The sequence below is a fragment of the Streptomyces beijiangensis genome (genome assembly GCF_017315755.1).
Classification (GTDB): domain Bacteria; phylum Actinomycetota; class Actinomycetes; order Streptomycetales; family Streptomycetaceae; genus Streptomyces; species Streptomyces beijiangensis.
Genome location: NZ_JAFLRJ010000081.1, coordinates 1 through 56192, shown reverse-complemented (window position 1 = coordinate 56192; position 56192 = coordinate 1). Strand labels below are relative to the sequence as shown.

Here is a 56192-nt window from a genome sequence, read left to right as displayed (position 1 = left end):
CCGACCCGCCCACCACGCCGCCGGGAGGCGGCGTGGTGGGCGGGTCGGTGGGCGGGGTCGTGGGGTCGCTGCCGTTGCCCTCGGGTGCCGTACCCCACACGGTGGTACCGCCCACCGATGCGGTCACCTTCGACCAGTCGCCGTAGGCGGTCTGGGCCGCACTGAAGGAGTAGTCGTCGCTCTGATTGAGGGAGGCCCAGTTGGAGCGGAAGAAGCGCAGCTGCATGTCGCCGGTGTCGGCGCCGGCGGCGAGCGAGCCCGCACCCGAGGTGAACCCGATCTCCAGGTAGCGGTCGGCTGTCGCCGTGGGGTTGGCGAGGGTGCCGAAGGTGCCTGTGATGTTGGCGCAGCCCTTGACCGCCCAGGAACAGGCGAAGGTGTACGAGGCCCCGGCGTCGGCCTTGAAGTAGTAGCGGATCTTGACCTGGCTCAGCGCGACGGCGGCGCTGCCCGGGTTGACCACCTTGAACCAGGGCTCGGCCTGGTCGGATCCCGTCGAACTCTGCCGGTACTGGACCTTCACCGGCTGGGCCGCCGCGCTCGCGGGCAGCGCCGTGAGCGCGGCGCTGCAGAGGCCCGTCACGGCGGCGACTCCGATCGCCGCACGCATGATCGGGCTCGAGAACCGGGACGCCGAGCGAGGGGGTCTGTTCATCATCTGCCGGATTCCTCTCCAAGTGGGGGTGTTGCGGAGGGCAGGGCATGAGGGTGCGGGGCGTCCGTACCTGACCAATTGGACAGCTGACCAGTTGACGCTGGCAAGAAGGTGGCATAGACCACTGGGGGCGTCAAGTGTGTGAGAAAAGCCTGGAGTTGGGGGTTGTCGGGTTCTCGGGTCCGGTGAAGGTCGGTGCGCGGAGGGCTAGGATGGCGACCACGTACGTGACCAGTGGTAATGGAGGCAGCGGCATGGACAGCGGTGCAGTGGTCGGCCAGGCCGCCGTGCTCAAGCGCGAACGGGTCCGCGAGCATCTGCTCGGGCTGATCGAGGCAAGGCGTCCGGGAGACGCCATCCCCTCCGAGCGCACGCTCTGCGCGGCGCTCGGCGTCTCCCGGCCCACGCTGCGCGCCGCCGTCGACGAGCTGGTGGCCACGGGACAGCTGGTCCGCCAGCACGGCCGCGGGATGTTCGTCGCACCTGCGAAGATCACCCAGGAACTGGTCTCGGACGACGCCTCGTTCGCCGTCCCGCCGGCCAACGGCCACTGGTCGAGCAACCTCCTGGAACTCTCCACCGTCCAGGCGGGCGCCCGGATAGGCCGCAAGCTCCGGATGTCCCCCGCCGCCGAGCTGGTCTACATCGCCCGCCAGCGTCTGGTCGACGGAGCACCGATGGCCATCGAGCATCTGCACATTCCCGCCCGGCTGGTACCGGGACTGACCGCCGAGGAGCTGGAGGCCGGCGATCTGTACGTCCATCTGCGCGAGCAGCACGGGGTGTTCGTCCACGAGGCCGTCCAGTCGATCGAGCCGACCGTGGTCAACGAGGCCGAGGCCGCGATCCTCGACGTACCGGTCCTGTCACCGGCGCTGCTGATCGAGCGGCTGACGACCGACCGGTCCGGACAGCCCGTCGAGTACGTCCACTCCGTCTACCGCGGAGACCGCTACCGCATCGTCTCGCGACTGGCCCTGGGAACTTCGCTGTCGCACACACCGCAGCAAGGGCACCACCCCGGAATCCCGCCGGGCGACTTCGCGCACGGCGACATCATCACCTCGTCGACCACCGGGGACGTGCAGGGCCCGGCCTGACGGCCGGGCCTCGCCGGCTTCAGCAGGTCTGCCGTACGTATCCGCTGCTTCCCGCGGGCAGGACGTCGAGGTCGCGGCGGACGATGCTGAGCCGGCCGCCCCAGCCGGCGCAGGCCTTCGCCAGTCCCTTCGCCGTGTACTCGACGACGAGGACCCTGTCGTCGTACGCGGCGGCGTAGTCGCCGCATTCGTCGTAGGTCCCGCACTCCTCGGTGACAGCGAAGTCGAGGCCCGTCTCGTCGCGGGCGCCGGCCAGGTCGACGGTGTTCTTCTGTCCGACGGCCAGCCCCTTCCCGTGGGCGTGTTCGGTCAGCAGTCCGATGAAGGACTTCGCCTGCTGCGCGTCGAGGTACTTCGGGAAGCGCTCGTAGGTGTCGAGGTTGTCGGGCTCGACCGCCTGGTACCCCTTGTCCGCGCAGCCGTCGATCCAGGTGTTCACCTTGGCCGCGATGCGCTCGCGTTTGGTGGCGGTCCGCAGATCGAGGACGGCCTCGTTCCACTCGTCGTCGTAGACGATCTCTCCGCCGGCTGTGCGGAGGAGGAGATCGGGGTCCCAGTCGCCCTCGGCGTCCGGCTGGGCCTGGAAGGCGTTGACGTAACAGATGTTGTACGCGCCCGGGGCCGGTGCCGCCGTCCGGTCGCGGCTGATGATCGTGACGCCCGCGGGTGGTTCGTAGGCCCCGCCGATCTGGTAGTCGAATCCGCTGTGCGCGGGCGGAAGGGCGAACTGGTCGGACGGCGGTGTCGCGGCGCAGGCGGTCAGGAGCACTGCCGCTGCGGCAGCGGTGACGGCGGCGAAGGACCGGTGTGTGGTGGTGCGGAAGGGCATTGCCTTTGTTCCAGAGACGGGGGCACGTCCCCGCCTCGGACTCGGGCAACGATCCTGGCGACTCGGTCCGGACTCGCGGTGCGTGGGCACCGCACACCGGCTGGGCGTACCTCTGGCGCCTGGGCTCACGCCCGGCGCTTCGAGGAGTAAATCAGATGTCAGGGATTCAGCTGCCGCCTGACGTCGGCGACATCCGGTCCTGAGTCCTTCGCCGGGATCTCCCATCGGAAGGGGGCCTTCGTACCGTCGGTGTAGACCGCGCTGCCGCCCCGGGCCTGCGCCAGGGTCAGATCGAACACGGTGGCGCGCGGCTGGGTGTCGCCGGGCTGGATCTCACCGTGGCTGTTGTACGCACCGAGGGAGACCTGGGCCGAGTTGCCGTTCCCCGCGACCGTGGTCTGCCCGTCCGGCGCCAGCCACTTCCACCCGCCTGCGGCAGGTTTCTCCTCCTCCGCGGGGTTCGCGCTCAGGGACTTCTCCCGCATCGTCACGACGACGAAGGTGCCGTACTTCGACGTCACTCCGCCGCTCTTGCCGGTGTGGACGACCGTCGTCGGCGTGATCTCCAGGATGCCGACGGTCCTCGCGCCCACCGTCCGCGCGGGCGTACCGAGGGCCAGCGCAGCTCCTTCGGGCGCGGTGCCCGGGGTCTCGCCTCCGGAGGTCGCCGTGGCCGAAGGCAGTTTCTCCGGCGGCTTGTTGCCGGAGTCGTCCCCGCTGGAACTGTCGTTGCAGCCGGCCAGAGCGAGACACGCCACAGCGGTGGCGGCGAGCAGGATCTTGCGCATGGTTCCCCCAAGATGTCGGCACTCTCTGTGACCGTACCGATACGCCGTCCGAGGGCGGGGGCCTGTCGCGGAACTGGGACGAATGCGGGAGCCCTGTGACAATTCCTGGCGGCCACGGCGGCCTCGGCATCCCCTCGTCAATCGCCGGTCAATCGCCGGTCAATCGCCGAGCAGCCTCCGGGCGCCGAGTGCCAGCGCCACCTCGACCATGTCCCCGACCCGCGTGAGGCTCCGGCCGGTCAACTGCTCGAAGCGCCGCAGCCGGTTGAGGACAGTGTTGCGGTGGCAGTAGAGGCGGGCGCCCGCACGCGGCGCCGAACCGTCGGTCTCCAGCCAGACGGTGAGCGTGTCCAGCAGGAGGTCCCGGTCAGCGGGGTCGAGGGCGCGCAGTGGGCCGAGGACACGTTCGGCGAGCGCCTCGGCGAGTTCGGGCGACGAGACGACGAGGGCGTCCGGCAGGCGTTCGTCCAGGAGTACGGTGCCGCCGCTGCGGGGGCAGGCGCGCAACGCCGTGTCGGCGAGCCTGCGGGCCTCGGGGACGGCGGCCAGCCCCTCCACGGGCGAGCCGATCCCGGCGCGGGCCCCTGGCGGCAGGGCCAGAGTGGCGGCGAGCGCGGCCAGTTCGGCCGGGGCGCTTTCGGCGTCACCGAGGAGCACCAGGACGTACTGGGTTCCCGACCCGGAGTGGCGCAGTGTCCGCGTACCGGCCGGCAGCCTGGGCCGCGCGTCATCCCCCGCCAGGGCGATCACCGCGTACCACCCCTCCTGGGGCAGTCCGAGCGCGTCCGCGGCATCGGGGACGTCGGTGAGCCGGGCGCTTCCGTCGAACAGGCCTGCGGTCAGCAGACGCAGCCGGTTCTCGTGCTGCCAGGCCATGCGGCGCTCGGTGCGGCGGTACGCCTCGGCGACGACGCCGCAGTGCTCGTCGACGAAGTTCCACACGTCCGTGGCGACATGGATGAGCAGCCGCATGTCCTCGGGGCTGTCGCGCGATGTCTCCTCGACAAGTCCCTGCCACACCATCGCCCCGCCGAGCCGGAACGCGTGCAGCAACGCATCGAGCGGCAGGCCCCGTTCGGCGCGCAGCTCGGCGATCTGCGCGGAGGTGCGGTGCGCCGCCTCCCTGGTCTCCCTCGGCTCGAGGAGCGAGACGACGCTGTGCCGAAGCGAGCGCTGCACTTCCTGCCACACCTCGGCGGGATGGGACGCGATGGCCGCGCGGTAGGCGGGCTCCTGCTCGCGGAGTGCCGCGACGAGCCGGTCGGTCATGGCGGGCAGGTCGTCGAGGAGGATGCGCGCCGCCCGGTGGAGCACGGCAACGGCCTCGGCGTCGAGGAGCGAGCGCGATCCCCGTGCGAGCGGGGCCACGGCGGGCACCTCGTACAGGGTTCTGACCCGTGACCGCAGGACGGGTGGCATGGGGCCTCCGCGGGGAGTGTGCTCGCTGCCGTATCTTCCTGACGCCCGAAGAATGACATACCGCCTGGTCGGTACCTAGAGGTGTGCGGTAATCTCCTCATCTCGGCCGGGCCGGGCCCCCTCCCCGGCGAGCAGCCGCGACAGCTCCACACGGGACCGCACGCCCAGCGCGGCGAAGACATTCCGCAGATGGTGGTCGACGGTGCGGTGGCTCACCGAGAGGCGTACGGCCACTTCGCGGTTGGTGGCGCCCTCCGCGACATGGCGGGCGATGCGCTGCTGCTGCGGGGTCAGCGCGGCCAGCGGTCCCGGCTCCCGCTCCCCCGCCACCGACTCGCCCGCCGCACGGAGTTCACCGCGGCTGCGGTCCGCCCAGGCGCGCGCCCCGCACCGCTCGAAGGCGACCATCGCGTCGCGCAGCGGGTCACGGGCCTCGCGCGTACGGCGCCTGCGGCGCAGCCACTGCCCGTACAGCAGCTGGGTGCGGGCGCGTTCGAACTCGCCCGGCACACGGTCGTGGTGTGCGAGCGCGCTCTCGTACGCCGATGCCGCGCTCTGCGGCGGGGCCAACAGGGCGCGACAGCGCGCCAGTTGAGCCGGGGCCAACCGGTCGGCGGTCGCCGCGGTCCAGAGCGTGAACTCCTCCGTGGCCCGACGGGCATCGGCCGGCCGCCCCGCCTGGACGGCCGCTTCCACGAAGCACGGGACGGCCAGCATTCGCACGGCGAAGTGACCGCCCCGCGGCCCCGGTGCGACGAGCGGGGCGAGCCGTGCCGCGGCGTCGCCCGGTCGCCCCGCGGCGAGATCGGCGCGGGCGACCGCCCAGACGGCCAGCGTGGCGGGCTGAGTGAGGCCGTGCGGTCCCGCGCCCGCCGCCGCGGCCCCGGCGTGCGCGGCGCACGCTTCCTCGTCCCCCTCCACGGACGCGGCGAGCGCGAGGACGGCGTGGAGGGAGACAGCGACGTTGGGCTGCCCGATGCGGTGCGCGGCTCCGAGCCCCTCGACGGCGTGCGCCCTGGCCCGGGTGTGGCGGCCCGCGCGCAGTTCGCCGTACGCCAGGTGCTCCAGGGCGCGCGGCAGCAGGACTTCGGGACCGTACGCGCGGACGGCGGCCAGCGCCCTCGCGCCTGCCGCGCAGGCGGCTTCGACCTCGCCGACCACCAGAGCCGCGACGCCCGCACGCAGCAGCCCGGTCGGCTCGCCCGTCCTCGGTACGTCGCCCAGGCAGCGGCGCAACAGGTCGTGGCCCTGTTCGGTACGGCCCGCGAGGACCGCGCACATCCCGGCGCGGTACGCCTCCAGGGACGGATCGTCCGCACATACGGGGACCCGGGTCATCACCTCCAGATACGCGGCTGCGTCACCCATCGCCCAGGCCGCCTCCGCCGCGCCCATCAGCGCCCGGCGGGCCGGTTCGGGCGGGAGCAGCGCGGCCGCGGCCATGAGTGCCTCCCTGGCGTCGGCGGCAGGCCCGTCGGCGAGGGCGAGCAGCCCGCGCACCCGGTGGACGCCGCCATGGGCGGGGACCGCCCCGGTGCGCGCCAACAGGGCGCGGGCCCGTACGGGATCGCCCGCGAGCCGGGCCTCTTCCGCCGCGGCGGCGAGCCGGTCGGTGCGCAGCGCGGGGTCGGCGGTGAGCGCGGCGGCCCGGGCCAGGGCGTCGGAGCGCCCGGCGTGCGGGCGGGGCGCGGTCGCTTCGGCGACCAGAGCGTCCGCGAGGCGTGCGTCGTACCCCCCTGTCGCACAAGCCAGTTGGACCAGTCCGGACAGCCGGTCGCCGCAGACCGCGGCGAGGCCGGCGTGGGCCGCCCTGCGGCGGGCGAGCGGAGCCCGGCGAAGGAGGGCACGTCGCAGCAGCGGGTGGGTGAAGTGGATGCGCCCGCCTGCCGCGACGACCGCCCCGGCGGCTTCGGCGGGTCCGAGCCACGCGGGGTCGCCGCCTGCCCGTAGCAGCAGGGCCAGGTCCGCGCCCGTGCCGTCGGGTTCGTGCTCTTCGGCCGCCGCGGCGAGCAGCAGCAGCGCGCGGGCTCCGCCCGGCAGGCCGTCGATACGGGTCGCGTAGGCGTCGAGGACGCCCTCCCCGCCGGGCAGCGGATCGGGCAGCGGGCTGCGCCCGGCCAGTTGGGCGGGGTTGAGAGGTGCGACGAGTGCGGCGAGCAGGCGCGGGTTCCCCACGGCCTCGCGGATCAGCCAGGCCCTGACTACCGGATCGGCGGGACCGGGGGTGAGCCGGTCGAACACGGCGGCGGCCGCGATGTCGTCGAGCGGCCCCAGGCGCAGAGTGGGCAGTCCCGCGAACTCGTCGGCCCCCGGCCGGTGTTCGGCGAGGGTGAGCAGTACGGCGACGGATCTCCCGGCAGGCATACATCGAAGTTCCGCGGCGAGGGCGGCCCGCGCTGCGGGGGCCCAGATGTGGGCGTCGTCCACGCAGACGAGGATCGGCCCTTCCTGCGGCAGTGCTGTCCCTGCGGCCAGCTCGGCGGCGGGGAGCGGTGCGCGTGCCGCCTGCGCGTAATCCACGAGTGCGGTACGACCGAGGCCGGGCGGCGCGGTCAGCACGAGTACGCCGCCGCGGCCGGTCCGTAATCGCTCCACCAGGGAGTCCACGGCGGTCAGTTCCTCGCTCCTGCCGTGCAGGCCGAGGAGATGGTTCGCGCTGGGTACGGTCGCCGAAGGGGTCACGCCCGCACGTTACTTCCGCGTAAAACGACCCGGAAGGCACGCGTCCGCAGCGGTGTTCCCGGTGACCGCGGTGCTGGGCGGGCCCCCAGCACCTGCCGTGTCACGGTGTGCGCGGGCACAGCCGTCCGCCGCCGGTTCCCCGGCGACGGACGACCGTTGCCCCGTTGACCGGACCCGGGGTCAGGAGGTGTGCGGGCAGTTGCCCCGGTACTCGTCGATCGTCAGGCTCGGCTTCGGCAGCGGGCAGAGGAACTGCTCGTAGCGGGTGTCGCTGTCGATGAATCGCTTGAGCCACGAAATGCTGTACTTCGCGATCGTCGTGTTCGACGAGTTGGGCGTGAAGTGGGTGGCGTTGTTGAGCTCCAGGTACGCCTTGTCCAGCGTGCCGGGCAGCGACTGGTAGAACGGCTCGGAGTGGGTGGCGACGGGGGCCACCGTGTCACCGTCCGCGCCGATGATCAGGGTCGGCGTTCGCACCTCGGGCCAGGTCGTGTCGAGGTTCCAGCCCGTCAGCGGGATCGCCGCCTTCAGCGAGGTACGGCTCTTGGCGGCTTCCAGGGTGCCTCCGCCGCCCATGGAGTGGCCCATCACGCCGAGCCGGGAGGTGTCGATCCGGGTGCGCAGTGAGCTGGTCTTCGTCAAGTAGTCCAGTGCGGCGAGAAGTTGACGTCCGCGGCTGTCGGGCTGGTCGAGGGTGGTGAGGGTGTCGATGGTGAAGACCACGAAGCCCTGCGAGGCGAGCCGCGGGCCGAGCCAGGCGATGCTCGACTGGTACGCGGTGAAGCCGGGCGCGATGACGACCGCGCCGAAGGTGCCGTCGGCGGTGGACGTCGGGTAGTAGACGGTGCCGCCGCCGAAGCCGGACACACCGAGCGAGGAGACGCTGGTCTGCGAGACGGCGTAGGAGCCGCGCGCGGCCTCGATGCTGGTGACGCTCGGCGCGGGGCCGCGCTCGTACGGGTTGTCCGCCGCGGCGTGGGCTCCGGGGACGAAGGCGGTGCCGAGGAGGCCGGCGGCCGTCAGTGAGGCAGCGAGGAAGGCCCGTACCAAGGGGCGGGAGAAGGCGTGCGGTCGCAGGTGCACGGAGGGGTCCTCTCGGTTGTGGCGGAACCACGCGGGAGGACTGGGACACGCCCGGGTGGGGACCGCCGTGTGCGTTGGCGGTCCCCACCGTGGGGCTGCTGACGGTGTGTCGGCATCGGCGATTTCACCGGCGTCCTGCGGAAACAGGCGTCAGGGGGTGAGGACGATGCGCTGACCGGGGGCGGTCGGGGCGCTCCACGCCTGCTCGACCTGGTCCAGCGGCATGGGCAGCGGGTCCACGGTCAGGGCGCCGGAGGCGATCTCCTCGGCGAGTGAGGGCAGTTCGGCGAGGATTCCGGCGGTGGCCAGGGAGCCCTGGCCGCTGCCCATGATGTTCAGGTTCGCCGCGCGCAGCAGATACGAGGGCAGGGTGATGTCCTGGCCGGCCATGGACCCGATCTGGATCCAGGCCAGGGCCTTGGAGCGGTCGGTACGGGCCTTCAGCAGTGCGGGCATGGCCTGCTGGGCGGGCCGTCCCCACAGGTAGTCGATGACGACGTCGACGTCCGCGGCCGTACGCCCGAGCCGGTCGGCGACCTCGTCGCCGTCGCCGTCGCCGTCGCCGTCGAGACTGATCACCTCGTCGGCCCCGAGGCTCTTCAGCAGGTCGAGGCGGCGCGGGTCGCGGCCTGCGCCGATCACCCGGTCGGCCCCCAGGTGCTTGGCGATCTGGACGGCGAGCTGCCCCGCGTTGCCCGTGGCGCCCATGACCAGGACGGAGCCGCCGGGCTTGAAGGACACGCGGCGGCGAAGTGCCACCCAGGACGACATCCCGGGGTTCATGGCCGCGGCCACGGCGACCGGGTCGGTGCCTGCGGGCAGGGTGATCGCCCGGCGCCGGTCGACGACGGCGTGCTCCGCCATGGTGCCCAGCGCGGTGTCGGGCGCGACGAAGTAGAGCAGTTCGCCCTCCTGGGTCCGGCCTACCGCGTCGATTCCGGGGATCAGGGGGAGGGTGCCGTCGGAGGTGTAGTGGCTGCCGTCGGCGGCCGAGCGCACACGGGGGTGCAGGCCTGCGGCCAGGACGTCGACCAGGATCTCGTGCGGGGCCGAGTCGGCCGGGGTCGCGAAGGTGTCGTAGCGAGGAGGGGTTCCGAAGGAGCGGACGACTGCTGCGTGCATGGGGGATCTCTCCCGTCCTGCCCCGCAGCGGTGACGGCTGGAGGCGTGAGGTGCGAGGGCCGCCACTATTTAGTATGCGGCACGTACTATCTCCCAAGGTAGTTTGTGCCGCGTACTAGGTCAAGTAGGCTCTCCCCATGACCACCGACGACCGCCCCCTGAACACCGTGGACGCCCTGGTGCAGCTGTCTTTCCTGACCCAGCGCGTCCTGGCCGCCACCGGCGCCGAGCACGAACTGTCGGTCATCCAGATCCGGCTGCTGGGCATCCTGCGCGACCGGCCGGCAGCCGGAATGCTGGACATCGGCACCCACCTCGGCCTGGACAAGTCCTCCATGACCGGGCTGGTCAGCCGTGCCGAGAAGCGCGGCCTGGTGCTGCGCACACCCTCTCCGCACGACGGCCGCGCCGTCCTGGTCTCCCTCACACCGGTCGGCAGAGAACTCACCACCCGGTGCACCGCCGAGATCAGCCACCGCATCACCGGTCTCACGGAACGTCTCACGGCCGCGCAGCGCACCCAGCTCACCGAGCTCGCCACCACCCTGGTGCGACCGGGCGGGGATGCGTTGATCGCCTAGACTCGCCGCATGGCGAAGTACTTTGACGTGCACCCCGAGAATCCCCAGCGGCGCACCATCAGCAGCGTGGCGGACAGCATCAGGTCGGGTGCCCTCATCGCGTACCCGACGGACTCCTGCTACGCGCTGGGATGCCAGCTCGGCAGCCGCGACGGCCTCAGCCGGATCCGGTCGATCCGCAACCTCGACGACGGCCACCACTTCACGCTGATGTGCCAGAACTTCGCGCAGCTGGGCCAGTTCGTGCACATCGACAACGACGTCTTCCGTGCGGTCAAGGCGGCCACACCCGGCAGTTACACCTTCATCCTGCCCGCGACGAAGGAGGTGCCGCGTCAACTGCTGCACCCCAAGAAGAAGACCGTCGGGGTCCGGATCCCCGATCACGCCGTGACCCAGGCCCTGCTCGCCGAGCTCGGCGAGCCGCTGCTCTCCACCACTCTGCTCCTCCCCGACGAGGAAGAGCCGCTGACGCAGGGCTGGGAGATCAAGGAGCGGCTCGACAACGTGGTGGACGCGGTGCTCGACTCGGGCGACTGCGGCACCGAGCCGACCACCGTCATCGACTTCTCCGACGGCGACCTCCAGATCGTGCGCCGAGGGGCGGGCGACACCGCACGCTTCGAGTAACCTCGCCTCGCCGTGCCCGGGCCGTGTACAACTCCCCTTCCCTCTTGGGAGAGTTGTGCACGGCTCTCCTGTTTCCCCGCCCAAGAGAGGGGCGGCACATGCACCCGTACGAGAACGAGATTCCCCCGGCCGGCGCCGGATCCCCGCGCGTCGACATCACTCCCGCGGCGGCCACGGTCCTGCGACGGCTCCGCGAGGCCCATGGCCCGTTGATGTTCCACCAGTCGGGCGGCTGCTGCGACGGCAGTTCCCCCATGTGCTTCCCGGAGGGCGAGTTCCGTACGGGGGACTCCGATGTGCTGCTGCAGTCCCTCGCCGTGGAGGGGATCGAGGAGCCCGTCGCGTTCTGGATCTCCGCGAGCCAGAACGCGGTGTGGGCGCACACCCGGCTGATCGTCGATGTCGTCGAGGGGCGCGGCGGCGGCTTCTCGCTGGAAGCCCCCGACGGCGTGCGCTTCCTGATCCGTTCGAAGGTGATCTGACCCGGGTGATCCGGCTCAGGGCCTGATGTTGCCGACCATCTGCGCGGTGGCGCTCAGCCCGTCCTCGATGGTCGGCGCCACACTCGTACTGGCCAGGTAGAAGCCCAGCAGCATGCAGACCAGCGCATGCGACATCTTCAGCCCGCCACTGCGCAGAAAGATCACTGCGAGCACGAGCAGAAGCAGCACCAGTGAGATCGAGACAGCCATGGTCACCCTCCTCCGCCGCGCCGGATTTGCGGCATTCGGCCGCCAGTGTGGCGGAGGAGAGGGGGCATTCAGGCGGAAGGACTGTCCGCCGTACGGGTGTTGTTGTTATGCGTCGTGGGTTCGGAGGAACCGTTCGAGACCCGCCAGGTCGTCCGTGTTGAGCTGGTCGACACCTGCGGCCAGGAGCTCGGTCCAGACGGCGTCGCGGTCGGGTCCCGCCAGATCAGGGGTGGCCCAGAAGCGGACGCGCTGCCGGCGCGCATGGGCCGTCGAGACGATCGTGTGGAGCTTCTCCCGCTCCGCGGCGGGGAATTGGCCGACCCCGAGCCAGCTGAAGCTGGTGGTCCAGTTGGTGCTGATGAGCGGGATGAAGGACGCGGGCACGGCCGTGTCCAGGTCTTCGAGGCGCCCGTCGTAGAACGCGTGACGCACCTTCTGGGCCTCCATCGGCACCCGTGCCGCGCGGTCGCCGGAGATGACCGGGGTGACCGCGCCCAGGGTCACACGGCCGTTCGCGTACGTACTGAGCATGCGCCGGTACGGACGCAGCCGCCGGTCCAGCTCGCGGTACGCGGCGTCCCCGTCCTCCTTGATGTCCACGAGCAGCTGTACGGGGTGGTGGTAGCCCCGGTACACCGAGCCGTGGTTGGCCTTCACCCGGGCCAGCAGCGGGTCCAGGTAGAGGGATTCGAGGGTGCGCGTGGGGTCGAGGTCGACGCGGTCGTGGGAGACGAGGAGCTGCCCGTCGACGAGGTAGATGTCGGCCTCGACGCTGGTGAAGCCGTGGGAGAGGGCGTCGAAGAGCGGGTGCTCGTGCTCGTAGTCGTTGTGGGCGTGTGCCCGGCGCAGCGGCCGTGGCCCCGGCCTGCGGTCCTGGGCCGACGCGGTCTGGAGGGGCAGAGCGGCGCCTGCGGCTGCTGTGGCGACGAGGGTGGCGACGACTCTGCGGCGGGTCAGGTGCACCATGACGTCTCCCGGGAACGGTGTGACGGACGGGCGGACGCCACCGAGTATCCGGTCCTGGCCTCCCCGTGGGCAGGTTCCTGACAGGAGTTGGCCCGGTCGACGTCCGCCCGCCGTGTGCCGTTTCCGGTCAGGACGGCGTGGACCAGCGCTGGTTGGCGTTACCGGTACAGGCATAGACACCCAGAGCCGTACCATCGCCGCTGCCGCCGCCGGTCACATCGAGGCACTTGCCGGTGGCCGGGTTGACCAGGGCCTCTCCGCTGACCTGCCACTGCTGGGCCGCCGCGCCCGTACAGCCGGAGAGCTGCACCGCCGAGCCGTTCACGGTCGCGCACTTGAACTCGGCGTGCAGGGTTCCGTCCGCGGCGCGCACCCAGTTCTGGTTGTTACCGCCGGTGCAGGTCCACAGCACGAGCTGGGTTCCGTCGGTCGTCGCGGGTGCGTCGGCGCACTTGGCGGCGATGCCGGTGACGGATCCGGATGAGGAGTTGCCGATGCCGTCCTCCTGGACGCTGCCGCCGCTCTGTGCCGTGACTTTGGCGCCGCTGGGGCAGCTGCTGCTCACGGAGGTGGAGCTGATGGCGGCGCTCGCCGTGCCGCCGCCCGTCTTCGTGCCGGTCGGCAGGTCGAACACGGCTTTGGAGTACGGCTCGTCGGCGCAGGTCGCCGCGTTGTTGTTCCAGTCGAAGTACTCGACCCAGTTGACCATTCCGCCGGTGTTGACCTTCGCTCCCGATCCGACGTTCAGGGAGCCGAGCACGAAGGACGTCCCCGCGGTGACGTCGGTGATGGTCGCCTTGTACCAGCCCGCCGTGGTGTCCGGCGCGATGCGGTAGCGGTACTGGTGCCCGGCGGTGAAACGCTGGTTGAGCCTGCAGGTGTAGCCGCTGCCCGTCTCGTCGAAGGTCTGGCAGTACGTGCCGCTGCCGCCCGCGGTACCGCCGGTGGAGTCCCACAGCGAGAACAGGAACATCCCGCCGCCGTCGCGCCACCGCTGCATGCCGATGTAGCCGCCGACCCCGTTGGAGAAGCCGAACTGGTGGGACCAGAAGACATTGGCCCGGCCCGGGTCGGACTGGACGGTCACCCCGAAGGTGACGTCGTCCAGTGTTGAAGTCCCGGACGGGAACGAGTAGTTGGTGTAGGTACCGGGGGTCTGTCCGCTGGCCGCGGCCGGCCCGGCCAGCCCCAGACAGGCCGCCAAAGCCACGATCACCACAAGGGTGACCGCTCTCGCTCTGCGCATGTCGATCTCCTCTGTCGACGGGCCCATGGGCATGGACCCGTCAAACAGAGTGGGGTGGCCCGGCCACCGGCGACATGGACTTATCCGCGCGGGCTCATGGACTTCGCGGGAGCCCGCAGATCGACGAGTTCCGCCACCGCGTCGCGGTGGTGCCCGGCCGAACCCAGCGCGATCGCATCGGACTTGGCGCGCTTGAGATACAGATGCGCGGGGTGCTCCCAGGTCATCCCGATGCCGCCGTGCAGCTGGATGCACTCCTCGGCAGCGTGTACGGCGACCTTGCCGCAGTACGCCTGCGCGACGGCCACCGCGAGAGCGGTCTCGGGGTCGCCGGTGGCGAGGGCGTCGGCGGCGTTGCGGGCGGCCGCCCTGGCGGACACCACCTCCAGCCAGAGCTGCGCCATCCGGTGCTTGAGTGACTGGAACCCGCCGACCGGCCGGTTGAACTGGTGACGCTCCCTGGTGTGCCTGACGGTCTCCTCCAGGCACCATTCGGCGAGGCCGAGCTGCTCGGAGGCGAGCAGTCCGGCTCCGGCGAGGAGTCCTCGGCGTACGGCGGCCTCCGAGGCCGCCGCGTCCGCGAGGAGCGTGCCCGCGGCGCCGTCGAAGGTGACGGCGGCCAGGGGGCGGGTCAGGTCGAGCGGCGTGAGCGCATCGACGGTGACGCCGGGGGCCGAGGTCCCGACCGCGTACAGACCGTCGGCCGTGGGGACGAGCAGCACCTGGGCCGCCGCGGCGTCCGCGACACCGGTGACCCGCCCGGTGAGGCCGGTCAGCGGGACGGGCCCGCCGGGCGCCGCGGAGAGCGGGACCGCGAGGACGGCGACCGTACGGCCTGCGGCCAGCGCACCGACCAGTTCGGCGGCATCGGCACTCTCGCCGGCCAGGTCGAGCAGGGTCTCGGTGGCGATGACCGCGCTGGTGAGATACGGCACCGGGGCGACGCTGCGGCCGAGCTCCTCCAGCACCACGGCGGCCTCCCGGTGGGTGGCGCCCTGGCCTCCGAGCTCTTCCGGTACGAGAAGTCCCGCCGCGCCCATCTCGGTGGCGAGGGACTTCCAGAGCTGCGGGTCGTACGGCGTGTCGGACTCGATGCGGGCGAGAAGGGACGGCGTGTCGGCGCGGTCGGAGAGCAGGGACCGCACGGCCGAGCGGAGATCGTCCTCGGTCTCGGTGTAGAGCAGATCGGTCATCGGGCCAGATCCTTCCAGGCGACGTCCTTGTCGTTGCGCGGCTCGGAGGGGAGTCCGAGGACACGCTCGGCCACGATGTTCAGCAGCACCTCGCTGGTGCCGCCTTCGATCGAGTTGCCCTTGGAGCGCAGATAGCGGTAGCCGGCGTCGCGGCCGGTGAAGTCGACGAGATCGGGCCGGCGCATGGTCCAGTCGCTGTACAACAGGCCTTCATCACCGAGGAGTTCGACCTCCAGACCGCTGATCTCCTGGTTGAGCCGGGCGAAGGTGAGCTTCATCCCGGCGCCCTCGGGTCCGGGGTGGCCCGCGACGAGCTGCTGGCGCAGCCGCTCGCCGGTGAGGCGCGCCACCTCGGCCTCGACCCAGAGGGTGAGGAGGCGCTGGTGGAGGTCGTGGGTGCGCAGTTCGGGGCGTTCGCGCCAGGTCTGCGCGATGGGGCCGATCATGCCGCCCTCGCGCGGGATGCGGGCGCCGCCGATGGCGACACGCTCGTTGTTGAGGGTGGTCTGGGCGACCTTCCAGCCGTCGCCGACCGCTCCGAGACGGTGGGCGTCGGGGATGCGTACGTCCGTGAGGAAGACCTCGTTGAACTCCGCCTCGCCGGTGATCTGGCGCAGCGGCCTGACCTCGACGCCCGGGTCGGTCATGTCGCAGATGAAGTACGTGATGCCGCGGTGCTTGGGCACGTCCGGGTCGGTGCGCGCGATGAGGATCGCCCAGCGCGCCAGATGCGCACTGGACGTCCAGACCTTCTGCCCGTTCACGATCCAGTCGCCGGAGTCCTCGTCCCTGACGGCCCGGGTGGCGAGCGCCGCGAGGTCGGAGCCCGCGCCCGGCTCGCTGAAGAGCTGGCACCAGACCTCCTCGCCGACCCAGAGCGGGCGCAGGAAGCGCTGCTTCTGCTCGTCGGTGCCGTAGCCGAGGACCGTCGGGGCGGCCATGCCGAGACCGATACCGATCTTGCGCGGGTCGTTGCCCGGGGCGTCTGCCGCCTCCAGCTCGGCGTCCACGACGGGCTGCAGGGAGCGCGGGGCGTCGAGACCGCCGAGGCCCACGGGGTAGTGCACCCAGGCGAGTCCGGCGTCGAAGCGCGCCTTGAGGAAGTCCGTGGGCTCGGTCGTGGCGACCGGGTGCGCGCGCAGCAACTCCTGGGTGCGGCGGCGCAGTTCGGTGGCGTCCGTCATCAGTTGGCTCCTTCCGGGATGACGACCAGGCGACCGGTGGTCGTGCCGTCGGCGACACGCTGGACGGCGTCGGCCGCGTCCTTCATCGGTACGCGCTCGCTGATGAGCGGCTTGATCGCACCCTCGGCCGCCAGCCGGGTGAGTTCCTCGTGGCAGGCGAGGATCGACGCCGGGTCCTTCTGGTTGTAGAGGCCCCAGTGGAGTCCGACGATCGAGTAGTTCTTGACCAGGGCGTGGTTGAGGGCGGGCGCGGGGATGGTGCCACTCGCGAAGCCCACCACCACGACGCGTCCCTCGAAGGCGATGCACTTCACGGACTTGGCGTACGCGTCGCCGCCGACCGGGTCGTAGACGACGTCCGCGCCGCGACCGCCGGTGGCGTCCTTCACAGCGGCGACGATGTCCTCGGTGTGCCGGTCGATGACGAGGTCACAGCCCAGCGCGCGGGCCGCGCGCGCCTTCTCCGCGCCTCCCACGACTCCGATGACGGTGGCTCCGGCCGCCTTGCCGAGCTGGACGGCGGCGCTGCCGACTCCGCCCGCGGCTGCGTGGACGAGCAGGGTCTCGCCCGCCTGGATGTGTGCCCGGCGGTGCAGTCCGAACCAGCCCGTCTGATAGCCGATGTGCAGCGCGGCCGCCTCGGCGTCGTCCAGTGACGCGGGAGCGGGCAGTACGGTGCTCGCGTCCACGGTGACGTACTCGGCGAATCCGCCGTCGGGCAGCGCGGGGTTGGCGATGACGCGGCGGCCGTCCTCGGTCTCCCCGCAGATCTCGACGCCCGGGGTGAAGGGCAGCGGGGGCCGGACCTGGTACTGGCCGCGGCAGAGCAGCGCGTCGGGGAAGTTGATGTTCGCGGCGAGGACCTTGAGCAGCAGCTGCCCCTCACCGGGCACGGGACGGTCGATCACCTCGAGCCGCATCACCTCGCTCGGCTCGCCGTTCCGGTGCACTCGCCATGCCTGCATTCGGGGCCTCCACAAACCGTCGGCTGTTCACGCTCAGTGCATACTAAGCGGTCGCTTGCCAAACTGTGAAGGGCTGGATGCCGCCGGGCGAAGACCCGGCGGCTCCATGTCCGGTCAGCCCACGATCACCTCGGCGATCTGCGGAGAGCCCCCGGAGGACCAGGCGATCCGCACCGCGTCGGCTCTCACCCCGCCCGCCATGATCCTCGTGTACGGGCCTGCCAGCGGGCCGAGGGTCCGCCAGCTGCCGTCGGCCGCGCGCAGCTGGACCGAGGCCTTGGCCGTCTCCCCCGCGGGCCGGAGCACGGTCACGGTCCCCACCGCCGCCTCCCGGCCGAGCGCCACGTCGAGGCTCTCCCCCGGTTCGGGCGCACGGGCCGCGCGGTAGACCGTGGAGAGGTCGCCGTCCGCTGCCGCGTGGAGCGTGGAGCCGATGGCCGCGGGCGGTCCGCCGGTCACCGCCGCATGGGCGGTGGCGATGCCGAACTCCCGTACCACCAGCCAGCTTCCCTGCGCCGCGGTCGCCCGGGCCCGTACGAACCTGGCCCTCGTCCCGGCCGGCGGCGAGGCGGTGACGGTCGCCTGCCCCGAGAAGGCGGCGAGCTGCTGCCAGGCGGTGCCGTCGGCCGAGTACTCCAGTACCCCTTGGTGGAGGTAGTCGTCCGTGCTGCCGGGCTTACCCATGGCCAGGGTGATGTCGCCGATCGGCTGCTCCTTGCGGAGATCGACCGTCACCGTGTCGCCCGCGGCCGGGGATCCGTTGCTCCAGAAATACGTGGAGTCGTCGCCGTCGACCATCCGTGCGGGACCGTTGGTCTGGTACGTACCGAGGCTGGTCAGCGCCTTCGGCGGCCCTGTGACGCCGAGCAGCCTGTCGTGCTCGGCTGTCGCGTCGTCGATGAAGGTGTCGAGCACACCGTCGCCGACCAGCACGGGGATCCTGCTCCCGTCCAGTCCCGTGTAGGTGAAGGACTTCGCCCTGGCCACCAGCGCGGGAAGCCGCTGCCTGAGCTCCCAGGCCTCGGCGCCACGACCGCCGCGAGCCGCGCCGATCATCCGCGTCGCGGTACGGGTCGCCGCGCCCCAGGCCTCGGTGGCATCCAGCCACGGCCCCGCGTCGTCGGCGAAGCCGCGGTCGGTCAGCCGGTCGCGGAGCACCGCGGGCGCCGCCTGGAGTGCGGCCAGGGTGCGGTCGAGACGGCGGGTGTCGCCGGATGCCCAGAAGGCCGCCAGCTCGGCCGCGAGTTCGGGGGCCTTCTGCTTGTTGAGATCGGAGCTGTAACTGAGGTCGGCGAAGATCCGCAGCGCGGCGGCCGTGCGCGGGTCGCCGCCCGCGTACTCCTTCAGGGCCGCACCCCAGGACGCACGCGCGTCGTAGGCGCTGTCGTTCCAGGCGAAGTCCGCGACGGTGAACAGGGCGAGCTTCGAGGCGTACGGCTGGATCATCGGGTTGGCGGTGATACCGGCCAACTCGGCGGCCAGACCCTTCTCCCGGCCGTTGAACGGGCCGAGCAGCAGCCGGTTGGTGATGTAATCGTTGACCGGGTAGTTGTCCCACGTCAGGATCGGGTGGCCGAAGACGGTGCGGGCGGCCTTCGCCTGGGCGACCGTCATGGTCGGCGCGATGACCCCTACACCCGTCCACTCGACGAGGACATCCGGGTCGAGCTGCTCGGCGAGCGCGCTCTTGTACGGGGACGGCGTCACGTTGTAGTACTCCGTCGGGACCATCTGGAGCGGCTCCGCGCCCGGGTGCGTGGCGATGAACTCGCGGTTCACCCGGTTGAGGAGATACGACTGCGCGGCACCGGCCGCGCCGCCTCCCGTACCCCAACGGTCCTTGTCCGCCTGGCAGTTCCAGGCGGTGTAGCTGATGTCGTCGAGCGGTACGGCGAAGGTGCGCACTCCGATGTCCCAGAGCGTCTGGAACTTGTCGACGAGCGCCTTGACGTCCGCGTCGGAGCTGTAGCAGACGGAGAGGCCCGGCGAGAGGGCGTAGGTGAAGTCGACGTGGTCGGCGGCCGACCGGTCGACGAGCTCCTTCAACTGGGCGAGCTGGTCGGCCGGGTAGGCCTCGCGCCAGCGTGCGCGCAGATAGGGGTCGTCCTTGGGCGAGTAGACGTAGATGTTCATCTTGTGCGCGCCGTAGAAGTCGAGCTGGTCGAGGCGGGCGGTGTGCGACCAAGGGGTTCCGTAGAATCCCTCGATGACTCCGCGCAGCGGAGTGGCGGGCCAGTCGCGCACCTCAAGGCCCGCGACCTTCGCGCCGGGGCCGGTGCGGTGCGGGAGAACCTGGCGCAGGGACTGAGCGGCGTAGTACGTGCCCGTGGTGTCCTTGCCGGCGAGGACGATCCTTCCCACGCCGATGGCCAGGACGTAACCCTCGGCGGGGAGTTCGGCGGGTCCCTCCACGCGGAGCGCCCCGAGGGGTGCCGCGGAGCCGACATAGACGGTCAGGCCGCCGCGGCCCGGCTTCGTCCCGCGGGCGATCCGGTGCGCTCCGGCGGCACGCAGGGCTTTCTCGGTGACGCGTACGGCCGGGGCGTCCGCGGTGTCGCCCGTCACCAGGGTCACGGTGGACGAGACGGTCGCACGGTCGTCGCGCGCGTGCACGGTCTGGGGTGTCGGGGTGATCGCCGGGATGGTCCCTGGTTTCTGCTGCCGTCCTTCGTGTGCGGCGGCGGGCAGTGCGGGGATGGCGAGGAGAAGGCTCAGGGCCGCGGCGAGTGCGGCGAGGCGGGGCAGGCGAAGCGTCACATGTCCTCCATGGGCCACTGGGGTCTCACAAGGCATTCGCGCATCACAACAACCGCAATTCATCAGGGTCCTGACGAGCTGTCAATGTGCTGTGCACGGAATCCGTCGCGGGCCTGGAGGTTTCCGCCCGCAGCAGGTATCGATTCGGCCATGACGGAGAACGCGTATCCCGGACTGCCTTCCCCTCCCCCGCTGGGCGCGAGCGCCCTGCCGCCTGGGACCTACGAGGGGCACACGGTCCTGGTCACCGGCGGCGGGTCCGGGCTCGGGAAGGCGATCGCGACGGAGTTCGCGCGGCTCGGCGCCGACCTGGTGATCGTGGGGCGTACGGCGGACCGGCTCAAGGCGGCGCAGGAGGAACTGGGCGCGCTGGGCGGGCGGGTGACGGCGTCGGTGTGCGACATCCGGGATCCGGAGAGGATCGCCGAGGTCTTCGACGCGGCCCCCGTGCTGCCCGATGTGCTGGTCAACAACGCGGCCGCCAACTTCCCCGTTCCTGCGGAGGACATGTCACCGAACGCGTGGCGGGCGGTCGTGGACATCACGCTCACCGGGACGTGGTTCATGACACGGGAGTTCGGACGGCGGCATCTGGCGGCCGGGACACCCGGGTCGGTGATCAATGTCGGGGCGTCATACGCCTGGACGGGCGGCCCGGGGTTCGCCCACTCGGCGGCCGCCAAGGCGGGCGTGAAGAACCTGGTGGAGACCCTGGCCGTCGAGTGGGCTCCGTACGGCATCCAGGTCAACGGTCTGGTGCCGGGGCTCTTCCCGCATGCGGACCTGCCGGAGGCGATACGGGGGAATCTGGAGCGGACGGACGACGACAAGGCGTCGCGCCAGCCCGCGCTGCGGGTGGGCCAGGCGCGGGAGCTGGGGTGGGCGGCGACGTTCTTGGCCTCGCCCTACGCCCGGTTCGTGTCGGGGCACACGATGGTCGTGGACGGGGCGAACTGGCAGCGGCGGAACGTGGTGAACGCGCCGGTGGTGCCGGTGCGGGAGCAGCTGGGGCGGGGCCCGTACGGGCAGTGAGCAGCCCGTGCAGCCACCGCCCTAGCGGCCCTCGAAGTCCGGGCTGCGGCGGGACGCCTTGGCGGAGTAGCCCTCCTTGGCGTCCTCCGAGGTGAGGGTGAGCGCCGCGGCGAGCGCCGTACGGTCCAGCGCCTCGGCCATCCCGGAGTCCGCGTACGCGTCGATGCTGCGCTTGACGGCACGGACGGCGAGCGGTGCGTTGGACGCGATCTCCGCGGCGATCTCCCGCGCCGCCCCCTCCAACTTCTCGCGTGGTGCGACGAGTTGGAGCAGGCCGAGGCTCTCTGCCGTCGTCGCGTCGATACGGCGCCCGGTGAGCGCGAGGAGCTTCGCCCAGCCGGCCCCCGCCTCGCGCGCGATCCGCATGTCGCCGCCCGCGTCGACAGCGACCCCGATCTGTGCCTCGGGCAGGGCGAAGACCGCATCGTCCGACGCGACTCTGATGTCCGCCATCAGCGCCAGTTCGAAGCCGAATCCCAGGCAGTAGCCCTGCACGGCCGCGACGACCGGCTGCGGCAGGCGCGCGAAGGCGGCGAAGCGCTCATGAACCCAGCGGATGCCCTCGTAATAGCGGTGGGTCCGTTCGGCCGGGGAGCGGCCGGTGATCGCACCGCCCGGGGCGGTGACGTCGATGCCCGCGCAGAAGGCGCGGCCCTCGGCGCGCAGCAGGACCACCCGGATCGATTCGTCGAAGCGGATCCGGTCGGCCATCAGACCGAGCTGGCGGCTGGACTCCCAGCTCCAGCCGTTGAGCTTCTCCGGACGGCAGAGCGTCAGGATGCCGATGCCGTCCTCGACGCGGAGGGTCAGCCGCTCCTCGCCCTCGGGTATCTCCCGGCTCAGTGTGTCGATCACGGGACGCCTCAGCGCCGGAAGAGTTCGAAGGTGATGGCAGGTGTGCCGCCGAAGCGCGCGGCGGCGGCCTCGGCGTTGCCGGAGAGGAACGTACGGCAGTACGTCTCGGGGTCCTCGTCCGTCAGTACCTCGATGTAGGTGCGGTGTTCGAGGAGGGAGCGGATGGACCGCTCCAGTCCCCGGGTCGCGTCCACCGCGTGCGTGGGAGACGCGGATCCGGCGACGGCGACCCAGCGCACCCCGTCCCAGGGCTGCAGGCCCTGCTCGCCCAGCTCGGGGAAGATCCAGCGGTTTCCGGCGTCGCCCGCCGCGTCGAGCACGGCCCTGCCGACGGCCTGGTGGTCGGGGGTGTTCCAGGCGACACCGCCCCAAGTGTCACGGTGGTTGAGGGTGATGACGAGCTCGGGTCGGTGCTTGCGGATCGCTGCCGCGATGTCACGGCGCAGCCCGGTTCCGTACTCGATCACCCCGTCCTTGTGGTCGAGGAACTCGACGGTGCGCACCCCGACGACGGCCGCGCTGGCCCGCTGCTCCTGCTCGCGCAGCGGGCCGCATTTCGCGGGCTCGATGGTGTCGATGCCCGCCTCTCCGCGGCTCGCCAGGACGTACGTGATCTCCCGGCCCTCGTCGGTCCAGCCGGCGATCGCCGCCGCGCAGCCGTACTCGAGGTCGTCGGGGTGGGCGACAACGGCCAAGGCGCGCTGCCAGTCCGCGGGCATCGGTTCCAACTGGTCTGTCATGGCGGCAGGATAGGCCGCCGGATCAGATTTCGTCCCGTACGAGTGCGAGCAGGCGGTCCAGTACGCGGGGACCGCCCGCCCGCAGTCCATCGTGCTCGAACTCGTCGGTGACCCAGGTGCGCAGACCGCGGATGGACCGGGCGGTGCGCAGGGAGTCGTCCACGTCGACGTACATGTCGTCGTGGTAGACGGCTGCCGCGACGGGCACCTCGTTGGCGGCCAGGCGCGCGGTGTCGTACAGCTGCGGCCAGTCCGTGCGGGCGGCGAGCAGCTCCGCGGTCTCGCGCAGCGGACGCAGTGCCGGGTCGACCTCGAAGTGCCAGGGGTGAATGGACTCGCCGGTGAAGGCGAGCGGCCCTTCGGCACCGGCGTCGAAGGCGGGGAACTCGGCGCGCACCCGCTCGGCGGCCCAGGCGGTGGGGCGGGTGTCCTGGCCGTAGATGGACTCGTGAATCAGGGCGTAGAGCGGGTGCCCGGCGAAGGACAGGGCCGCGTGCACCTGCTCCAGGAAGGCGTCGGAGAGCTGCGGGCCCTGCGGGGTCGGGACGAAGGCGTCCTCGAGGAGGTGGTGAAGCTGGTGGCTGCCGTCGCCGCCGCCGAGCAGGATGCCCAGCGACTGGAAGGCCTCGACGGTGAGGACGTAACCGCCGGGCAGGGTGGGGCGGTGCTCCTGCAGATGGGCGGCGATCTCACGGGCGCGGCCGATGTCCTGCGGGTAGCGCTTGTAGTGCGCGGCGACCTTGCGGGCGATGCGCGGGTACGCGGCCCGGTAGACGTCGTCGGCGTGACCGTCCAGGGTCGGCAGCCCGCCGGTGATGAGCGCGGCGGAGAGTCCCTCGGGGGCGGCGGAGAGGTAGCGGACGGCGCAGAAGCCGCCGAAGCTCTGGCCGAGCACGGTCCAGGGTTCACCGCCGGTGAGCTGCGGACGGATGAGTTCGCAGTCGCGGACGATGGAGTCCGACCGGAAGTGGCCGAGATACGCGGCCTGCTCGGCCGGTCCGCCGCGCAGGGGCAGGGTCTGCCGGTTGGCGGGAGTGGAGGCGCCGGTGCCGCGCTGGTCGACGAGCAGGACGCGGAAATCCTGCAGGGCGCGGCCGAACCAGGCCTGCTGCTTGCCGGTGAAGCGGTTGGCGCCGAAGCCGGGGCCGCCCTGGAGGTAGAGCAGCCAGGGCAGCTGGGCTCCGGCCTGGTGCGATGCGACGGCCTCGCGGGCGTACAGCTCGATCTGCTCGCCACCCGGGTCGGCGTGGTCCAGGGGGACCTGGAATCGGTGGTCGGTGAGGACGACGCCTGGCAGGCGGTAGCTGGTCACAGAGTGCTCCTGGTCGTACGGTTTGCCCCTCATGATCCATCATCGCGAGGGGGCGTGGCCGGGCGCGTCCCGCTAGCGTGGATTCATGATCAGGTTCGAGCAGGTCGGCAAGGTCTATCCGGACGGCACGACAGCCGTGGACGATCTCTCGTTCGAGGTCGCCGAGGGGGAACTGGTCACGCTCGTCGGCCCTTCCGGCTGCGGGAAGACGACCACCATGATGATGGTGAACCGGCTGATCGAACCGACCGCTGGTCGGATCCTGGTGGACGGCGAGGACATCGCGGGTGTCGACCCGGTCAAGCTGCGCCGCCGGATCGGCTACGTCATCCAGCAGGTGGGCCTCTTCCCGCACCGCACCGTCCTGGACAACACCGCGACCGTGCCCGCCCTGGTCGGCTGGAAACGGGCGAAGGCCAGGGCGCGGGCGGCTGAGCTCCTCGATCTGGTCGGCCTCGACCCGAAGACGTACGGCTCGCGCTATCCGGCGCAGCTCTCCGGCGGCCAGCGCCAGCGGGTGGGGGTGGCCAGGGCACTGGCAGCGGATCCCCCCGTACTCCTGATGGACGAACCGTTCGGAGCAGTCGATCCTGTGGTGCGCGAGCGGCTGCAGAACGAATTCCTCAAGCTCCAGGCGACCGTCAGGAAGACCGTCCTGCTGGTCACCCACGACATCGAGGAAGCCGTACGGATGGGCGACCGGATCGCGGTGTACGGGCAGGGGCGCATCGAGCAGTTCGACACCCCTGCCGCGGTGCTCGGCACCCCGGCGACTCCGTATGTCGCGCAGTTCGTCGGTGCGGACCGGGGGCTGAAGCGGCTGTCCGTCACCGAGATCGAGGCGTCCGACCTGGAGCAGCCGCCGGTCGCCTATCTCGACGAGCCCGCGGCGACCGCTGCCAGGGAACTCGCCGTGCTGGGCGCCCGCTGGGCGGTGGTCCTCTCCCGCCAGGGCGAACTGCACGGCTGGGTATCCGGCGATGCGCTGCGGGGCTCGTCAGGGACGGTCGGCGAGCTGGCCCGGCGGATGGAGGCATGGGTGCCGGTCGGGGCGCCACTGAAGCAGGCGTTCAGCGAGATGCTGCAGCACGACGCCGGGTGGGTGGCGGTGGTCGACGGCCCGCGCTTCCTGGGCGTGCTGACCCCGGCGAAGCTCCATGAGGCGCTGCGCCGTTCGGTCGACGCGGACGCACAGGGTGTCGCGCGGGACGAGGTGGAGTTCGATTCGGTCTCCGACGCGTGATTTTCCGCTCCGCTCCGTCCCGGTGAGCCGGTGAGCCGGTGGACGACCGCTACTCCGGGATCAGGTTCTTCGACCGCAGATAGGCACGGGCGACGTCCTCGGGAAGCCGCCGCCAGCTGTCCACCTGTTCGTTCAGGGAGGCCAGGTCCGCTGTGGTCAGTACGGTGTTGAGCTTGTCGAGCGCCCCCGCCACTCCGCTGCTGCCCGCCCGGGACCTATTGACGACGGGCACGATGTAGTCGGCGTTCTGCAGATGTTTGTCGTCCTCCAGGAGCACCAGACCGAAGTTGCCGAGCGTCGCATCGGTCGAGGTGGTGAGCACCATCTGGTCCTGGCCGCTCTGTACGGCCTGTTTGGACGGTGTCGTACCGACGCCCTTGGGGTCGATGCCGGTGATGTCGATCCCGTAGGTCTTCTTCAGCCCCGGCTCGCAGTAGGGGCGCTGGACACACTCGTCGCCCGCGGCCAGCCGCACCGGCAGCTTGGCCGCCCCCAGGTCGCTGAGCGTCTTCAGGTGGTGCTTGGCGGCGTACGAGGCGGCGACCGCGAAGGCGTTCTGGTCGACGGCCTTGCCCGGGTCCAGGACGGTGAGACCCCGTGGGGTGGCGAGGGAACGGAGCCTGGTCATCGTCAGATCCAGGTCGGGTGACCCCACGGGGGCCGCGTCGGGGCCGTTGACCTTGGCGTTGAGCCAGTCGGCGAAGGTGGCCGCGTACTCCGGCACCACATCGATCTGGCCGCTCTCCAGGGCCGGTTCGTAGAGCTCCCGGTTGGTGACGGAGAGGATCTGGGTGCTGTATCCGGCCTGGCCGAGAAGGAGCGCGTACATCTGGGCGAGGAGGTCGCTCTCGGTGAATCCCGCCGAGCCGACGGTCAGATGCTTGCTGTCGCCGGGTGGCGCGGTGACAGCACCCTGCTTCTCCAGGGTGGGCCCGGTGGTGCAGGCGGTGGCGAGGAGCAGCAGTACGGCGGCGGTGTGACGGAGCCTCATCCCATCCTGCCTCTCGCCCATTCGGGGGCCAGCCGCTGCGCGATCTCGAAGAGCCCCTCCACCAGCAGGGCGAATCCCGCGACCAGGACGGCGCCCGCGACGACCTGCGGGGTGGAGGCGAGGTTGAAGCCCGCGGTGATGATCCGGCCGAGTCCACCGCCGCCGGCGAGCGCGGCGAGAGTCGCGGTGGCGACCAGCTGGACCGCGGCGATACGTACGCCGGTGAGGACCAAAGGGAACGCAAGCGGCAGTTCCACGTGAAACAGGAGTTGTCGCCCTGTCATACCCATACCGCGCGCCGCGCGCACCACATCACGGTCCACCTCCCGCATCCCCACATAGGCGTTGGTGAGCAGCGGCGGCACGGCGAAGACCACCAGCGCGATGATCGTGGGCCACTGCCCGTGGGTGCCGAGCGGGGTGAGGAGCAGCAGGACGAGCACGGCGAAGGTGGGCACGGCCCGGCCGACGTTGGAGATGTTGACGGCCAGCGCACCGCCCTTGCCCAGATGCCCGAGGACCAGGGCGACCGGCAGGGCGATCAGACAGCTAAGCAGGAGGCAGACGACGGTGAGGAAGAGGTGCTCGCCGAGGCGGTGCCAGATGCCGTCGTCGCCCGACCAGTGGGCAGCGCTGGTCAGCCAGGACCAGGCGGAGGAGAGCGTGTTCATGACTGCACCGCCCGGGTCCACGGGGTGAGCAGCCGCTGTACGCCCAGGAGCAGGAGGTCCGCGGCGATGGCGATGACGACGCAGAGAACGGAGGCGGTGAGCACCTGGGCTTTGAAGTAGGTGTTCATACCGGTGTAGATGAGGTTGCCGAGGCCTCCGTGGCCGACGATCGCGCCGACCGTGACGAGCGAGACCGCGGAGACGGTGGCGATGCGCAGTCCGGCCATGGCGGCCGGCAGCGAGAGGGGCAGTTCGACGGCGAACAGCATCCTGATGGGTCCGTACCCCATGCCGCGTGCGGCCTGCCGGGTCTCCTCGGGCACGGAGCGGAGGCCGGCGAGGATGTTCCGTACGAGCAGGGTCAGCGAGTAGAGGACCAGTCCCGCGATCACGAGCGAGGCGGAGAGCCCGTACACCGGGAGCAGCAGCGAGAACATCGCCAGCGAGGGGATCGTGTAGAGAACGGTGGTGAGCCCGAGGACGGGACCGGCCGCCCAGCGCCAGCGGCGGGCCGCGACCGCGAGGGGCACGGCGAGGAGCAGGCCGATGAGCACCGAGACGACGGTCAGTTGGAGGTGCTGGACCACGGCGTCCCAGAGGATCTCCCGGCGGGAGGTGAGGTACTCGCCGCAGATCCAGTCATTGCGCGCGAGGCAGTCGTCAGGGGGCGCGGTCACCCGTCCATTGCAGCCGAGGCAACGGGTGACCGCGCGTCCTGGTGGACCGTACGGGGGTGTCGGCGCACCCGGCCGCGGTCAGCTGTGGGAGACGGTGAGTCCGTAGAAGCCGACGCGGGCACCCTTGGTGGTGCTGTCCGAGGACGACTGGTTGTACGAGCCGGCCTTGAAGTACTGCTTGTAGCTGTTGAAGGACGACGGGATCGCGTAGTGCGTCGTGGTCCCGTTGACCGTCAGGTCGATCGTGTGGCCGCCGGAGACGGCGATCGTGTAGCTCCACGTCTTGCCGACCGCAACGTGGCCCACGGTGTGCGTGGTCTGCCCGCCCGACGGCGAGTTCTCCGTGCCGACGACTATGTCGCCGCTCGACCGGTAGTAGAGCTCCACCAGGGGCTTGGTTGACGATCCGCCCGTGCCGAGGTGGATCTGTCCTACGCAGACGTTCGACGTCACCGACACCACGCGCAGCGTCGCCTTGAGCTGGTGGCTGCCGCTGAGCGACCAGTTCGCGGAGCTGCCGTCGCGGTTCATCTCGCGCAGTTCGGAGCGCGCGTAGTTGGAGTTCGGGGTGGTGACGCCCTTCTCCGGCGCCCAGAACGTCATCGCACCGTCACGGGTGTCCGTATAGAAGTACGAGTCCTGGAACCCGTTGGCCCCCTGGAGCCTGGACGACGAGATGGTGGTCGGCGAGCCGGGAGAGCCCACCGGCTCCTGGAGCTGCCACACCGACAGATCGAAGTTGCCGCCGGGTGCGACCGACGGATCCGCAAGGATCCCGGCGCCGGAGTTGATGGTGGCAGAGGTGGCAGAGGTGGCAGAGGTGGCCGAAGTGGCAGAGGTGCCAGAGGTGGCCGAAGTGGCTGACGCGGCAGGAGCCGCGACAGCCGCTCCGCCGAGGGCAGCGGCGGCGGTCGCGATGGCCAGGGAGGTGAACAACGTACGCATACGCATGGGGGGTGCCTTCCCGTCGACTCGGTGGTCTCGGTCGGCGGACGCGGGAACTTCTCGCGTCGCCGTTCATCATCATGAACAGAGTGTTCGGATGTGAACAGCATGAGACAGTAGGCCCATGGCGTGAGCGCGTCAACGCTTGCAACAGAGAGGGCACGGAGGGGCGTCGGGGGTGTTGCGGAAGATCCTGCGGTCTACCGCAGGAGGCCGCTTCCCCGGACCGTCGCCCTGACCGCCCCGGCGCAAGCGGCAAGCCAGGCCGCCACGGCGACCCACAGCAGTACGCGACCGGGTGATGTGAGCCAGGGGAGATGGGCGGCCGTCGCGACGGACAGCGTCGCCACCGAGGTCATCCCCATGGGGAACACCGTCGCCCAGCGCCGGACGTCGTAGTGCGGTCGCGGCCAGCGCAGCTCGGACCAGAGCAGTACGCAGTACCAGGCGATGTCGAGAGCGAGCACCACCAGGGTCGCGCCGCGCAGCACTTCATGGACGACGGCGCCCAGTTCGACGACCGCCAGGAGCTTGGCGCCCGCCAGGGCCGAGATCGCCAGCGCGCCTCCCGCGACCCACTGGTCGCCCGCGCCGGTCCGTACGCAACCGAGGTCGAAGCGCACGAACGCGTCCACATACAGGGCCAGGCCGAGGCAGAAGAACACCACGCCCACGCGGGCGAGCCACTGCTGGGACTCTGCGGCCGCGAGTGTCGCGGCGAGTACCACCAGCCCCTGCGTGGCGACGCACACGAGGAACACGCCCCCCGGCATCCGGCGCCCCCAGCGACGCGTCACGTCCCACATCAGCACCGGCCACACCACTGCGGAAAGGACGAGCAGCGCGACCGCGACCGCCTGCCACCCCAGCAGGGAGAGCCGGGTGCCAAGCACCGTGGTGGCGGCGACCGCGGTGAGGGCGGCCGGCGTACCCGCCTCGGCCGTCCACCGGGTGCGGTCGCGCAGAAGCCGTACCCCGAAGTCCGCGGCGAGCAGCAGCCACAGGACGCCGGCCAGGGCGAGGGCCCCGCGCGACAGCGTCTCGTGACGGGTCAGATGCAGGCCGACCGAGAGGATGCCGGTGGCCATCACCACGGCTCCCTCCGTGGGCAGCACTCCCCGCCACCACGCGCCGAAGGCCGAACCACGCGCCTCGGTCACGGAGCCACGCCTCTCCCCCGCCCGGCTGCCGTGACCTGTCCGTCGCTCATGCCCCCAGCCTGGAATCGCGTGCTCCGCACCGCAGTACGGGCGCGGCCGATCGGCGTACCCCGTCCTCGGGCGCCGGTCGCCTGCCGTGCGATGCTGAACCGTCCGCCGATCACGACAGACGTCAGGAGAATCCAGCAGCGTGAGGGCAGTTCCATGGCAGGGACGAACCGGTGTCTGGGATCGCTTCGCGGCGTCCGACCCGGGACTGTTGCGGCTGATGGCGGGACTGCGGACGGTGGCGTCGATCGCGCTCACCCTCCTGGTCCTCGCACTCCTGGGCACCGACACCCCGCACCTGGTCGCGGGTGCCATGACCGCGATGGTCTCCACCTTCGCCATCAAGGAGAAGCAGGTCCGGGGGCAGGCGGTGACCCTCGCGCTCGGCCTGCCGGTCGCCCTGACGGCGATGTCCCTGGGGGCGCTCCTCAACACCAGAGTCGTCATCGGGGACGCCTTCTTCGTCGTGCTGATCTTCGGTGCCGTCTACAGCCGCAGATTCGGCGACCGCGGTACGGCCCTGGGGCTGATCGGCTTTCAGATCTACTTCGTCTCCCTGTTCGTGCACGCCACGGGGGCGGGTCTGCCCCGGCTGTACCTCGCGCTGTCCGTCGCCTTCGCGTGCAGCGCGGTCGTGCGGTTCGCCCTCGTACCGGAGACGCCCGAGCGTGTTCTGACGCGGTTGCGCGATGCCTTCCGGGCGCGGCTCGCCCAGCTCCTCGCCAGCCAGATCGCACTTCTGGACACCCCTCCGCATCAGCTGGAGAAGGTGCTGGACGATCTGCGCCGGCGCACCGCCCGGCTGCACGAGGCGGCTCTGATGATCCAGGGGCGCCTGGAGGAGGGCACGCCCGACGCGGCCGCCGGGGCGCTCCTGCAACGCCGCGTCGCGGACGCGGAGATCGCCACCGAGCGCCTGGGCATGCTCCTGCTGAACGCCCGCAGCGCCGAGGGCGCCAACACCCTGACGCTCCATCTGCCGAACGCGCCCGTACCGTCCACGCGCAACCTGATCCCGCCGGAGGACGCCGCGACCGCGACCCTGCGCAGGGAACTCAACGCGCTGCACCTGATGGTCGCCAGGGGTGCGTCCGAGGACCGCACCGCGGTGGCGCACGTACGCAACCGGCTGCTCGGCTACCGCGACGAGGAAAAACTCCCGCACGCCTCCGAGGCGGTCCAGGACGTCTTCCGCGGAGTCGGTGAGGCGGCCCGTGCCGTGCTCGGTCTGCGGCTGGCGCTCGACGGCCCGCAGGACGAGTCCAGCGACACCCCGGCGACGACCCGTTCACGTGAGGAGTTCGACGCCGAGGACATCGCGCTCGCCACGGCCGACGACACCGCCGACGAAGAGCCCACCGGACTGCACCGCGCCACCACCCGGGCCGCTTTCCAGGTCGCGGTCGGGTCCGTACTGGCCATCATCGGCGGGGAGTTCCTCTCCTCGCAGCGCTGGTACTGGGCGGTCCTCACCTGCTGGGTGGTCTTCCTCAACACCGCCTCCACGGGCGAGATCCTGGTGAAGGGCTACCGCCGGCTCCTCGGGACGGTTCTCGGCGTGTTCGCGGGCGTCCTCCTCGCGGGTGCCGTGGGGAACCACACCTGGCTCGCCTTCGCGCTCGTGCTCGTCTTCATCTTCGCGATGTTCTTCAGCGCCCCGCTGTCGTACGCGCTGATGTCGTTCTTCGTCACGGCGATGCTGGGGCTTCTGTACACCCTGCTCAACACCTACAGCGTCTCCGTCCTGTTGCTCCGCATCGAGGAGACGGCGCTCGGCGCGGTCTGCGGGGTCATCGCGGCCGTGCTGGTCCTCCCGGTGCGCACCGACAGCCGTACCGACGAACTGCTCAGCACCGTCCTCGACAAGCTCGGCGACGTCGTCTCCGCAGCGGTGGAACAGCTGAGCGGAGGCCCCGCGTCCGACCTGCTGAGCCTGGCACGGGAGCTGGACACGGCTCTGGAGGACCTGCGCGCCTCCATCCAGCCGCTGACACATCCCATCACCCCGCTGCGAGAACGCCGGCAGACGGCCCGCTATCTGGTGGCGCTCCTGGAGAGCTGCGCGTACCACGCGCGCTCGCTGGCGGCGACCGCCGAACTCGTGCCGTACAGCAAGACGATCGCGGCCGATCCCCGGCTGGAGCGGGCCGGTCTGCGGATCGCCCGCAACCTCGCGGTCCTCTCGTCGTACGTCCAGGACGAGCGGGCCGGCGCGATCGAGTCCGGTGCCAGCATCGCCTCCCGGCTCAAGGCCGACGGCCCCGGGGGGCTGCCGTCGGCAACGGTCACCTCCCGCGTCCTGCGGCATCTGCAGCGGCTCGACGAAGGGGTCGTGGGGCTCGCCCGCCCGCTCGACGTACCAGTTGCCGAGCGCGCCGAGGCGAAGTCCGTACGCGGCTGACGACTCCGCGCGTAACAGTTCCCCGGGCGGCGATGGTCCCCGGCGGGCTGGGTACTCGCCCCGCCATGACCGTCTACGGATTCCACGCATCCCACGAACAGGTGCCACCGGCAGACCTTCTGGCAGCCGCTGTGCAGGCGGAGGGCGCCGGCTTCACCGCCGCCATGTGCTCCGACCACTTCTCGCCCTGGAGCGTCCGGCAGGGCGAGTCGGGCTTCGCCTGGTCCTGGCTCGGCGCCGCGCTCCAGGCCACCGACCGCATCCCGTTCGGCGTGGTCAACGCGCCGGGCCAGCGCTACCACCCGGCGATCGTCGCCCAGGCCGTCGGCAGTCTCGCCGCCATGTATCCGGGCCGCTTCTGGGTCGCCCTGGGCAGCGGCGAGGCGTCCAACGAGCACATCACCGGGGCCCGTTGGCCGCGCAAGGACGTACGCAACGCACGGCTGCGCGAGTGCGTCGACATCATCAGGGCGCTGCTGCACGGCGAAGAGGTCAGCCACGACGGTCTGGTGACCGTCGACCGGGCCAGGCTCTGGACCCTCCCCGACACGGTGCCCCCGCTGATCGGCGCGGCCTGCAGCGAGGCCACCGCGCGCTGGTGCGCGGAGTGGGCCGACGGCCTGATCACCGTGAACGCACCCCACGAACAGCTGCGCCGCATCGTCGACGCCTACCGATCGGCCGGCGGGCGCGGCCTCCTGCACCTCCAGACGCACCTCAGCTGGGATCCGGACAAGGACACCGCCCAGGCGCTGGCGCACGATCAGTGGCGTACCAACGTGCATGGCCCGCCCGCCAGTTGGGACCTTGACACGGCCGAGGTCTTCGACGCCGTCAGCGAGCACATCACCCCCGAGCACGTCGCCGGGTCCGTCAACATCTCCTCGGACCTCGGACAGCACACGGCCTGGCTCCAGGAGTACGCCGACCTCGGCTTCGACGCGGTGATGCTGCACCACGTCGGCCGCGAACAGAGCGCCTTCCTGGACGCGTTCGGCGCGGAGGTCCTGCCCCGGCTCGATGTCACCCGGCCCGACACCCCCACCGTGGAGCGTGCCCGATGAGGCTGACCCGAACGTCCGACCTGTGGTGGAAGAACGCCGTCGTGTACTGCCTGGACGTGGAGACGTACCAGGACAGCAACGGTGACGGGACCGGAGACTTCGCCGGTCTCACCCAGCGCATCGACCATCTGGTGCGCCTGGGCGTCACCTGCGTCTGGCTGATGCCCTTCTACCCGACCCGTGAACGCGACGACGGCTACGACATCACCGACTTCTACGGCGTCGACCCCCGCCTCGGCACCCTCGGCGACTTCACCGAGTTCGTCCGCACCGCGCGCGACCGGGGCATCCGGGTCATCGCCGACCTCGTGGTGAACCACACCTCCGACCACCACCCCTGGTTCCTCGACGCCCGTTCCGGCCGCGACTCGGCCCACCGGGACTGGTACGTATGGAGCGACGAGCCGCCCGCCGACGGACCCCAGGGCGTGGTCTTCCCCGACGTGGAGCAGAGCCTGTGGGAGTACGACAAGGGCAGCGGCCAGTACTACCTGCACCGCTTCTACAAGCAGCAGCCCGACCTCAACATCGCCAACCCGGCCGTCCGGGACGAGATCGCCCGCATCATGGGGTTCTGGACGCAGCTGGGCCTCTCCGGATTCCGCGTCGACGCGGTCCCCTTCCTCCTGGAGACGGACGGCCAGGCGGACGCGGGGCAGCTGCCCGACCCGCACGAGTACCTGGCGGACCTGCGCGCCTTCCTGGGCCGGCGCAACGGCGAGGCGGTCCTGCTGGGCGAGGTCAATCTGCCGTACGACGAGACCGCCCGGTTCTTCGGGGAGCCGAGCACGGGCCGCGGCGACGAACTGACCATGTGCTTCGACTTCATCGGCATGCAGCGGATGTATCTCGCCCTGGCCCGCGGTGACGCGGGCCCGCTCGCCGGCGCGCTGCGGGAGCGCCCCACGGCGCCCCGCGACGCCCACTGGGCGACCTTCGTACGCAACCATGACGAGCTCACCCTCGACAAACTCTCCGCGGACGAACGCGACGAGGTCTTCGCGGCCTTCGGTCCGGAGAAGGACATGCAGCTCTACGGCCGGGGCCTGCGCCGCAGGTTCCCTCCCATGGTCGGCGGGGACCGCCGCCGTGTGGAGCTCGCCCAGAGCCTGCTGCTCACCCTGCCGGGCACACCCGTGCTGTTCTACGGCGAGGAGATCGGCATGGGCGAGAACCTCGCTGCGGAGGGCCGGCAGGCCGTACGCGGTCCCATGCAATGGACCTCCGACGAGGGCGGCGGGTTCTCCACCGCGGACCCGGGCCGCTACCCCAACCCTCTGGCCGAGGGCGCGTACAGCCCCGGATACGTCAATGTGCACGACCAGGAGTACGACTCCGGCTCGCTGCTCGCCCGGATGAGGATGCTCGTCGACCGCTACCGGCAGGCGCCGGAACTGGCGTGGGGCCGGTACGAGGTCCTGGAGGCGGGCGACCCCGCCGTGCTCGTCCACCTCAGCTCCCTGCCGGAGGGCGCGGTCCTCGCCCTGCACAATTTCGCGGACCGTGCGGCCACCGCGGAACCGGATGTTCCGGGCCTGCGAGCCGGCGCGCTCCTCACCGATCTGCTCACCGGGGCCACGCTCACGGCATCGGACACCGGCCGCGTGCGCGTCGGGCTGGAACCGTACGGCTACCGGTGGCTCCGGGTCAGCACCCCGCGGGACGACGCCGACCGGAGCACCGCCGGGGCCTGAGTCGATGCTCAGTTGTGCAGGTAGCACCGGATGGTGGTGCCGGTCTTGCTCGTATGCACCCGTACGAGATCACCGAGATGATGGACCATCAGCAGTCCGCGTCCACCGCGCTGGCCACGTGCCGGGGGCCGTCGTCCGGCGAGGGGATCCTCCATGGTCCCGCTGTCGCGGACCTGGCACACCAGCTGCCGCCCCTCGCCCCACACCCACAGGGTTCCCGAACCGCCGCCGTGCACCACGCTGTTGGTGGTCAGCTCGGCCACGACCAGGGCCAGATCCCCCAGCTGGGTGCCGCCGTCCAGGCCCAGCTCCTGCGCGTGGCGTACGGCGAAGTGGCGGGCGGCGACCAGCTCTTCGAGCGTGAAGGCCATCTCGGCAGCGCCGGCGGACGGAGCGGCCAGGGGCTCGTTGTAGCGGGCCACGATGTGGTCCGGGTCGTAGGTGGAGCTGGTCAGCTCGCGGCCGTTCTCGATGACGACCGGATGGGTCGCGTACGCGTCGGTGAGCACCGTCGCGTCCAGCCGGTCCACGTCGTAGGGGCAGAGGATGGTCACGTCACGGCCCCGGAACGCGGTGTTGATCAACGCTTCGTGCTGGACGCACGCCGGGTACTCCAGGGAGGTTCGGCCGGCCCAGATCGGCTCGCCGATGATCCGTACCCGCTTGTCGCGGTGGCCGTCGGCGAAGGCGCGCAGCACGCCGGGGATGATCCTGCCCGGGTTGCGTCCGGCCCGGGGCATGTCGACGAAGTGGACCGCGTCGGCCCGGGCGCCCAGCTCCGCCCTGATCAGTTCGAGCTGGGGGCCGGGAACGGCCACGGCCACGGGCTCGCCGGCGGCCAGACCGTCCAGGACGAACGGCACTGTCCCGGCCACGTACTGCTCATGGCCCCGGTAGAAGAGCGCGGGGTGCACAAACGATTCCGTTGGGGCGACCGTGCTCATTGCGCCACCATCTCAATCGTCGGCAGGTCCGGCCAGAACAGACCCATCAGGCGTTCCAGTTCGAAGGGCGGCCGTCCTACGACGATGCGCCGGCCGGCGCCCAGGTTCTGTGCGGTGACCGCCAGCGCGGACGCACCGGCCACATCGATGAAGGAGACAGCTGCCAGGTCGAGGAAGAACGCGTGCGAGGGTTCGCTCGCGATCTTCTCCAGCAGCTGCTCCCAGGCGATCAGCGTGGTCAGGCTGATCTCCCCCACTGCCCGCACTCCCGGCCGGTCCTGCAGGGCATGGACCGCCAGGAGAGCCGTGGTGCGCTTCGGCTCGCCGGGCGAGTGGTCCGCACCGTGTGGGACACCCACGAAATACCCCCAACTCCGGATGCCATGCATTGTACGACGGTGCGACGCACCCGCCCCTGTGATGTCAGCGGCCGGGAGGCAGCAGTGGGGCGCTGTCGGAGGGCGGTGTCCAGGCCGCCTCTGCGGCCTGCGCGGTGGGGTGGGTGTGGAAGACCTGCTCCAGGCCGACGGTGCGGATGATGCGGCTGACGCGGTCGGGTACCGCGGTCAGCACGACCGTCGCGTCGGCTGCCAGCGCGAGGTTGCGGGCGGCGATCAGGACGGTGATGCCGCTGGAGTCGCAGAGAGTGAGGCGGGCCAGGTCGACGACGAGCTGCTGTCCCGGACGGAGTGCGAGACCGGGCAGCAGCGCGCGTACCTGCGGCGCGGTGTGATGGTCCAGTTCTCCCGCGAGTGCGATGACAGGACCGGCGGGACCGGTACGGCTGCGGACGGTCAGTTCGTGGGTCACTTCTGCTCTTCACGGGTGGATCTGGGCACATTGAGGGCAAGGACGGCGGTGTCGTCGTCCACACCTGCGCCGAAGGTGTCGAGCAGGTCCCGGATCGCGGCCACGGCATCGCGGGCGGTGGTGGGGGCGAGATCCCCCGCGAACTCCAGGAGGGCTTCGTCCCCGTAGCGGCTGCCGGCCTGGGCGGAGTGGGCTTCGGTGAGCCCGTCGGTGTGCAGGAGCAGGGTGTCGCCGGGGCCGAGACGGATCGTGGTGGTGGTGATGTGGGCGTCGGGAAGGATGCCGATGAGCTGGCCGCCCGGGGTGGGCAGGTAGTCGGCCCGCCCGTCGGCGCGCATGAACAGGGCCGGAGGGTGGCCGCCGCTGGCCAGCGTGACCCGGAATCCGGCCTCGTCGGCCTCGTCCGCCTCGGGGGCGAGCAGACCGAAGATGACGGTGCAGAACCGTGGATCGTGACCGTTGTACTCGTGGTTAAGCACCGTGTTGAGATTGGTGAGTACGGCTGCCGGGTCCGGGTCGTAGACCGCGGCGGCGCGCAGCGTGTAGCGGGCCAGTGAGGTGAGGGCCGCGGCGCCTGCGCCCTTGCCGCACACATCGCCCAGGAAGAAGCCCCAGGTGCCGGCGGCGAGGGGGAAGAGGTCGTAGAAGTCGCCGCCGACCTCGTCGCTGGAGGCGATGTGGTAGTACGCGGCGACGTCCAGGCCGGGCACGTTCGCCAGAGCGGGTGGCAGCAGTGTCTTCTGCAGCGTCTCGTTCAGGCGTTTGAGGCGCTCGCGCTCTCGGTCCGATTCCTCGCGGGCGCGCAGCAGTTCGGTTTCGTAGGCGCGGCGGTCTCGGGCATCGAGGACAGTGCTGCGGATGAGCAGCGGTTGCCCGTCGCTGCCCGTACGGACGGTGGAGGTGACCAGGACCGGCAGACGGCTGCCGTCGGCGGCCTTGAGTTCCAGGGCGATTCCGTTGATCCCGCCCTGCATGCGCAGCAGCGGCGCGACGTGGTTCTCGTGGTCGAGGCGTCCACCGACGGTGAGCAGTTCGGAGAACGTCCTGCGACCTACCAATTCGTCCCGGCCATAGCCGAGCCAGTCCAGCAGGGTCGTGTTGATCTTCGCGATCCGGCCGTCGACGAGGGTGGAGAGGTAGCCGCACGGCGCGTGCTCGTACAGGTCCTCCGCGCTGTCCTCCAGCAGCGCCGAGAACACCGCCTGCTGACCATCGAGGTGATCCTCGGAAGCCGGACCACCCTCGTTGTTCTCGCCGCCGTCGGTCTTGCCCATCATCTGCGCGCTCCGGCGAAGACGGCGATCAGCGCACGGGCGCCGGGCCTGCCGGTCGCCGTCACGTGATTCCTGCTCCGCACATCCATACGACACATGTTGGCAGGCGGTTCTTCCCCTCGGGCCCACTGCCGCGCCGTCAGGACGGATCGCCCACTGCATTCGGCCACCCTGCGTGCGCGAGCGTCGCGCCGGCGGCGCGGAGGATCGCCTGCGCGGCCGTGCGGATGTCGGTCTCGGAGGTGAATCGGCCGATACCGAGCCGGATCGTGCGTTCCGCCTGCTCGGCGGTGAGCCCTATCGCGGTCAGTACCGGAGAGGGGGCGCTGCTCGTGGTGTGGCAGGCCGCCCCCGCGGAGAAGGCCACCTCGGGCACGGCCTCGGCCAGTTCCTGGGCCGTGATGGCGGGCAGCGTCAGGCTCAGGTTGCCCGGCAGCCCGTACGTCGTCGAACCGTTCACCCGGAGCCCCGGAAGCCCGGCGGTCAGCGTCCGCAGGAGACTGTCACGGAGGGTACGGATGCGGGCGGCATCGGCGTCCCGCTCGGCCAGGGCCAGCGAGGCGGCCGCCCCCAGGGCCACGATGCCGGGCACGTTCTCGGTGGCGGCCCGCCGACCGTGCTCCTGGCCGCCGCCGACGAGTTGGGGGACGAGACTCGGGGTGCCTCTGCGGATGTACAGCGCGCCGACACCCTTGGGGGCGTACATCTTGTGCCCCACCACAGTCAGCAGGTCAACTCCCAGAGTGCCGACGTCTGTTGGCACCGAGGCCAGGCTCTGGGCGGCATCGGTGTGCAGGAGAATTCCCCGTCCGCGCGTCAGGGCGGCCAGTTCGGACAACGGCTGCAGCGTGCCGATCTCATTGTTGGCATGCATGACCGACACCAGACAGGTGTCCGGTTCGAGTGCGCGGGCACAGTCCGGGAGACCCAGCCTCCCGTCGCTGCCGACGCCGACCCGGGTGATGCGGAAACCGTCGGCCGCGAGCCGGTCGCAGGTGGCCTGCGTGGCCGGGTGATCGATCGTCGTGGTGACGATACGACGGCCCCCGCCGCGGGCGCGCACGGACTGCGCGACACCCGTGAGGGCAAGGTGATTGCTCTCCGTGCCCGACGAGGTGAAGACGATCTCGTCGGGCTCCGCGCCGATGAGCGAGGCCACTTGTGCACGGGCCGCCTCGACAGCGGCCGCAGCGGCACGGCCGTAGCCGTGCGAACTGGAGGGGTTCCCGAACTCGGTGGTCAGGTACGGCAGCATGGCCGCCACCACCCGCGGGTCGACAGGAGTGGTGGCCTGATGGTCGAGGTAGACAGGGCGCGCGTTCACGGAAGTCCCTTCTGCTGAGACCTGGGAGGGCAGGGTCGTGCAGAAGATCCCAACGCCCTGATCATATGAACAGCCGGTCCGATCCCAGGCCCGAACTCATCGGCCGGCTGCCGGAGAGCCGGGTTCAGTTCCCCGCGCCGAGACGGGACTCGGCCGCGCAGCGCCTCCGCGGGCAGCAACTCGTTGCGGCCAGGGTTCGCTGCTGCATCGCGTTCTCCTTCGTGGTGGCTCTGACATACGGCCGCCTGTCAGCGCAGCGTCAAATGGTCGCTACTGGGCGTGTGATGTGCGTAAAAAGTGTGAGCAATGTTCAAGAACTTTCCGATCACGCCACGAAATGGTCACTAGAGTTGAGCCTTGTACCTTTGCGCCGTTGATCACTCATCCCGAGTGGCGGCAAGGGTCCCGCCGAGTCAATGCTGTTCGGCGGCTGAGGAAGAAGGAGCTCGCCTTCGTGGCGTCCCACCGTCGACCCAAGCCTGCGAGCCGGATCCGCGTGACCGTGCTCACCGCCACTGCCACCGCTGCCGTGGCCCTGAGTTCGCAGGCCGCGCACGCCGATCCGAAGCCGACCAAGAGCGAGGTCAAGGCGAAGGTCGACAAGCTCTACGAAGAGGCGGAGCAGGCCACCGAGAAGTACGACGGGGCCAAGGAGCAGCAGGACAAGCTGAAGAAGCAGGTCGACGACCTCCAGGACAACGTCGCCCGGGGCCAGGCGGACCTCAACAAGCAGCGCGACCAGCTCGGCGCGCTCGCCAGCGCCCAGTACCGCTCGGGCGGCATCGACGAGTCCGTACAGCTCTTCCTCTCCTCGGACCCGAGCAACTTCCTTGACAAGGCTGCCTCGATGGACCAGCTGACCACTCAGCAGGCCGAGGCGCTCAAGACGTTCCAGGCCAAGGAGCGCTCACTGGCGCAGCAGCGCCACGAAGCGCAGGGCAAGCTCGCGGACCTCGCCGAGACGCGCAAGCAGCTCGGTGAGAAGAAGAAGGAAGTCCAGGGCAAGCTCGCCGGCGCGCGGAAGCTCCTCAACACGCTGACCGTTGCCGAGCGCTCCTCGCTCGCCGCCGCGGACGCCCGCTCCAGCCGCGCCAGCTCCCGCGTCGACCTCGGCAACGAGGTCCCGGCCTCGAAGCTCGGCGCTGCCGCTCTCGCCGCGGCCAAGACGCGGGAAGGCATGCCCTACGCCTGGACTGCGACCGGCCCCAGCTCTTTCGACTGCTCCGGGCTCATGATGTGGTCGTACGCACAGGCCGGCCAGCACATCCCGCGCACCTCGCAGGCACAGGCCAACGCCGGCACGCGCATCTACTCGCAGAGCGCACTGAAGCCGGGCGACCTGGTCCTCTTCTTCGGCGATCTCCACCACGTGGGCATCTACGCGGGCGGAGGCATGGTCCTGCACTCCCCCAAGCCCGGTGCGTTCGTCCGCTACGAGTCGATCGGCAACATGCCCTTCCAGTTCGGCGTGCGCATCTGACCACGCGGCGTCGGCGCTGACCTGCGCTCAGGCATCGCGGAAGACCAAGTCGCGGGCGGCGGGCGGGACTCCCGCCGCCCGCGTCGGGCACGGGACTCGCCGCTGCCGTCCCGGCACAGGCTTCGGCGGTGACCCCGGCCGTCAACTCCCCCTGTTCACACCCGCTGCACAAATGCGGCCCGCCACTCCGGCGACGGGTCCGAGCCCAGCTCTGTCCAGTACTCCCGGCCGACGACGATCTTTCCGTCCCGGACCGTCCAGAGCAGCACGACACGGTGGACCCCCCACGTGTCGTGAGGAACTTCCACCTCGGAGACCACGACCTCGCCGTCCGCGACTGTCCGCAGCACGTTGATCGACCACCCCTGCGGATACTCCGCGTTGACACTCACGAAGTTTCCGCGGCCCACGATCCGCTCGCCGGCCACTCCACCACCAGGTCATCGGCAAGCAACCCACCGAGCCCCTCCCAGTCCCGGGCCTGCATGCGATCCCAAAATTCCCGAACGATCTCCGAAGGCTCCCTGCCCGCATCCTGGCAGGCCCCACTGACAAGCCCCGCGCTGACCCACGCCCTGGAGGGCCGTCCGGGTCACCGAGATCCCGGTGGCCGGACTGTCCCTGCCCTATTCCGTCGCCCGGCCACCTGCCGTCCGCGGCAGCCACGGAGTCGGGCCACGACTTCGACCGACGCATCCTGGAACACCCCGACTTCGAGGTCACGGGCACTCTCTGCCATCACCATGATCCGCCGGACGGGAACCTAGCCTCCAGACCGCTCCCCCAGCACGCAGAACTCATTCCCCTCAGGGTCGGCAAGCACCACCCACGGCTCGTCCCCCCGCTGTCCGACGTCCGCATGGCGGGCTCCGAGGGCCAGGAGCCGCTCGACCTCCGTGTCCCGGTCGTCGGGACGGAAGTCCAGGTGGAGGCGGTTCTTGACGGTCTTCCCCTCCGGCGCGGTCCCGAAGAGCAGGCCGGGCAGCCGGTCGGGCTCCGGCCTGATCTCGTACTCCTCGGGCGAGTCGTTCACCACGGTCCAACCGAGCGCCTCGCGCCACCAGCGGCCCAGGGCGACCGGGTCGGTCGAGTCGATGACGAGCTGTTCCCATTCAAGTCCCATGGACCCGACGCTAGCGTCGCATCCACATCCGGGTAGCCAGATGATCCAAAAGAAACACGCTAGGGCGTGTCCGGCGGATCATGCTGTGGCCGGAACGGTGAGGCGGGTCATCTCACTACGATCGTGGGATGTTTGAGTACCACGGGTGGATCACGGTCAGGGAGACCGCAGCCGATGACGACGATGAGTTCCGGTTACGGCAGATCGTCGATGAGCTCGGCCGTCACATCGCCCGGATGGACAGCCCGTACTTGCTTGACCTCAGGTGGATGAACGGCGAGCCGTTCATCCACCTCGGCGGCTCTTCCAACCACCGCTCATCGGCTGACATTGCCGAACTGTTCGAGCATGTCGCCGTGGTAGCCCCTGGTTCCTACGGGCTCCTCCACGTTCTCGATGACGAGGATCCGGATCGCGGGAACGAGGTACGCGTGCTGAGGCTCGTTCGAGGCAGAGTCACGCAGCACACGGAGGCATTGCTGTCGCCGTACATTCCGACGGTGGAAGATCCCTTCACGGGTTGAAGCGTCGTCGCCGGATCATGCTCGGAGCCAGAGCTGGATCGCGGCCACCGTGATGGTCCGGTGGAAGATGTAGGACCTTTTACACCGAGATGGCCAGCCGCTTCACCGAGCCTGCACTACTCGCCCTAGCAGTACTCGCGATCCGAGGCCGTATCAAACGCTGAGACCCCTCAATGTCGCGAGGACACTGTCCGCAGTCGTCAATGCGGTCATGCGAAGAGGACCGCTTGGCCCCCTTTCCAGCCGTCGCTCTCCGGTGCCAAGTCCGCCCGGACACGGGCTTGTACACCGTTGTGGCCAGGAATTCGCCGCAGGCGGCCGACCCCGAGGTCAGCGCACCCGTCCCCGCGGTTTCAGGGGGCCCGGGGGCAGTTGCGGGGCCGGCAGCGCGGCTCCGTCGTGGCCGTGGACCGTTCCGAAACGGGTGCCCTTCATCCACTCCTCGCGTGCCTGCACGATTTCCTCGTTGCTGCGGGCCACGAAGTTCCACCACATCACCAGCTCCTCCTCGAACGGCTCGCCGCCGAGCAGCATCAGGCCTGCGTCGGAGGTTGCGCGGAGCGGGAGTTCGCTGCGGCCACAACCCAGGTAGAGCATGGAGCCGGGGAGTACCGGGACGCCGTCGACGTGGGCCTCGCCGGACATCGCGAGGACCGCGTACTCGAAGTCCGGGTCCAGCGGGAGGCGGGCTTCCGCGCCGGCCGAGAGCGACAGGTCGGCGCCCACCAGCGGGGTGTAGGTCGTTCCGGGCGAGACCGTGCCGTCGAGTGCGCCGAGGATGACCGTCGCGGTCAGGCCGGGGGCGGTGACGGTCGGCAGGTCGGCGTGGTGCTGGAAGTGCGGTTCGGTGTTGCGGTGGGCGTCGGGCAGGGCGACCCAGAGCTGGGCGCCGTGCAGGAACTTGGCGTGGGACTTGGGACTCTCCTCGGCATGGCTGATGGCCCGGCCCGAGGTCATCAGTCCCAGTTCACGCGGCCGTACGGTCTGCAGGGAGCCGAGGCTGTCCCGGTGGAGCACCTCGCCGTCGTGCAGCCAACTCACGGTCTGCAGTCCCATGTGCGGGTGGGGCGGGACCTGCATGCCCGGCTCGTCGGCGATGTCGTCGGGGCCGTAGTGGTCGACGAAGCACCAGGCGCCGACCATACGGCGGCCGAGGTTGGGCAGCAGTCTGCGTACCTCGGTGGACCCACCGAGCTTGACGGTGCGGGGGCTCAGCAGCTCCCGTACCGGCTCCGCGGCAACGAATCCGCGGCCGCCGCAGACGGAGAGTGCTGCCTGGCTATCGAGATTGCTCATAGCGCTCAACCTAGCGCCGTACGCACCGGGAAGAGCAGCACGGGGACTGTCGTCGCCTTAGTGGAATGTTCAAGCATGTGCGCGCGTTATGCCCCCGTCCGAACGGAACGAAGGAAACGAAGTAGCCGAAGGAGAAGGAGGGCGAGTGAACATCATGGAGGCGTATCTCACGGAGGGCACGGCGGCGGAGCGCTGGGAGCGCGCGCACCTCTTCTTCGACGCCAAGGAGTACGACAAGGCCGCACTCATCCTGCGCGGGCTCGTCGACGAGGTCCCCGAGCAGGTCGCACCGCGGCTGCTGCTCGCCCGCTCCTACTACCACTCCGCCCGGCTCGGCCGCGCCGAGGCCGAACTGCGCGAGGTGCTGGTGCGTGACCCGGTGGAGGATTACGCGCTGCTGATGCTCGGCCGCACTCTGGAGCGCCAGGGGCGGCCCAGCGAGGCGGCACCCCATCTGAGGATGGCGGCCGCACTCACCGGCGACTTCGCCTGAGCAGTCCCGTGCACGCCCGCACCGCGGGCGTGCACGGGACACCGGACGGGCTGCGTGGGCCGCGGGCGCGCAGCCGCTACAGCGCGCCGCGTTTCTGCAGCCATGTGGTGGCCAGCCAGCCCGGGATGATCGGCAGCCAGAACGTGAAGAGCCGGAAGAGGATCACCGCGGAGAACGCCGTGGAGGCCCCGATGCCGGTCGCGGTCGACAGTCCGCCGGACAGCAGCGCTTCAACCGCCCCGAGACCGCCCGGTGTCGGGACCACGGAGCCCGCCGTCTTGCCGATCAGGAAGACGACGGCGACGGTGGCGAAGGAGATCGGACGGTCGGGTACGAAGGCGCGGACGCACGCCCAGAGCGCCAGGCTCCCGGCGAGCGGCAGCAGGAACGCGCCGCCGAGGCCGACGAGGAGCTTGCGCGGGTCGCTCAGCAGCTCCAGCATCCGCGGGCCGACGCCGGCGAAGAACGGCATCACCCGGGTGGCCACGAATTTCCGTACCGGCGGCACCGTGGCCGCCGCCAGACCGAGCACCCCCACGGCGAGCAGTACGGTCACGATCACCGACGACGGGGGCAGGTACGACCCCTGCGACGAGCCCGAGATCGAGCCCAGCAGCATCACGAGGAGCAGAAACGCCCCGAAGCCGGCGACCTGCGAGGCCGCCATGCTGGTCACCGCGAGGCCCGAGGCGACTCCTGCCTTCTGCAGGAAACGGGTGTTCAGCGCGACACCCCCCACGGCGGCGGGCGTCACCAGCGTGACGAACGACGCCGCGAACTGGGCCAGCAGCAGGTGCAGCTTGTTGAGGCGGTGGGGGACGAACCCGCCGAGGCCCATCGCGGCCGCGATATAGGTGAGCGCGGAGGCGCCCAGCGCCGCCACGGCCCAGGGCCAGGACATGCCCTTGAACAGGCTGCCGATCGGCTGTCCGGAGAACTGGCTGATCAGGAAGTACGCGGCGATCACTCCGCCGAGCCCCGACAGGATCGTGCGCGGCCGCAGCCGTTCAAGCACCACGGCAGGGGACTGCGGCGCCTCGGGCTGGAACGCCAGGATCTCCTCGGTGATCCCGGCGACCACGCCCTTGTGCCGGCGCAGCTGGCCGCGGGTCTCGGCGCTGACCACGGCGGGCCGCAGCAGCGGCAGGATCGCGCCCATCGCCGGGTCACCGAGCACCTCCCGGGCCACGCGCACCGCACGCTCGGAACCGGCCAGGACGCCCAGGGTGGTGAGGAGTTCCACGTCGTCGAGCCGCTGCTGAAGCTCGGACGCCGCGACCTCGCCGGCCTCAAGACGCATCAGCCAGACCGCGCCCGCCTCGTCGACGAGGAAGGCCCCGGTGGACAGTCGGCGATGGCTGATCTGGTGCCGGTGCAGTTCGGCGGTGACCCGCCAGATCCGTTCGAGCAGCGCGTCGGTGATCTCCTCGGGCGGCAGCTCGTCGAGGGTGCGGCCCTTGATCTCTTCGTACGCGAGCATCACGGCGTCGGTGCCCAGCTTGCGGACCGCCGCGAGCTTGGGCGTACGGATGCCGCTGTCGCGGACGGCGAGGGCGAGGAGGGTGCGCTGCTCCACGATGTGCTGCAGCGAGACCAGGCCCTGGCTCTGGGCCGGGCGGCGCAGGCGCAGCCGCTGGTAGAGACGGTAGGCGAGGCCCACCGCGAGCCGGTCGCGGTCCAGGAGGGTGACGGTGAGGCGGGTGCCTGCCTCGGTGGTCACTCCGTAGCGGCGCGCTCCGTCGACGCCGTCGGGCGCACGTTTCCAGTCGGCCGGTGCCAGGTCCGCCCCGGCGAGCGCGGCCATGACGCTCTCGCCGGTCGGCCTGGTGTCGGCCGCGCCGCGCACCCAGCGGACGCCGTACGCCACGGTGCGCCCGAGCGCGAAGCTGACCAGCACGCCCACGAGCGTGGCGCGGTGCTCCACGAGGGCGGCGGCCGCCGTGATGGCGAGACTGAACCAGGTGGCGTTGCGGACGATCAGCCGGTCGCCGAATCCGACGAGCGAGACGAACGCGACGACGGTGGCGATGTAGAGGTGGACCGGGGTACTGCTGCCGTCGGCGTGCGTCGTGGTGAGAGCGTCGCGCAGGGCCGCCGGCGCAGGACCGCGGACGTAGAGGTTGATCGCGAACGCGGTCAGATACGCGACGAGCGCGGCCAGCACCCCGTCGGCGACCAGCCGGCCGCCGTGCCTGACCAGGCGCTCCACGGCGGCGACGGCCGGGGCGACGGCCATCACCACGCCGGCGGCGAACACCACGGGGCCGATCAGGATGTCGGGCGCGGCCCGCTCCAGTACGGCCAGGGCCACGAGCAGCGTGATGACGACCGCCCCGGCGATCAGCCGGGCCCGGTCGGCCGACTGCCGTGTGAAGGCGTGCAGCTGCTGCTCGGGCCCGCCGTCGTCCGTCGGCCCACCGATGTCCGTCACCTGCGCCTGTCACCCGCCGTCACTCGTGCCCGCTCAATGATCACGTGATCGTCGCACGCGCGGGGCGTCGGCCGAAGGCAGCGCAGCGGTGCCGTCGGCAGGGATCCGCCGTCTTCAACCGCCGCAGCCGCTTCAGCCCCGGTACGTCTCCAGGAGGCGGAGCCAGACCTCGCTGATCGTCGGGAACGCGGGGACGGCGTGCCACAGGCGCTCGATGGGCACCTCGCCGGCGATCGCCACGGTCGCCGAGTGCAGCAGTTCGCCGACGCCGGGGCCGACGAACGTCGCACCGACGACGATCTCCCGGTCCAGGTCGACGATCATGCGGGCGTGGCCGCGGTAGCCGTCGGCGTACAGCCCTGCGCCGGAGACCGACGACAGGTCGTAGTCGACGGCCCGTACGCGCAGGCCCGCCGCCTCGGCCTCGGCGAGAGTACGGCCGGCCGAGGCCACCTCGGGGTCGGTGAAGACGACCTGCGGGACGGCGTCGTGGTCCGCGGTCGCGGCGTGTGCGCCCCAGCGGTCCGTCTCCAGGAGCGGCACCTGCTGCGCCCTGGCCGCGATGGCCGCGCCCGCGACGCGTGCCTGGTACTTGCCCTGGTGGGTGAGGAGCACCCGGTGGTTGACGTCGCCGACCGCGTACAGCCAGTTGCTGCCGTCGACCCGGCAGCTGTCGTCGACGGACAGCCAGGAACCGGGCTCCAGGCCCACGGTGTCCAGGCCGATGTCGTCGGTGCGCGGTGCGCGGCCGGTGGCGAAGAGGATCTCGTCGGCCGTGACGCTCCCGCCGTCTTCGAGGGTGACGGTGATCCCGTCCGCGCCGCGTTCCACCGAGGCGACCGATACGCCCGTACGGACGTCCGCGCCCGCCTCGGCGAGGGCCTCCGCGACCAGACTGCCGGCGAAGGGCTCCATCTTCGGGAGCAGGCCATCCCCCCGTACCAGCATCGTCACTTGTGAGCCGAGGGCCTGCCATACGGTGGCCATCTCCACGCCCACCACTCCCCCGCCGACGATCACCAGACGTCCTGGCGCCTGCTGCGCGCTGGTGGCCTCGCGGCTCGTCCAGGGCGTGATGGTGTCCAGCCCGGGCAGGGTGGGGAGGACGGCCCGGCTGCCGGTGGCGACGACCACGACATGGCGGGCGGTGAGGACGTGGTGCTCGCCGTCCGGGCTGGTGACGGCGACCATCTTGGTGCCGTAGAGACGGCCGTGCCCGCGGTAGAGGTCGACGCCGATGGAGTCGAGCCAGCCGACCTGGCCGTCGTCCTTCCAGTGCGAGGCGTAGTAGTCACGGTGGGCGAGGACGGCATGGGCGTCGAGCGGACCCTGCACCGACTGGCTCAGTCCGGGCACGCGGCGGGCGTCGGCGCGGGCGATCACCGGGCGGAGCAGGGCCTTGCTGGGGATGCAGGCCCAGTACGAGCACTCGCCGCCGACCAGCTCGCTCTCCACCACTGCCGTGCTCAGCCCTGCGGCCCTGGTCCTGTCCGCCACGTTCTCGCCCACCGGACCGGCCCCGAGGACCACCACGTCGTACTCCGTCGCATCAGTCATAGGCACAGTCTGGTCCCGGGTGTAATCCGTGGCCACAGGGGAAGGCGGAATACGGCCGCACACCACGCGGTTGACGGGGACAGTTTCACTGACATCAGGTTCGCGAAGGCGGCCCGGGGCACTGCGACGGCCTGCTCGTTCGGCCGGAGGTCCGGGGGTTGCCCCCCGGGAAGACACTGCACCGGGAAGCCAGGAAAGGTGGCACAGCATGAGCACGGTCGAGCTCACCAAGGAAAACTTCGACGACGTCGTGACCGACAACGACTTCGTCCTCATTGACTTCTGGGCTTCGTGGTGCGGGCCGTGCCGGCAGTTCGCCCCGGTCTACGAGGGCGCTTCCGAGCGTCACCCCGACCTCGTCTTCGCGAAGGTCGACACCGAAGCGCAGCAGGAGCTGGCTGCGGCCTTCGACATCCGCTCGATTCCGACGCTGATGATCGTCCGGGACAATGTCGCGGTCTTCGCCCAGCCCGGTGCGCTGCCCGAGGTCGCGCTGGAGGATGTCATCGGCCAGGCCAGGAATCTGGACATGGACGAGGTCCGCAAGTCGGTCTCCGAGCAGCAGGCGGCCCAGGAGGGCTGAGGCCGGACCGGCCGTTCCGCCTCAGCCGAGGGGAAGCCCCGTGTAGTTGGCGGCGAGCTCGGCTGCGGCGGCCCCGGAGGCCGCGATGCGGTGCAGACGTGCGAGCTGTACGCGGCCTTCGAAGGCCTGCGCCTCCGGGTCCGTGTGCAGCATCGTCGTCATCTCGTACGAGAAGCGTGTCGCCTGCCAGACCCGGCGCAGGCAGTCGTCCGAGTAGGCGTCGAGGAGTGCCGCCGATCCGGTGCGCCGCAGCTCCGCGAAGGCCCTGGCCATGATCCGGACGTCGGAGACGGCCAGGTTGAGCCCCTTGGCGCCGGTGGGCGGGACGATGTGCGCGGCGTCGCCGGCCAGCAGGATCCGCCCGTACCGCATCGGCTCGGTGACGTAACTCCGCATCGGGGTCACGGACTTGGCGGTGACGGGTCCGCGCTCCAGGCTCCAGTCGCCGTCGACGGCGAAGCGGGCGTCCAGTTCGTCCCATATCCGATCGTCCGGCCAGTCGGCGGGGTCGGTGCCGTTGGGGACCTGGAGGTAGAGGCGGGAGACGGTGGGGCTGCGCATCGAGTTCAGGGCGAAGCCGCGTTCACCCCGCGCGTAGATCAACTCCTCGCAGGAGGGCGGGACATCGGCGAGGATCCCGAGCCAGGAGTACGGGTACGCGCGTTCGTAGGTACGCCGTACGGCCGCCGGGACGGCCGCCCGGGCGATGCCGTGGAAACCGTCGCACCCGATGACGTACTCACACTCCAGCGTCTGCTCTCGGCCGCGGTGCGTGAAGCGGACGACGGGACGATCACTCTCCGGCTTCTCGACGGCGATGGCCTGCGCCTCGAACAACAGCGGTGGTCCGTCCGCCAGTTGGAGTGCGACGAGGTCCTTGACCACCTCGGTCTGCGCGTACACCATCACGCTCCGGCCACCGGTGAGCGAGGGGAAGTCGATGCGGTGGCGCTGCCGGTCGAAGCGCAGCTCGATGCCCTCGTGGACCAGCCCCTCGGCGTCCATACGGGTGCCCGCACCGCAGTCGCGCAGCGCGTCGACCGTGCCCTGTTCGAGGATTCCGGCGCGCTGCCGCTGCTCGACGTACTCCCTCGTCCGGCTCTCCAGGACGACGCAGTCGACTCCTTCGGCGTGCAGCAGCCGGGCGAGCAGCAGCCCCGCGGGGCCGCCTCCGATGATTCCTACGGTGGTGCGCACGGGCGGTGCTCCTCCTTCAGCGTTCGAGTACGAGGGCGAGACCCTGACCGACCCCGATGCACAGGGCCGCGAGTCCGGTGCCCGAGCCTGCGGCGGCGAGCTGGTGGGCGACCGAGCCGGCGAGGCGCGCGCCCGAGGCACCGAGCGGGTGCCCGATCGCGATGGCGCCCCCGCGCGGGTTGACGACGGACGGGTCGAGACCGGGCCACTCGGCGAGACAGCCGAGCGACTGGGCGGCGAAGGCCTCGTTGAGCTCGAAGGTGGTGAGGTCGGCGAAGGACTTGCCCGCCTTGGCGAGGGCCTTCTGGACGGCCTCGACCGGACCGAGACCGAAGAGCTGCGGCTCGATGCCGGTCACGGCGGAGGCGCGGATACGGGCGAGAGGTTCGCGCCCGGTGGCCCGCAGCCCTTCCTCGTCGACCAGGAGCAGGGCGGCCGCACCGTCGTTGAGCGGGGATGCGTTGCCGGCGGTGACCGAGCCGGCCTTGCGGAAGGCGGGCTTCAGCTTGGCCAGGGCCTCCATCGTCGAGCCGGGCCTGATGCACTCGTCGCGCAGGAGATCGACGCCGTCGTACGGCACGACCTCGCCGTCGTACAGACCCGCGTCCCAGGCCGCGGCCGCCTTGGTGTGGCTGGCGAGGGCGAACGCGTCCTGCTGCTCGCGGGTGATCCCGTGCTTGTCGGCGATGAGCTCGGCGCCCTCGCCGAGGGCCACCGTCCACTCCTCGGGCATCCGCGGGTTGGTCATCCGCCAGCCCAGCGTCGTCGAGTGCATCTGCTGGGGGCCTGCGGGGAAGGCCCTCTCGGGCTTCTGCACCACCCACGGGGCGCGGGACATGGACTCGACGCCGCCCGCGATCGCGACCGAGGCGTCCCCGACCGCGATGGCGCGGGCCGCCTGGATGACGGCTTCGAGTCCGGAGCCGCAGAGCCGGTTGACCGTGACGCCGGGGACGGAGACGGGGAGCCCGGCGAGGAGCACCGCCATACGGGCCACATCACGGTTGTCCTCGCCGGCACCGTTGGCGTCGCCGAAGTACACGTCGTCGATACGGGAGGGATCAAGGTCCGGGGCGCGGTCCACCAGGGCTCTGACCACATGGGCGGCGAGGTCGTCCGGGCGTACCGAGGAGAGGGCGCCCCCGAACTTCCCGATCGGGGTGCGGACCGCGTCGACGATGTAGACGTCCCGGATGCTCATCAATTCTCTCCCACGCCCGCCGCTTGTTCGCCTGGTGAACTATTGTTCAGTCATGATCTCGCCCGAGTCTCTGCCCGATACGACCGACTGTCAACGGGTCGGCCCGCTGGAGCGCGGGCTTTCCGTCCTGCGCGCGCTCTGTGCACCGGACGCGGACCGGATGCGGCACAGCGATCTCGTACGGGCCACGGGCCTGGCCCGCTCCACCGTCGACCGTGTCGTCTCCACGCTCGACCGGCTCGCCCTGGTGCGCAGCGACGGCCGCGAGGTGTGGCTCGCGCCCCGGCTGATGGAGGTGTCCGGCGCCTATTTGCGGGCCTGCGGGATTCCGGCGGCGCTCGGGCCCCTGACGGAGCGGCTTGCGGACGAGTTCGACGAGTCGGTGTCGGTCGCGGTGCCCGACGGGGACGGGGTGCGATTCGTCCTGCAGACCAGGAGGCGGCGGGCGATGGCGGTGTCCTTCCGTATCGGCGATCTGCTGCCGGCCGACCGGTGCGCCCCGGGCGCCCTGTTCGGAGCCGGGTGGAGCGAGGACCAGTGGGCGGGCGACGACCAGCACATCGAGCCGGGCCTGATCGCGGTGGCTGTCCCGGTGCGCGGCCGGCAGGGGCGGACCGTGTGCGCGGTGAGCGTGGTCAGCCACACCAGCAGGCACACCCTCGGGTCACTGAAGGATGCGGTGCTCCCCCGGTTGCGGGAGGTACGGACCGAACTGGAGGCCGCACTGGCCGCGCCCCGCCCCGAGGACGCGCCACGGGCGGCGCCTGACGCGTCCCGCGAGATCAAGCGGGAGCTCGGCCCGGATTTCCTGCAGTCGCTGGCGCGCGGGATCGCCGTACTGGTCGCGCTCGGCGGCGACCGGGGCGAGGGGATGACACTGAGCGCGGTCGCCGAGGCCACGGGGCTGGCCAGAGCGACCGCCCGGCGCTCCCTGCTCACCCTGGAGCAACTGGGTCAAGTGGCGTGCGAGGGAAGGCAGTTCAGGCTGCTGCCGCGCGTGCTTGAGCTGGGCTGCGCACGACTCTCCGAGCTGACGCTGCCCGAGATCGCCCAGCCGCATCTGACCGCGCTGGTGGAGCGGGTGCACGAGTCGGCCTCGCTGGTGGTGCTCGACGGAACCGACATCCGCTATGTGGCACGTGTCCCCACCGAACGGATCATGAGCGTCACCATCACCGTGGGGACGCGCCTCCCCGCGTACGCGACCTCGATGGGCCGGGTGCTGCTCGCGGGCCTCGCCCCCGGGGAGCGGCCCGCCCTGCCGGCCGAGCTTCCCGCGCTCACCCGCCACACGGTGACCTCGTCCCGTGAAATCGGCAGGATCGTCGACCGGGTGGCCGCCGAAGGCTTCGCGCTGGTGGACGAGGAACTGGAGGAGGGCCTGCGCTCGCTCGCCGTCCCGGTGCGCGACGCCCTTGGGCGGGTGGTCGCCGCGCTCAATGTCGCCCAGCACGCCGGGCGCGGGACGGCGGATGAGGCGCGCGGCGCCCTGCTGCCCGCACTGCGGGAGACGGCGGAGCTCATCGAGGCCGATCTGCGTGCGGTGCGGCCGTTCTAGGTGTGTGCCGGTGCACGGCGTCCCGGCTGGGTGGACTCCCGGGGGATGGCCCTGGCGGCCATCATGTCGTGGCGTTCGGGCTCGCCGCCCGGATCGCGCACCACGCGCTCGACGAGCTCGGCCAGCTGCTGCCCGGTGGCCATGTCCAATTGCACGGTGGAGAGCCGCGGGCGCAGCAGCCTGCCGAGCAACAGGTCGTCGGCGCCCATCACGGCGCACTCCCCGGGGATGTCGATGCCCCGGTCCTGGAGCGCCCGCATCAGGAGCATGGCGTATTCGTCGTTGTACGCGAAGACCGCGTCGAGACCGAGCGCGGGCCAGCGCTCGGCGAGGGCGGCGGCCGACTCCTCGTCGTAGGAGAGCGCCAGCGGTTCGACCGTGGCCCCACTGCCCTCGACTGCGGCCCGCACCCCGGCGAGCCGCGGCTGGGAGAACATCTCGAGTCCCGGTTCCCGCGGCACCACCACGCCGATCCTGCGACGGCCGCGCTCCAGCAGGTGCGCGCCCGCGCAGAGCCCGACCTGACGGTGGTCCATCGCCAGCGCGTGCGCCCCTGCGACGGGCTCGGGTCCGAGCGTGATGACCGCCTTGACGCCTGAGCGGCGCAGCAACTGGATGCCGGCGGCGGTGAGCTGGGGTCCGCCGAGGCCGACCACGGCGACGGGACGCAGCTCCGCCCAGGCACGAGCGGCCTCGTCGGGGCTCAGACCCAGGCTGCCGTACTGCACCACCGTGTAGTCGAACCGGCGCAGCGCCCACTGGAACTCGTTGAAGAAACGGCTGTAGAGCGGGCCGACCGGGACGGGCGACGCGGGCAGCAGCACCATCCGGCTGCTGCCCGAGCGCAGGCTGCGTGCGGCCGCGTGCGGGATGTAGCCGAGCTCGTCGGCGGCTTCGCGGACCCTGATACGGGTGGCCTCGCTGATGCGGACGGCGGAGGTGCCGTTCAGTACGTAGGAGACGGTGGCGCGCGAGACTCCGGCCAGGCGCGCGACATCGGCGCTGGTCGGGACGGGTCGCTCGGCAGAGGTGTGGGGTATCTGGCTCATCGCATTCCGCATCTTTCCAGACTCGGGGCCGCCCATTACGCTCCGCCCATGGACGATGCGTCGATGGTGGGGCTGACCGGGCGGGTGACGGGCACGATCGGACCCGGTCTGGTCGGCGAGGTGATCGTCCGGATCCGGGGCGGGGCCGAGCACTTTCTCGCGTACCCGGTGGATCCGGCCGAGCGGATCGAGTCCGGGACGGTCGTCACCGTCATCGAGTATCTGGCGCCACGCACGGTGTATGTCGCCTGTGCGTACGGAAGTTGAGCGTTTCGACCCCGTCGCGTATCAAGAACGCGACAAGGATCCGTCAGTGTCTTCTCGCTGGTCTTGCGCAGGCGCACACTCCTCTCCAGTCGGTGCCGTCAGGGCACCGTGTGAAGGGGGCGTATGCCGATGGTCATCGGCGTTGCGGCGGGTGTGGTGCTCGCTGCCATCATCGTTCTGATCTGTCTCTTCAAGCTCATGTGGCGGGTCGCCGAGCCCAATGAGGCACTCGTCATCTCGGGTTCCAAGCACAAGACCGAAGGCCTCGAGGAAGGCATGGGTTTCCGCATCGTCACCGGGCGCGGAACACTCGTGATGCCCGGCGTGCAGGCGGTCAGGAAGATGTCGCTCGATCTCAACGAGACCGAGCTCCTCGTGGACTGTGTGACGCACCAGGGCATTCCGCTGAAGGTGCGCGGCGTGGTCATCTTCAAGGTCGGCGACGACTTCGTGTCGATCGCCAACGCGGCACGGCGCTTCCTCGACCAGCAGAAACTGATGTCGGAGCGGGTCCACAACGTCTTCGCGGGGCATCTGCGTTCCATCGTGGGCGGGCTGACGGTCGAGGACATGATCCGCGACCGGGAAAAACTGACCGGCCAGACGCGTGCCGCCTGCGGCACGGAGATGGAGAAGCTGGGTCTGATCGTGGACTCGCTGCAGATCCATGAGATCGAGGACCCGACCGGGTACATGAAGAACCTGGCGATGCCGCATGCCGCCGCGGTCCAGCGGGACGCGCGCATCGCCCAGGCACAGGCCAATCTGCAGGCGACCGAGGCCGAACAGGCCGCCTTCGCCAGGATGTCGGAGGCGACCAGGGACAGCGAGATCCTGCAGGCCGGCTATCAGGCGGAGCGCGACAAGGCCGCCGCATCGTCGCGTCAGGCGGGTCCGCTCGCGGACGCGGCGGCGCGTCAGGAGGTCGTGGTCCAGGAGACCCGGGTCGCCGAGCTGGAGGCGCAGCGCAGGGAGCAGCAGCTCCAGGCGGATGTACGCAAACCCGCGGACGCGGCGGCGTACGAGAGGCGGACCAGCGCGGAGGCCGAGCGTGATGCCCGTATCTCGGCGGCCGAGGCCAAGGCGAAGGAGACGGAGCTCGCGGCGGCCGCCGAGGCGAGCAGGGTCAAGTCGGCTGCCGCCGCCGAGGCCGAGGCGACCAAGGCGCGCGGCGCGGCTTCGGCGTCCGCCACCCGGGCGACCGGTGAGGCGGAGGCCGCGGCGACGCAGGCGCGGGGTCTCGCGGAGGCCGAGTCGGCGAAGGCCAAGGGGCTCGCCGAGGCCGAGGCGATGAAGGCGAGGGCCGAGGCCCTGGCGCAGAACCAGGAGGCCGTGGTCGCCCAGCAGCTGGCCGAGAACTGGCCGGAGATCGTCAGGGCGGGCGCCGAGGCCTTCGGCAATGTGGAGCACATGGTCGTGCTCAACGGCGCCGACGGGATGGCGGACATGTTCGCCAAGGCGCTGACCATGGGGGGTACGGGCCTGGGCCTGGCCCGTCAGCTCCTGGCGTCGATGAATTCCGAGAATGCGGCGAATCCGGCGTCGGCCCAGCTGAACGGTGCCGTCACTCCTCCGCCGCGCAGCGAGAAGATCCCGGTCCGGGACGACAAGTAGTCACGGACACGGCACGCCGGTCCCGCCCCGCCAGGGCGGGACCGGCGTGTGTGCGGGGTCATTTCCCCGCGAGGACCTTCCACAGGCCCGGGTCCTCGAAATTCAGCGCCCACAGCCCGGTGTTGGTCACCTTGTACTTCCGCAGTGCGGGCAGCTGCGCCGCGACACCGTGGGCGTCCTGGTACCAGACCGTGCGCTTCACCTTGCCGTCCAGATAGGTGAAGTACGGGGTCCGGGACACCGGATCGAGCCGGTAGGGCGCGCCCTTCTTGCGGCGCAGCGCGTCGGCCTCCTTCCAGGTGACGTGCCTGGCCGAGCCCTTGCCGTCGCTGCGCCAGTCCCAGCCGTACGCCGGCAGCGCCATCTCGATCTTCGCGGGCGGGATCAGCGAGGTGGCGCGCCGCAGGATCTCCTCGTACCACTGGGTGCCCGCGAGGGGGCCCGCGGGCCCGCCTGCCCAGTGCAGGTTGTACGCCATGATCCGGACCCGGTCGGCGGCCCTGCCGATCGCCGGATAGTCCCAGATCCGGCCGGTGGCCGCGGTCTGCGGGGAGACGGTGATGACGCACTGCTTGTGCTGTGCGTGCAGGGCGCGGCAGAGGCCGCTCACGAAGGCCGCGTATCCGGCGCGGACGGTCCGGTACTTCGCGGTGGCGGTCGGGGCGATGGACTCGTAGTCGATGTCGATGCCGTCGTAGCCGCGGGTGCGTGCGAGTGCGGTCAGCGCGCGGATGTGGGCCGC

The 56192-nt window shown here is 70.9% G+C and carries 52 protein-coding genes; 16 read left to right on the top strand and 36 right to left on the bottom strand.

Features of this window, described 5'->3' with window-relative positions; all coding sequences use genetic code 11:
- Nucleotides 1-655: cellulose binding domain-containing protein (locus tag J0695_RS09355; protein WP_372445732.1), on the bottom strand; the 655-nt coding region annotated here is incomplete at its 3' end.
- 254 nt (nt 656-909) lie between these two features.
- Between J0695_RS09355 and J0695_RS09350 the strand changes: the two genes are divergently transcribed.
- Complete coding sequence (locus J0695_RS09350; protein WP_206961416.1) at nt 910-1755, top strand: GntR family transcriptional regulator; 846 nt, start codon at nt 910-912, stop codon at nt 1753-1755.
- A 19-nt stretch (nt 1756-1774) separates the two neighbouring features.
- On the opposite strand, the gene J0695_RS09345 is transcribed toward J0695_RS09350, so the two are convergent.
- The 6 genes from J0695_RS09345 to J0695_RS09320 form a co-directional block, all read right to left on the bottom strand.
- On the bottom strand, nt 1775-2584 hold the full coding sequence (locus J0695_RS09345; protein WP_206961415.1) for an endo alpha-1,4 polygalactosaminidase: 810 nt from the start codon (nt 2582-2584) through the stop codon (nt 1775-1777).
- Nucleotides 2585-2742: 158 nt separating this feature from the next.
- A complete protein-coding gene (locus J0695_RS09340; RefSeq protein ID WP_206961414.1) occupies nt 2743-3372 on the bottom strand; it encodes a membrane lipoprotein lipid attachment site-containing protein in 630 nt (209 codons plus the stop codon).
- Between the two features lie 159 nt (nt 3373-3531).
- On the bottom strand, nt 3532-4791 hold the full coding sequence (locus J0695_RS09335) for a PucR family transcriptional regulator (protein WP_206961413.1): 1260 nt from the start codon (nt 4789-4791) through the stop codon (nt 3532-3534).
- A 75-nt stretch (nt 4792-4866) separates the two neighbouring features.
- Complete coding sequence (locus J0695_RS09330) at nt 4867-7473, bottom strand: helix-turn-helix transcriptional regulator (protein WP_206961412.1); 2607 nt, start codon at nt 7471-7473, stop codon at nt 4867-4869.
- 180 nt (nt 7474-7653) lie between these two features.
- The gene (bdeA, locus tag J0695_RS09325) at nt 7654-8550 is read right to left on the bottom strand and encodes a bis(hydroxyethyl) terephthalate hydrolase (protein ID WP_372445733.1); all 897 of its coding nucleotides are present in this window, start codon (nt 8548-8550) and stop codon (nt 7654-7656) included.
- Between the two features lie 156 nt (nt 8551-8706).
- Nucleotides 8707-9678: a quinone oxidoreductase family protein gene (locus J0695_RS09320; RefSeq protein WP_206961410.1), complete on the bottom strand. Its 972-nt coding sequence runs from the start codon at nt 9676-9678 to the stop codon at nt 8707-8709.
- A 137-nt stretch (nt 9679-9815) separates the two neighbouring features.
- Between J0695_RS09320 and J0695_RS09315 the strand changes: the two genes are divergently transcribed.
- The 3 genes from J0695_RS09315 to J0695_RS09305 all read left to right on the top strand — a co-directional run bounded on the left by J0695_RS09315 (nt 9816) and on the right by J0695_RS09305 (nt 11371).
- A complete protein-coding gene (locus J0695_RS09315) occupies nt 9816-10259 on the top strand; it encodes a MarR family winged helix-turn-helix transcriptional regulator (protein ID WP_206961409.1) in 444 nt (147 codons plus the stop codon).
- Between the two features lie 9 nt (nt 10260-10268).
- Complete coding sequence (locus J0695_RS09310; protein ID WP_206961408.1) at nt 10269-10889, top strand: L-threonylcarbamoyladenylate synthase; 621 nt, start codon at nt 10269-10271, stop codon at nt 10887-10889.
- Between the two features lie 98 nt (nt 10890-10987).
- Nucleotides 10988-11371 carry a DUF779 domain-containing protein gene (locus J0695_RS09305; RefSeq protein ID WP_206961407.1) on the top strand — a complete coding sequence of 128 codons (384 nt, stop codon included), beginning with the start codon at nt 10988-10990 and terminating at the stop codon, nt 11369-11371.
- Nucleotides 11372-11386: 15 nt separating this feature from the next.
- Here the strand turns inward: J0695_RS09305 and J0695_RS09300 are convergent, their stop codons facing one another.
- From J0695_RS09300 to J0695_RS09270, 7 genes are all read right to left on the bottom strand, one after another.
- Nucleotides 11387-11581, bottom strand: coding sequence for a hypothetical protein (locus J0695_RS09300; protein WP_206961406.1), 195 nt, complete (start codon nt 11579-11581; stop codon nt 11387-11389).
- A gap of 105 nt (nt 11582-11686) precedes the next feature.
- On the bottom strand, nt 11687-12547 hold the full coding sequence (locus J0695_RS09295; protein WP_206961405.1) for a phosphatidylinositol-specific phospholipase C/glycerophosphodiester phosphodiesterase family protein: 861 nt from the start codon (nt 12545-12547) through the stop codon (nt 11687-11689).
- Between the two features lie 127 nt (nt 12548-12674).
- On the bottom strand, nt 12675-13793 hold the full coding sequence (locus tag J0695_RS09290) for a ricin-type beta-trefoil lectin domain protein (RefSeq protein WP_206961404.1): 1119 nt from the start codon (nt 13791-13793) through the stop codon (nt 12675-12677).
- 80 nt (nt 13794-13873) lie between these two features.
- Nucleotides 13874-14986, bottom strand: coding sequence for an acyl-CoA dehydrogenase family protein (locus tag J0695_RS09285; protein WP_206961403.1), 1113 nt, complete (start codon nt 14984-14986; stop codon nt 13874-13876).
- On the bottom strand, nt 14983-16170 hold the full coding sequence (locus J0695_RS09280) for an acyl-CoA dehydrogenase family protein (protein WP_206961402.1): 1188 nt from the start codon (nt 16168-16170) through the stop codon (nt 14983-14985). Before J0695_RS09280 ends, J0695_RS09285 begins: the two co-directional genes overlap by 4 nt.
- On the bottom strand, nt 16170-17135 hold the full coding sequence (locus J0695_RS09275) for an NADPH:quinone oxidoreductase family protein (protein ID WP_206961401.1): 966 nt from the start codon (nt 17133-17135) through the stop codon (nt 16170-16172). Before J0695_RS09275 ends, J0695_RS09280 begins: the two co-directional genes overlap by 1 nt.
- A gap of 114 nt (nt 17136-17249) precedes the next feature.
- On the bottom strand, nt 17250-19928 hold the full coding sequence (locus J0695_RS09270) for a glycoside hydrolase family 84 protein (protein ID WP_206961400.1): 2679 nt from the start codon (nt 19926-19928) through the stop codon (nt 17250-17252).
- A gap of 114 nt (nt 19929-20042) precedes the next feature.
- Here J0695_RS09270 and J0695_RS09265 point away from each other — a divergent pair, with 114 nt between their 5' ends.
- The gene (locus J0695_RS09265; RefSeq protein WP_206961399.1) at nt 20043-20924 is read left to right on the top strand and encodes an SDR family oxidoreductase; all 882 of its coding nucleotides are present in this window, start codon (nt 20043-20045) and stop codon (nt 20922-20924) included.
- Between the two features lie 21 nt (nt 20925-20945).
- Here J0695_RS09265 and J0695_RS09260 read toward each other — a convergent pair whose 3' ends face one another.
- The 3 genes from J0695_RS09260 to J0695_RS09250 are packed head-to-tail and all read right to left on the bottom strand — an operon-like array spanning nt 20946 to nt 23831.
- Nucleotides 20946-21779, bottom strand: a complete 834-nt coding sequence (locus J0695_RS09260; protein WP_206961398.1) for an enoyl-CoA hydratase/isomerase family protein — start codon at nt 21777-21779, stop codon at nt 20946-20948.
- An 8-nt stretch (nt 21780-21787) separates the two neighbouring features.
- Complete coding sequence (locus J0695_RS09255) at nt 21788-22519, bottom strand: PIG-L deacetylase family protein (protein ID WP_206961397.1); 732 nt, start codon at nt 22517-22519, stop codon at nt 21788-21790.
- A 22-nt stretch (nt 22520-22541) separates the two neighbouring features.
- The gene (locus J0695_RS09250; protein ID WP_206961396.1) at nt 22542-23831 is read right to left on the bottom strand and encodes an alpha/beta fold hydrolase; all 1290 of its coding nucleotides are present in this window, start codon (nt 23829-23831) and stop codon (nt 22542-22544) included.
- An 85-nt stretch (nt 23832-23916) separates the two neighbouring features.
- Here J0695_RS09250 and J0695_RS09245 point away from each other — a divergent pair, with 85 nt between their 5' ends.
- Nucleotides 23917-25074, top strand: a complete 1158-nt coding sequence (locus J0695_RS09245) for a betaine/proline/choline family ABC transporter ATP-binding protein (protein WP_206961395.1) — start codon at nt 23917-23919, stop codon at nt 25072-25074.
- 49 nt (nt 25075-25123) lie between these two features.
- Here the strand turns inward: J0695_RS09245 and J0695_RS09240 are convergent, their stop codons facing one another.
- The 5 genes from J0695_RS09240 to J0695_RS09220 form a co-directional block, all read right to left on the bottom strand.
- Nucleotides 25124-26065, bottom strand: coding sequence for an ABC transporter substrate-binding protein (locus J0695_RS09240; RefSeq protein ID WP_206961394.1), 942 nt, complete (start codon nt 26063-26065; stop codon nt 25124-25126).
- Nucleotides 26062-26736 carry an ABC transporter permease gene (locus J0695_RS09235; RefSeq protein ID WP_206961393.1) on the bottom strand — a complete coding sequence of 225 codons (675 nt, stop codon included), beginning with the start codon at nt 26734-26736 and terminating at the stop codon, nt 26062-26064. The genes J0695_RS09240 and J0695_RS09235 overlap by 4 nt, the downstream gene beginning before the upstream one ends.
- Complete coding sequence (locus tag J0695_RS09230; RefSeq protein WP_206961392.1) at nt 26733-27413, bottom strand: ABC transporter permease; 681 nt, start codon at nt 27411-27413, stop codon at nt 26733-26735. The genes J0695_RS09235 and J0695_RS09230 overlap by 4 nt, the downstream gene beginning before the upstream one ends.
- A gap of 78 nt (nt 27414-27491) precedes the next feature.
- Entirely contained in the window at nt 27492-28364 is an 873-nt protein-coding gene (locus J0695_RS09225) for a polysaccharide lyase family 7 protein (protein WP_206961391.1), read from the bottom strand.
- Between the two features lie 194 nt (nt 28365-28558).
- Entirely contained in the window at nt 28559-29518 is a 960-nt protein-coding gene (locus tag J0695_RS09220) for a tellurite resistance/C4-dicarboxylate transporter family protein (protein ID WP_307798515.1), read from the bottom strand.
- Nucleotides 29519-29786: 268 nt separating this feature from the next.
- Here J0695_RS09220 and J0695_RS09215 point away from each other — a divergent pair, with 268 nt between their 5' ends.
- The 3 genes from J0695_RS09215 to J0695_RS09205 all read left to right on the top strand — a co-directional run bounded on the left by J0695_RS09215 (nt 29787) and on the right by J0695_RS09205 (nt 34725).
- Entirely contained in the window at nt 29787-31967 is a 2181-nt protein-coding gene (locus J0695_RS09215; RefSeq protein ID WP_206961419.1) for an FUSC family protein, read from the top strand.
- Between the two features lie 65 nt (nt 31968-32032).
- Complete coding sequence (locus J0695_RS09210) at nt 32033-33031, top strand: TIGR03885 family FMN-dependent LLM class oxidoreductase (RefSeq protein ID WP_206961390.1); 999 nt, start codon at nt 32033-32035, stop codon at nt 33029-33031.
- A complete protein-coding gene (locus J0695_RS09205; protein ID WP_206961389.1) occupies nt 33028-34725 on the top strand; it encodes an alpha-amylase family protein in 1698 nt (565 codons plus the stop codon). The genes J0695_RS09210 and J0695_RS09205 overlap by 4 nt, the downstream gene beginning before the upstream one ends.
- 8 nt (nt 34726-34733) lie before the next feature.
- Here the strand turns inward: J0695_RS09205 and J0695_RS09200 are convergent, their stop codons facing one another.
- The 5 genes from J0695_RS09200 to J0695_RS09180 form a co-directional block, all read right to left on the bottom strand.
- A complete protein-coding gene (locus J0695_RS09200; RefSeq protein ID WP_206961388.1) occupies nt 34734-35669 on the bottom strand; it encodes an anti-sigma factor RsbA family regulatory protein in 936 nt (311 codons plus the stop codon).
- Nucleotides 35666-36028 (bottom strand): STAS domain-containing protein, encoded by a 363-nt coding sequence (locus J0695_RS09195; RefSeq protein ID WP_307798514.1) that lies wholly within the window; start codon nt 36026-36028, stop codon nt 35666-35668. The genes J0695_RS09200 and J0695_RS09195 overlap by 4 nt, the downstream gene beginning before the upstream one ends.
- A 64-nt stretch (nt 36029-36092) precedes the next feature.
- Nucleotides 36093-36479: an STAS domain-containing protein gene (locus J0695_RS09190; protein ID WP_206961386.1), complete on the bottom strand. Its 387-nt coding sequence runs from the start codon at nt 36477-36479 to the stop codon at nt 36093-36095.
- On the bottom strand, nt 36476-37753 hold the full coding sequence (locus J0695_RS09185) for a SpoIIE family protein phosphatase (RefSeq protein WP_206961418.1): 1278 nt from the start codon (nt 37751-37753) through the stop codon (nt 36476-36478). Before J0695_RS09185 ends, J0695_RS09190 begins: the two co-directional genes overlap by 4 nt.
- Nucleotides 37754-37892: 139 nt before the next feature.
- Complete coding sequence (locus tag J0695_RS09180; protein WP_206961385.1) at nt 37893-39077, bottom strand: cysteine desulfurase family protein; 1185 nt, start codon at nt 39075-39077, stop codon at nt 37893-37895.
- Between the two features lie 454 nt (nt 39078-39531).
- On the opposite strand from J0695_RS09180, the gene J0695_RS09175 reads away from it, so the two are divergent.
- Nucleotides 39532-40557: a C40 family peptidase gene (locus tag J0695_RS09175; protein WP_206961384.1), complete on the top strand. Its 1026-nt coding sequence runs from the start codon at nt 39532-39534 to the stop codon at nt 40555-40557.
- Nucleotides 40558-40712: 155 nt separating this feature from the next.
- Here the strand turns inward: J0695_RS09175 and J0695_RS09170 are convergent, their stop codons facing one another.
- Nucleotides 40713-40949, bottom strand: a complete 237-nt coding sequence (locus J0695_RS09170) for a hypothetical protein (RefSeq protein WP_242552410.1) — start codon at nt 40947-40949, stop codon at nt 40713-40715.
- Between the two features lie 371 nt (nt 40950-41320).
- Nucleotides 41321-41680: a VOC family protein gene (locus tag J0695_RS09165; RefSeq protein ID WP_206961383.1), complete on the bottom strand. Its 360-nt coding sequence runs from the start codon at nt 41678-41680 to the stop codon at nt 41321-41323.
- A 128-nt stretch (nt 41681-41808) separates the two neighbouring features.
- Between J0695_RS09165 and J0695_RS09160 the strand changes: the two genes are divergently transcribed.
- Nucleotides 41809-42204 (top strand): Imm7 family immunity protein, encoded by a 396-nt coding sequence (locus J0695_RS09160; RefSeq protein WP_206961382.1) that lies wholly within the window; start codon nt 41809-41811, stop codon nt 42202-42204.
- A 330-nt stretch (nt 42205-42534) separates the two neighbouring features.
- Here the strand turns inward: J0695_RS09160 and J0695_RS09155 are convergent, their stop codons facing one another.
- A complete protein-coding gene (locus tag J0695_RS09155; RefSeq protein WP_206961381.1) occupies nt 42535-43500 on the bottom strand; it encodes a pirin family protein in 966 nt (321 codons plus the stop codon).
- A 154-nt stretch (nt 43501-43654) separates the two neighbouring features.
- Between J0695_RS09155 and J0695_RS09150 the strand changes: the two genes are divergently transcribed.
- On the top strand, nt 43655-43993 hold the full coding sequence (locus J0695_RS09150; RefSeq protein WP_206961417.1) for a tetratricopeptide repeat protein: 339 nt from the start codon (nt 43655-43657) through the stop codon (nt 43991-43993).
- Between the two features lie 76 nt (nt 43994-44069).
- On the opposite strand, the gene J0695_RS45370 is transcribed toward J0695_RS09150, so the two are convergent.
- The gene (locus tag J0695_RS45370) at nt 44070-46424 is read right to left on the bottom strand and encodes a lysylphosphatidylglycerol synthase transmembrane domain-containing protein (RefSeq protein ID WP_206961380.1); all 2355 of its coding nucleotides are present in this window, start codon (nt 46422-46424) and stop codon (nt 44070-44072) included.
- Between the two features lie 132 nt (nt 46425-46556).
- Nucleotides 46557-47981: a dihydrolipoyl dehydrogenase family protein gene (locus J0695_RS09140; protein WP_206961379.1), complete on the bottom strand. Its 1425-nt coding sequence runs from the start codon at nt 47979-47981 to the stop codon at nt 46557-46559.
- Between the two features lie 208 nt (nt 47982-48189).
- Between J0695_RS09140 and trxA the strand changes: the two genes are divergently transcribed.
- Nucleotides 48190-48564, top strand: coding sequence for a thioredoxin (trxA, locus tag J0695_RS09135; protein ID WP_206961378.1), 375 nt, complete (start codon nt 48190-48192; stop codon nt 48562-48564).
- Nucleotides 48565-48585: 21 nt separating this feature from the next.
- Here the strand turns inward: trxA and J0695_RS09130 are convergent, their stop codons facing one another.
- Together J0695_RS09130 and J0695_RS09125 are read right to left on the bottom strand one after the other, a co-directional pair.
- The gene (locus tag J0695_RS09130; protein WP_206961377.1) at nt 48586-49761 is read right to left on the bottom strand and encodes a 4-hydroxybenzoate 3-monooxygenase; all 1176 of its coding nucleotides are present in this window, start codon (nt 49759-49761) and stop codon (nt 48586-48588) included.
- Between the two features lie 16 nt (nt 49762-49777).
- On the bottom strand, nt 49778-50962 hold the full coding sequence (locus J0695_RS09125; protein ID WP_206961376.1) for a thiolase family protein: 1185 nt from the start codon (nt 50960-50962) through the stop codon (nt 49778-49780).
- A 52-nt stretch (nt 50963-51014) separates the two neighbouring features.
- On the opposite strand from J0695_RS09125, the gene J0695_RS09120 reads away from it, so the two are divergent.
- On the top strand, nt 51015-52520 hold the full coding sequence (locus J0695_RS09120) for an IclR family transcriptional regulator domain-containing protein (RefSeq protein WP_206961375.1): 1506 nt from the start codon (nt 51015-51017) through the stop codon (nt 52518-52520).
- On the opposite strand, the gene J0695_RS09115 is transcribed toward J0695_RS09120, so the two are convergent.
- Entirely contained in the window at nt 52517-53569 is a 1053-nt protein-coding gene (locus J0695_RS09115; RefSeq protein ID WP_206961374.1) for a LacI family DNA-binding transcriptional regulator, read from the bottom strand. The genes J0695_RS09120 and J0695_RS09115 overlap by 4 nt on opposite strands.
- Before the next feature lie 48 nt (nt 53570-53617).
- Between J0695_RS09115 and J0695_RS09110 the strand changes: the two genes are divergently transcribed.
- Both J0695_RS09110 and J0695_RS09105 read left to right on the top strand, forming a co-directional pair.
- Complete coding sequence (locus J0695_RS09110; RefSeq protein ID WP_206961373.1) at nt 53618-53836, top strand: NfeD C-terminal domain-containing protein; 219 nt, start codon at nt 53618-53620, stop codon at nt 53834-53836.
- A gap of 123 nt (nt 53837-53959) precedes the next feature.
- Nucleotides 53960-55450: a flotillin family protein gene (locus J0695_RS09105; protein ID WP_206961372.1), complete on the top strand. Its 1491-nt coding sequence runs from the start codon at nt 53960-53962 to the stop codon at nt 55448-55450.
- Between the two features lie 58 nt (nt 55451-55508).
- On the opposite strand, the gene J0695_RS09100 is transcribed toward J0695_RS09105, so the two are convergent.
- On the bottom strand, nt 55509-56192 hold a 684-nt coding region (locus J0695_RS09100; protein WP_206961371.1), incomplete at its 5' end, for a glycosyl hydrolase family 18 protein.

Coding starts and splice junctions, on each gene's coding strand:
- J0695_RS09350 (WP_206961416.1), top strand. CDS start 910: ATGGACAGCGGTGCAGTGGTCGGCCAGGCCGCCGTGCTCAAGCGCGAA.
- J0695_RS09345 (WP_206961415.1), bottom strand. CDS start 2,584: ATGCCCTTCCGCACCACCACACACCGGTCCTTCGCCGCCGTCACCGCT.
- J0695_RS09340 (WP_206961414.1), bottom strand. CDS start 3,372: ATGCGCAAGATCCTGCTCGCCGCCACCGCTGTGGCGTGTCTCGCTCTG.
- J0695_RS09335 (WP_206961413.1), bottom strand. CDS start 4,791: ATGCCACCCGTCCTGCGGTCACGGGTCAGAACCCTGTACGAGGTGCCC.
- J0695_RS09320 (WP_206961410.1), bottom strand. CDS start 9,678: ATGCACGCAGCAGTCGTCCGCTCCTTCGGAACCCCTCCTCGCTACGAC.
- J0695_RS09315 (WP_206961409.1), top strand. CDS start 9,816: ATGACCACCGACGACCGCCCCCTGAACACCGTGGACGCCCTGGTGCAG.
- J0695_RS09310 (WP_206961408.1), top strand. CDS start 10,269: ATGGCGAAGTACTTTGACGTGCACCCCGAGAATCCCCAGCGGCGCACC.
- J0695_RS09305 (WP_206961407.1), top strand. CDS start 10,988: ATGCACCCGTACGAGAACGAGATTCCCCCGGCCGGCGCCGGATCCCCG.
- J0695_RS09300 (WP_206961406.1), bottom strand. CDS start 11,581: ATGGCTGTCTCGATCTCACTGGTGCTGCTTCTGCTCGTGCTCGCAGTG.
- J0695_RS09295 (WP_206961405.1), bottom strand. CDS start 12,547: ATGGTGCACCTGACCCGCCGCAGAGTCGTCGCCACCCTCGTCGCCACA.
- J0695_RS09290 (WP_206961404.1), bottom strand. CDS start 13,793: ATGCGCAGAGCGAGAGCGGTCACCCTTGTGGTGATCGTGGCTTTGGCG.
- J0695_RS09285 (WP_206961403.1), bottom strand. CDS start 14,986: ATGACCGATCTGCTCTACACCGAGACCGAGGACGATCTCCGCTCGGCC.
- J0695_RS09280 (WP_206961402.1), bottom strand. CDS start 16,170: ATGACGGACGCCACCGAACTGCGCCGCCGCACCCAGGAGTTGCTGCGC.
- J0695_RS09275 (WP_206961401.1), bottom strand. CDS start 17,135: ATGCAGGCATGGCGAGTGCACCGGAACGGCGAGCCGAGCGAGGTGATG.
- J0695_RS09270 (WP_206961400.1), bottom strand. CDS start 19,928: ATGCCTTGTGAGACCCCAGTGGCCCATGGAGGACATGTGACGCTTCGC.
- J0695_RS09265 (WP_206961399.1), top strand. CDS start 20,043: ATGACGGAGAACGCGTATCCCGGACTGCCTTCCCCTCCCCCGCTGGGC.
- J0695_RS09255 (WP_206961397.1), bottom strand. CDS start 22,519: ATGACAGACCAGTTGGAACCGATGCCCGCGGACTGGCAGCGCGCCTTG.
- J0695_RS09245 (WP_206961395.1), top strand. CDS start 23,917: ATGATCAGGTTCGAGCAGGTCGGCAAGGTCTATCCGGACGGCACGACA.
- J0695_RS09240 (WP_206961394.1), bottom strand. CDS start 26,065: ATGAGGCTCCGTCACACCGCCGCCGTACTGCTGCTCCTCGCCACCGCC.
- J0695_RS09235 (WP_206961393.1), bottom strand. CDS start 26,736: ATGAACACGCTCTCCTCCGCCTGGTCCTGGCTGACCAGCGCTGCCCAC.
- J0695_RS09225 (WP_206961391.1), bottom strand. CDS start 28,364: ATGCGTATGCGTACGTTGTTCACCTCCCTGGCCATCGCGACCGCCGCC.
- J0695_RS09215 (WP_206961419.1), top strand. CDS start 29,787: ATGGCGGGACTGCGGACGGTGGCGTCGATCGCGCTCACCCTCCTGGTC.
- J0695_RS09210 (WP_206961390.1), top strand. CDS start 32,033: ATGACCGTCTACGGATTCCACGCATCCCACGAACAGGTGCCACCGGCA.
- J0695_RS09205 (WP_206961389.1), top strand. CDS start 33,028: ATGAGGCTGACCCGAACGTCCGACCTGTGGTGGAAGAACGCCGTCGTG.
- J0695_RS09200 (WP_206961388.1), bottom strand. CDS start 35,669: ATGAGCACGGTCGCCCCAACGGAATCGTTTGTGCACCCCGCGCTCTTC.
- J0695_RS09185 (WP_206961418.1), bottom strand. CDS start 37,753: ATGGGCAAGACCGACGGCGGCGAGAACAACGAGGGTGGTCCGGCTTCC.
- J0695_RS09165 (WP_206961383.1), bottom strand. CDS start 41,680: ATGGGACTTGAATGGGAACAGCTCGTCATCGACTCGACCGACCCGGTC.
- J0695_RS09160 (WP_206961382.1), top strand. CDS start 41,809: ATGTTTGAGTACCACGGGTGGATCACGGTCAGGGAGACCGCAGCCGAT.
- J0695_RS09155 (WP_206961381.1), bottom strand. CDS start 43,500: ATGAGCAATCTCGATAGCCAGGCAGCACTCTCCGTCTGCGGCGGCCGC.
- J0695_RS09150 (WP_206961417.1), top strand. CDS start 43,655: ATGGAGGCGTATCTCACGGAGGGCACGGCGGCGGAGCGCTGGGAGCGC.
- J0695_RS09140 (WP_206961379.1), bottom strand. CDS start 47,981: ATGACTGATGCGACGGAGTACGACGTGGTGGTCCTCGGGGCCGGTCCG.
- trxA (WP_206961378.1), top strand. CDS start 48,190: ATGAGCACGGTCGAGCTCACCAAGGAAAACTTCGACGACGTCGTGACC.
- J0695_RS09125 (WP_206961376.1), bottom strand. CDS start 50,962: ATGAGCATCCGGGACGTCTACATCGTCGACGCGGTCCGCACCCCGATC.
- J0695_RS09120 (WP_206961375.1), top strand. CDS start 51,015: ATGATCTCGCCCGAGTCTCTGCCCGATACGACCGACTGTCAACGGGTC.
- J0695_RS09115 (WP_206961374.1), bottom strand. CDS start 53,569: ATGAGCCAGATACCCCACACCTCTGCCGAGCGACCCGTCCCGACCAGC.
- J0695_RS09110 (WP_206961373.1), top strand. CDS start 53,618: ATGGACGATGCGTCGATGGTGGGGCTGACCGGGCGGGTGACGGGCACG.
- J0695_RS09105 (WP_206961372.1), top strand. CDS start 53,960: ATGCCGATGGTCATCGGCGTTGCGGCGGGTGTGGTGCTCGCTGCCATC.